The sequence below is a fragment of the Kitasatospora sp. NPDC048296 genome (assembly GCF_043201815.1).
Classification (GTDB): domain Bacteria; phylum Actinomycetota; class Actinomycetes; order Streptomycetales; family Streptomycetaceae; genus Kitasatospora.
On sequence record NZ_JBICZB010000044.1, the window covers coordinates 1 to 57,157 of the forward strand.

Here is a 57,157-nt window from a genome sequence, read left to right on the forward strand (position 1 = left end):
CCGACGCCAGCAGGCATGCGCCGAGCGGCCGACGACCGATCCCGCCGATCACGACCGCTCGGCCGCTTGCCGGTTACTGAGACACGCTCCTAGCCGGCCGCCCACGCCAGGGCGGTGGTCATCACCCGGAACGCCCCGAAGTGCGCAGCCCCGGGCTCCAGGAACAGTTCGGAGCCCGGGATGTGGTCGCCCAGCCAGCGGGAGTGGTCGACCGGCGAGAACTGGTCGTCCGCGCCGTGCCACAGCCAGGTCGGCACCCGGATCGACCCGACCTCGAACCCCCAGTCGGCGGTGAAGGCCAGCACGTCGTCGATCCAGCCGTCCGCGCCGTGCCGGAACGCCTCCCGGTAGTTGCTCTGCAGCATCTGCCGCAGCCCGCTGTCCGCCACCACCTCCCGGTCGGCGGGGGAGAGTTCGGTGCGCAGCCCCTTCAGCAGCCGGACCGGGTCGTCCTTGATCTGCCGCGAGCGGAACTCCATCGAGTCCGCGATCCGGCTGTGCCCGCGCTCCGCCTCCCGGTAGGCGCGGATGTTGGACGGGGTCATCCCGGCGTACCAGTCCAGGCCGGTCGCGTCGCGCGGCGCGAGGCCCACCAGCACCGCGACCCGGCTCACCCGCTCCGGCAGCAGGGCCGCGCAGGCCAGGGCGTGCGGGCCGCCGCCGGAGCGGCCGAGCACCGCGAAGCCGCCCAGCCCCAACTCGTCGGCGATGGTGCGGACATCGGCCGCCGCGTGGGCCACCCGGCGGTTGAACAGCCGGGTGGAGTCGCCGTAGCCGGGCCGGTCGTAGGAGATCAGCCGCACCCCCAGCCGGTACAGCACGGTGCTGCGCGGGTGCGGGCCGACCCGGCTGCCGGGCATGCCGTGGAGCAGGAACACCGGACGGCCGCGCGGGTCGCCGAGGGACTCGACGGCAAGGGCGCGACCGTCCGCCGTTTTGACCATCCGTAACGCCACGCGTTCCTCCTCAGTGCTCCCGGTCGGTGGTGGTGCGCACCTCCCGGCGGGCCTGCCAGGTGGTGTGCTCGCGGGACACCGCGTCCTCGGCGTCCCGGGCCAGCCGGGCCCAGATCTCCTCGGCGTCCACCGACTCAAGGTCCAGTTGGGCGAGTTGGAAGCGGATCAGCTCCAGCTCGTCGGCCGCCAGCCCGTACGCGGCGGCCAGGGGGCGGTACTGGCGCAGCTGCGCCCAGGCGGTGACCGAGGCGGCCACCGCGGAGACCGTGCCCAGCGCGTCGTAGGTGTAAGCGCCGAGCGCCCGCAGCACCGCTAGCACCAGGCCCAGCGCCGGCAGCAGCACGCCCAGCACGCCCGCCCAGTGCCCGGCCCGGGCGCAGTAGCGGGCCTTGGCGCGGTACCAGTCGTGCTGCACCCGGATCCGCTCGTTCAGGTACACCTCGCGGCGCACCGCCAGCGGCTGGTTGCGCAGGTCGCGCATGGCCTCGGTGATCCCGGCGTGCTCCGCCCCCGGACCCGGCACGGCGACCGGGCTGTCCCGGAAGGCGCCGAGCACCCGGTCGAGCTGGAAGCGGTACAGGCCCTCGGCGTCCGGCAGGCTGCGCGGCGGCGGCTGGTAGGCGTCGGCCCGGACGGCGAACTTCCAGGCCAGCGTCTTCACCGACTCGGCGGCGGCCCGGCCCTCGTACCAGAGGCCCTGCGGGTTCTGCCGGCTGATCACCACGGCCAGTGCCATCGCGCCCAGGTAGGCCGCGGCCGCCGGCCAGGCCCAGGGCTCGCCGTCGGCCGAGCCGGTCGCCGCGGCGACCAGCAGCAGGAGCAGCTCCCAGGCGGAGAGCAGCACCGCGCGGCGCTGGCCCCGCAGGGAGGCCGTGTCGGCGGTCCAGAAGAACTCGGGCAGCAGCTCGCGCTCGCGCACCCACCCGGTCCGTCCCGCACCAGACGCCATGTTCGGCCCCCACCCGTCGCTCCGGTCGCACCGCTCTCCTGCCCCGGGCGGCTTCCCGGTACGCCTCACGGGCCGCGGGGCCGCCCGCATTGGCCGGGAAGCCCCGGTGGTTTGTCCGATACGCCCCGTGTTCGGCCCGGCACCCAGCGTGGGCCGGGATCGGCCCCCGGCGTGCGTCAGTAGGTGTAGAGGATGCGCTCGGCGTTCTCGGCCATCTGCTCGGCGTTCCACTCGGTGCCGCCAGGGACGTTGCCGGAGCGGAACAGCGGCGGGGCGGGGGCGTCCCCGGCGGCGGCCCGGTCGGCCAGTCGGCCGACCGCGGAGGCGACCACGGCCTGCATCAGCGCGCTGGTCACGATGGTGGAGACCGGGCCGAAGGAGGTCTCGGCGCCCGGGTGGGTCAGCTCGCCGTCGCCGACCGCCACCTTGCTGTCCAGCACCACGTCGCAATGGTCCTTCAGGTAGCTGCCGGAGGGGTGCGCGGAGGGCACCTCGCCCGGGTATGCCAGCGAGGTCAGCCCGATCACCTTCAGGCCGCGGTCCCGGGCGTGGCGGGCCAGCTCGACCGGCATCACCTGACGGCCGGACAGCGAGATCAGGAACAGCAGGTCCCCGGCGGTCGCCGGGGTGAGGTCCAGGGTGGCGGTGGCCAGCCCGGGGACCCGCTCCAGGGCGGAGGCCAGCGGCGCGGGCATCGTCGTCACCCCGGCCATCCCGGGCACGTTCAGCAGGTTCATCGGGACCAGCCCGCCGGCCCGGTAGACCACGTCCTGGGCCGGCAGCGAGGAGTGCCCGGCGCCGAAGGTGAACACCCGGCGGCCCGCGGAGATCGCCTCCGCCAGCAGGGCGGCGGCCGCCTCGATGGCGTCGGCCTCCTCCTCGCGGACCCGCCGCAGGTGATCGATCGCGGCGTCGAAGTACCTGCCGACCAGGTCGTTCATCGGTTGCCTCCGCTCTCTGCCGGTGAGGGCGCCGGCCGGTGGGGCGGCCGGGGTGGTCCAGACCGCCAGTGGAGAAAGCTACGGCGAGCACGGTCGCGCCCCGGCAGCACAGCTGTCAACAGGAACGAAAACCGGTACCGGAAACCCCTGGGCGGGCCCGCTTGTCGGTGCGGTACGTCAGAATTGGCGGTGAGGACACCGAAGAACGGAGCCAGCGGCGATGTCTGGGCTGATCGACACCACTGAGATGTACCTTCGCACCATCCTGGAACTGGAGGAAGAGGGCATCGTCCCGATGCGCGCCCGGATCGCCGAGCGCCTGGAGCAGAGCGGTCCCACGGTCAGCCAGACGGTCGGCCGGATGGAGCGCGACGGCCTGCTCCAGGTCGCGGGGGACCGCCACCTCGAACTCACCGAGGAGGGCCGCCGACTCGCGGTGCGCGTCATGCGCAAGCACCGCATCGCCGAGTGCCTGCTGGTCGACGTGATCGGCCTGGAGTGGGAGCAGGTGCACGAAGAGGCCTGCCGCTGGGAGCACGTGATGAGCGAGACGGTCGAGCGCAAGGTGCTCGCCATGCTCGGCCACCCGACCCAGTCCCCGTACGGCAACCCGATCCCGGGCCTGGACGAGCTGGGCGACGCCAAGGCCGAGGGTGAGGGCTTCGACGCCGCGCTCGTCCCGCTGGACACCGTCAAGCCGGGTGCCGCGGGGGCCAGCGTGGTGGTCCGCCGGATCGGCGAGCCGATCCAGACCGACAGCGAGCTGATGAGCACCCTGCGCCGGGCCGGCGTTCGGCCGGGCTCCACGGTGAAGGTGAGCACCGGTGTGGCCGGTGTGCTGGTCGGCACCGGGGACACCGCGGCGGAGCTGGGCAAGGACATCGCCCAGCACGTGTTCGTCGCCCAGGCCTGACCCGTCCGGCCTGACCTGTCCGTCCGGCCTGACCCGTCCGTCCGGCCGGAACGACCGGCACGGACGGCAGCGGCCGACAGGAAACGACAACGGCCGGTACGAACGATCAGGGCCCGCTGCTCCCCGTGCAGCGGGCCCTTCCCGTCCTCCCCGGTTCCCTCCCGGTCCCCTCCGTTCCCTCCCGTCCCTCCCGTTTCCCCTCCACCGCCTCGCCCGGCTTCCCCGTCCGAGCGACCCTTCCGGCGTCCCCTCACACCGCAATTCCTCCCCTCGGCCGATCATGGCAATCCTTGAGCGCTGTCACTCGTACGAGGGGCTTCTTAGCTTGATCAGCGGGTAGATCCGGGTCTTATCCGCACATGCGTGTGACGGGCCCCGCCTCCGGTGGGAGACAAGGCCCGTCACTCGCGCGCGTGGTGTCGCGCGGTGCACGCCCTCACCCGATCGGGCGCGGGGCGGCAGGATCCGGGGGTCAGACGCCGGCCGGCTGGGCGGCCTGGGCGTGCTGCGCGGGCGCCTCGCGGCCGCACGCGTAGGCGAGCGGGCTGATCAGCTCGGCGGCGTCCGGCAGCCAGCGGTTGAGCGCGGAGGGGGAGCGGGCCCACTGGGCGTAGCCGGTGGAGCCGATCCGGGACGGCGGGGCGACCGTCCAGTCCCCCTCGCCGCGGGCGACCAGATCCAGCCGTCCGGGCGGCCAGCCCAGCTTGCGGAGCATCTCCGGCAACTTGGCCGCGACCCCGGGCAGCACCAGGAAGTGCAGTCGCCGCCCCACCCGGCCGGGCGCGGCGGGCAGCACCACGACCGGGCCGAGCTGGAGGTCCATCCGCTCCATCCGGGCCAGCGCCAGGCACCCGGCGGTCTCCGGGACGTCCAGGACGTCGAAGGACCGGCCGGTGGGCAGCAGGATCGAGGCCTTGGGCCGTTCGGTCCACCAGCGGCGCACCGCGCCCGGCCCGGCGCTCGCCTTGCGGGCCCAGTCCGCGTCCAGCGGGTGGGCACCCGGCAGCGCGCAGCGCGGGTCGCCGCAGGAGCAGTGGGCGGGTCCGTCGCCGTCGATCAGCCAGGCGCCCGGGGCCACCTCCCAGTGGCGGTTCTCGGCGTAGCCGACGGCTTCGATCAGCATCGGGGGCAGGCCGGCGTTCTCGTCCTGGCCGGGGGCGTCGGGGATGTCTTCCACGCGCTGCTCAACTACCGTGTGTGAGGCTGGTTACGGCCCGGCGTGGCCCGGTCGGGCGCATCCCGGCAATGTCACCCGAACCGGTGACTCAAGCGAGTTGGAGCGGGCGGAGGCAGGCGCAGCGGGGGCGCACGGAAGCATTTCCCAGGGCGCGCGGGGGGTGCGGTTCGTCACCGTGGGTATCCCGCTGGCGTTGCTGATCGCTAACCTTGTGTCAGATTCCTTGGACGGTCGGACAGTCGGCAACAGATCAGCAGAATCGTCGCCCGCCGGCCGGGACCGGAGGGTGTGGGGAGGCGAAGCCCAATGGCCGCGAGACCACTCGTCGCACGACAGCCCAACGAGCGTCTGCAGCAACTGATCCAGGAGGCCAGCTGCTCCAACGCGGGCCTGGCGCGCAGGGTCAACCTGTGCGGCGCGGAGCACGGACTGGACCTGCGTTACGACAAGACCTCCGTGGCCCGCTGGCTGCGCGGGCAGCAGCCGCGCGGGCAGGCGCCGGCCGTGATCGCCGAGGCCCTGGGCCGCAAGCTCGGCCGCAGCGTGTCGGTCGAGGAGATCGGCATGGCCGACGGCAAGAACCTCAGCTCCGGCATCGGGTTGCAGTTCGCGCCGACCCTGAACGCGGCCCTGGAGCAGGTGTGCGAGCTGTGGCGCAGTGACGTCGGCCGGCGGGACTTCCTGACCGGGGCGACGGTCGCCGCCTCGGCCCTGGTGGAGCCCAGCCGGGACTGGCTGATCACCCCGCCCGACCCGGTGGTGGCGCGCAGCGGCGGCCCCCGGGTCGGCCCGACCGACGTGGCCGCGATCAAGGCCACCACCGCGATGCTGGTCGACCTGGACCACCGCTTCGGCAGCGGGCACGTCCGCCCGGTGGTCGTGCACTACCTCAACTCGGTGGTCTCCGGCCTGCTCGGCGGCGCCTACCGGGAGGAGACCGGTCGCCAGCTCTTCGCCGCGGTGGCCCGGCTGACCGAGCTGGCCGGCTACATGGCGGTGGACACCGGGCAGCCCGGGCTGGCCCAGCGCTACTACATCCAGGCCCTGCGGCTGGCCCAGGCCGCCGACGACCGGGGCTACGGCGGCTACGTGCTGGCCGCCTCGATGAGCCACCTGGCGGCCACCCTCGGCAACCCGCGGGAGATCGCCCAGCTGGCCCGCGCGGCCCAGGAGGGCGCCCGGACGGTCGCCACCCCGACGGCGATGGCGATGTTCTACGCCGCCGAGGCCCGCGGCCACGCCCTGCTCGGCGACGCCCGTTCCTGCGAGGCGGTGTCGGCCAAGGCGCTGGAGATGATGGAGAAGCGCCGCGCGGAGGACGACCCGGACTGGATCGCCCACTTCGACGACGCCTACCTCGCCGACGAACTCGCCCACTGCCACCGGGACCTGGAACAGGCCGGTAAGGCCGAGCACTACGCCCGCCGGGCGCTCGACCTGCACCCGCCGACCCGGGTCCGCCGTCGGGCGGTGGACCTGGTGCTCCTCGCCACCGCCCAGCTCCAGCAGCGCGACCTGGAGCGCGCCTGCGAGACGGGCACCCAGGCGGTGCGGCTGCTCAGCGGGCTGCGCTCCAACCGGGGCGTGGAGTACCTGGACGAGTTCCGGCGCCGGCTGGAGCCCTACCGGGAGCAGCGGGTGGTGCGCGAGTTCCACGCCCGGGCGGACGCGGAGGCGGCCTAGGGCCTGTCCTGGGGCCCGTCGGACGGCGGGACGGGTCCTGGGATCGTCTGTGCAGGGAGCGTGTGGGATTGTCCCGCCCACGTGGTCACCCGGTGAGGCGAACCGGTAGCGTGGGCGCGACGTCCAAGGAACTGTGATGCTCCCAAGAACCGACGAGATGTGGTCCGCCGTCAGCCCGCGGTCCGGCCCAGGTGAGGAATCGCGTTGAGCCAGCGCCGGTCGTACCCCAACTCGGGTGACTTCAACCTGGACGATCTGTTCCGTCCGGAGCCCGGCCAGCCCCAGGGCCAGCCGGGCCATCCGCAGGGCCCCACGGCCGTGCCGCCGGTCGGGCAGCCGTCCGGGCAGCCGGAGTACCTCGGCGAGGGCGCGCACGCGATGCCGACCCAGGCCGTGCCGGCCCAGCAGCCCCCGTGGGGCGCCGCGCCGCAGCCGGGTTACGGCGTTCCGCATCCCGAGGCCCCGGAGACCCAGCACCTGCCGCCGTACCCGGCGGGCGACCCGCAGGGCGGCTACCCGGTGCAGCAGCCCGGTTACGGCATCCCGCCGCAGGCCGGGCCCGGCTACCAGGGCTACGCGCCGCAGCCGCAGCAGCCGGTGTATCCCGCGCAGGGCTATGGCCAGGAGGCCTATGGCCAGGAGGCTTACGGCCAGAACAACTACAGGCCGGACCCGGACGCCACCCAGGTCGGCGGCTCCGCCCGCGGCGGCCGCCCGTCCGGCAAGCTGATCATCGGCGGTGTGGTGGCGGGCTGCGCGGCGGCCGGCGTGCTGGTCGCCGTGCTGATGAGCGGCGGCGGGAACGACACCAAGGGCGCCCAGAAGACCACCCCGGTCGCCGCCACCGGCAACAGCACCGCGCCCGGCACGGCGAGCGCGAGCGGCTCCGGCGCGGCGGTCGACCCGGAGGTCAAGGCCCAGGCGCAGCCGCTGTCGGACCTGCTGGGCACGGCGAGCGACAGCCGCAGCTCGGTGGTCTCCGCGGTCGCCTCGGTGCAGAAGTGCGACAAGCTCCCGGACTCGCAGCAGGCCCTGGCCGCCGCGGCCGGCAAGCGGCGCGAGCTGCAGACCAAGCTCGGCCAGCTGAAGACCGACAAGCTGCCCGGCGGCCAGCAGCTGATCGACCAGCTCAACGCCGCCTGGACGGCCTCGGCCCAGGCCGACGACGAGTACGCGGCCTGGGCGACGGACGCCCAGGCCTCCTGCGACCCGAAGAAGCCGGACACCGGCAACCAGCACTACAAGAACGCCGTCCAGGCCAGCGGCACGGCGACCACCGCGAAGAAGCAGGCCTCGACCCTGTGGAACGCGATCGCCACCCAGACCGGGCTGCCCAGCCGGGGCGACGGCGACCTGTAGCGGCGCCCCGCCCCGAGCGCCCAAAGGCGAGCAGGCGAGTGAACGGGCGGGCCCGGCCGGGCCCGCCCGTTCGACGGCTTCGCCGGTCAGGCCGGGGGACGGCCCCCGGTGAGCACCCAGCGGACGTCGACGAAGCCCGGCTGCTGCAGGGTCATCCGGCCGTTCTTGACCACCTGGTAGGTGACCCAGGTGTTCACCAGCCGCGGCGACTCGGTGCTGGGCAGCATGTTGGTGGTGCCCCAGTTCAGCGGCGGGGTGAGGCCCACGTCGATGCCCTCGCCGCTGTCCAGCAGCGCGGTGATCGACTTCGCGGTGACCGGCTTGCCGGCCGCCGACAGCTTCTCGGACACCGACCGGAACACCTCGTAGGCGACCCAGGTGGTCTGCACGCCGGGGTCGGAGACGTCGATGGGCCGCCCGCCGGTGGTGTCGGAGCGCACCACCGCGCGCAGCCCGTCCCAGACCTTGGCCGACTCCGGCGGGTACCAGCCGGAGACGAACGCGCCGGACAGCGGGCCGGAGTCGCCGCCGGTGGAGTCGACCACCGACTGCTGGACGCTGCCGATCACCGAGGCGATCCGGGTGTTCTTCGGGTTCTGCCGCCGGTAGGAGTCCAGCAGGTTGCCGGTCGGCTCGGCGGCCAGGGCGCTGGTGATGCAGTTGCCCGGGTCGTCCCTGCCGATCGCCTTGCGGACCCACTGGGTGTAGTCCGAGGACTGCTCGGGCGTCTTGACGTCCAGCAGCTTGATCCCGGCCGGCTTGAGCGCGTTACCCAGGTAGCCGAGCAGGTTGTCACCGGCCGGGGTGTCCGGGCGGACCAGCGAGACGGCCTTGCAGCCGGCGTCGACCAGCTGGCGGCCGCTGCCGGCGATCAGCGCGGGCATCCCGCCGTCCACCGGGTAGGACAGTGGGCTGGAGAACTCGGGCTGGGAGAGGCCGTACCCGCCGATCAGCGGGATGCCGGCGCGCTCCAGCAGCGGCATGAAGGCGTCGCCCCACTGGCTGTAGGAGCCGATCACGGCGACCGCCTTGGCGTCCACCGCCTGCTGGGCGCAGGCCTTGGCGCCATCCGCCCGGTTGTGCTCGTTGCAGGTGATCACGTGCAGCCGGTGGCCGTTTAGCCCGCCCTTGATGTTGACGTCCTGGCCGATCGCCTCGGCGAGCGCGGTCATGCCGGGGCGGTCGGCCGAGCCGGTGTCGGACGGGGCCCAGGTCATCACGGTCAGCTCGTCGGCACTGCTGGAGGCGTCGGCCGATCCGCCGCACGCGGAGGCCGAGAAGAGGGTGGGGAGCAGCACCGCGGCGGTCACCGCGGCGGCGATCGGGCGCCGACGGCGGCGTCGGGCGATCGGGGGACGGGCCCGGAACGAGTCCCTTCGGCTGGTCATCGGTCTTCCCTCTCTGGGCGCCATCCGGCGCACCGGAACCAGCCAAGCCCGGGAGCCACAAGCCGAGAGGGCCGAAATGCGAACGTTCGGCAAACGGGAGCTGAAATCCGAAGAGGTACGCGTGTAGATCGCGAGTGGAGCACGAACAGAGGGGGAACGTACGATCGTTCACCATGTCCGCCAGCACAGATTCTTCGCACAGGTCTGCCCGAAACCCTTCTCGTCCGGGCCACCGCTCCAGCACGATGGGCGGCATGCCCCTCAACGACCTGCCCTGGTGGCGCTGGCGAGCGCGACTGCGCTCGGCGCTGCACATGCTGTCCGACCCCGGATTCCAGCAGGAGGCCTGGCTGGCCGGCCGCGAGGGGTACGGGGACGTGACCGACGCCGTCTACCGGCTGGTCGAGGACACCTGGCTGGACCGCTGGTCGGCCGAGAAGTACGTGGGCACGATGTTCCGCGACTCCGCCGAGGCCGCCCTGGTCGACGTCGCGGTGCTGCGCGCGGTGCAGATGCTGCACGAGGTCGGCGCGGACGCCCCGGCCTCCGCCTACCTCGGCCACCCCGGCTGGGCGGAGACCGTCCGGGCCGCCCGGGAGGCGCACGTCGCGCTGGCCGTCGGCGACGGGGACGACCCGGACGCGGCGCCCAAGTCGCTGGACGTGCTGCGCATCCTCACCCAGGTCTGAGGCTGTCCGTCGGGCAGCGCCGTCCCGCAGTTCGGGCAGCGGGGCGGCGACTGTCCAGGATGTGACACGCTGGACCATCCACCCACGTACGACATCAGGACGGGATACCCCCAGTGGAACAGCAGCCGGTCAGCGCCCAGTACGTCCTCACGCTGTCCTGCCCCGACAAGCAGGGCATCGTCCACGCTGTCTCCAGCTACCTCTTCATGACCGGCTGCAACATCATCGACAGCCAGCAGTTCGGGAACGGGGACAGCGGCCTGTTCTTCATGCGGGTGCACTTCTCCGCCCCCGAGCCGGTCACCGCCGACGAGCTGCGGGCCAGCTTCGCCGCGATCGGTGTCTCCTTCGGGATGGACTGGCAGATTCACCCGACCGAGCAGCGGATGCGGATCATCCTGATGGTCAGCAAGTTCGGGCACTGCCTGAACGACCTGCTCTACCGCACCCGGATCGGCGCGCTGCAGGTGGAGATCGCCGCGGTGGTCTCCAACCACACCGACCTGCGGGACCTGACCGAGGGCTTCGGCATCCCGTTCCACCACATCCCGGTCACCAGGGACACCAAGGCCGAGGCCGAGCGGCAGCTGCTGGACCTGGTCGCCAAGGAAGACGTCGAACTGGTCGTGCTGGCCCGCTACATGCAGGTGCTCTCCGACCAGCTGTGCACCGAGCTGTCCGGCCGGGTGATCAACATCCACCACTCCTTCCTGCCGAGCTTCAAGGGCGCCAAGCCGTACCACCAGGCGCACGCCCGAGGCGTGAAGCTGATCGGCGCCACCGCGCACTACGTCACCGCCGACCTCGACGAGGGCCCGATCATCGAGCAGGAGGTGGCCCGGGTCACCCACGACGTCAGCCCGGACCAGCTGGTCGCGCTCGGCCGGGACGTCGAGTGCCAGGCGCTGGCCCGCGCGGTCAAGTGGCACAGCGAGCACCGGGTGCTGCTGGACGGCGCCCGTACGGTCGTCTTCGCGTAATCCCGGCTACGGCCGCGAGAGCAGCGGCAGCGCGTGCAGCACCTCGCGCACCGCGGCCCGGTCGCCGTGCTCGCCCACCGGCAGCCGGTCCGGATCGCGGTGCGCGGCGGCCAACTGGCACAGCTCCAGGCCGTCCAGCACCATCGAGGCCACCGGCTCCCCGCCGGGCGGCCCGGCCTCCGGACCGTCCAGCGGCACCAGCCACTCGCCGGCCGCCGGACCGTCCACCACCAGCCGCAGCCGCCGGCCGCCCACGGCGCCGTCGGCCGTCGGGCTCCCGGCCGACGTACCCGGCGCCCCGGCGTGCTCGGGGCGCGCCGCGCGCAGCCCGGCCAGCGCCTGGGGGAGCAGCCGGACCACCAGCTCCACCATCTGCCGTAGGTGCTGCGGGGCCGGCGGGTCGTACGGGTAGGCGACCGCTCGGGCCACGTCCTCGCCGTGCACGTAGCGCTCCAGGGCGCGGTCCACGAAGGCGTCGCGCAGCGGCAGCACCGCGAAGCCGAGGTCGACCGGGGCGCCGCCCTGCGGGGCGAGCGCGGCACCGCGCACCAGGTCGTGGGTCTGCCGCCGCCACCTGGAGCGCACCGACTGCGGCGGCAGGTCGGACTGGTCGGCGAGCAGCCGCGCGGCGCGCGCGGTGAGCGCGGCGTACGGGCCGCCCTGGGGCGGGACTCGCGGCGCCGGGACGGCCGTCTCCTGCGGCGGCACCCGCCGCTCGGCCGGCGGGGCGGGCACGGGCGCAGCCGCAGTGGCCGGCACCGGGTCGGGCAGGCCGAGCGCGAGCGCCAGCACGCCGTCCACGGCGGTCAGCCGGCCCAGTACCTCGGCCGGGCGCAGCCGCTCGGTGCCGCCGTGCCAGGGCAGTTCGGCCACCTCCTGCCACTCCTCCGGGCCGAGGTCGCGCAGCAGCGCGTCGAGCTTGGCGGTCTCCGCGGTGTACGGCATCCCCCAGGCGGGGACGGGCAGTTCGGCCGGGCGGCGGGCCAGGCACCAGTCCAGCACCTGCTGGCGCAGTGAGCCCGGCTGGTCCAGCGGCTCGTCCAGGGAGAGCCAGCCGGCCGCGTCGCGCAGCCGTGCCGCCTCCCGGGCGCACTCCGGGCAGTCGCGCAGGTGCTGCTCCAACTCGGCGGCCTCGCGCGGCGGGCAGGCACCGAGGGCCCAGGCGCCGAGCAGCGAGCGCTGGGCGTCGTGCTGCTCCTCGGAGTTGTTCACCTGTTCCCGTCCTCGTCCTGGCGGGCGCGCTCGTCGGCCAGTTCGGTGGCCAGCAGTTCCAGGCCGAGCCGCATCCGCTGCTTGGCGGCCTGCTCGCTGATGCCGAGCATCCGGGCCGTCTCCTGGTAGGTGCGGCCGTCGTAGTACGTCACCGCGATGGTCTCACGCAGGGGTTGCGGCAGGGAATCGACCACGTACTGCACGCGCGCGGCGGTGGCCACGGTGCGGATCTCCTCCTCGGCCGCGCCGGGGCCGCCGCCCCCGGTCCACTCGGCGGCGCGCCGCGCCCGCAGCCGCTCGACCGCGCGGCGGTGGGTGAGCGCGCCGAGCCAGGAGCGCAGCGAGCCCTGGGCGGGGTCGAAGTCCTCGGGGTGTTCCCAGACGTGGGCGAATATCTCCCGGGTGAGCTGGGCGGCGGCCGCCTGGTCGGCGAGTACCCGCCCGGCCAGGCCGTGCACCATCGGCGCGAGCTGGTCGTAGAGTTCGCCGAGCGCGGTCTCCTCGCCGCGGGCGAGGCGCCGCTGCAACTGCTCGTCCCAGCGCGGAGTGCGGTCAGGGGTGGCCATCGGGAACCACCCTCCTGCCCGGTTCGCTGGCGTTACCCAACGGTATCCCGTGGCCGGTTCGCGGTGGGAGGGAATCCGGCAAGGTCCGGTGGATCGTCACATGGTTGGACGGTCCGCTCGTGGGACGGTCCGCCGACGGCGCCGTTCGAGGTCGGCTGGACATATGTCGCACGGGTGGTTCGCGAGTGGCGGGCGGGGTGCGGGGGGTGTCCGGCGGTAGGTTCCCGCCTGTAGGACCGGCAGGTCGGCCCGGGTCGGACGAGTGCCGGTGCGAGGCTCGCGAGAGTGAACGGGACAGTATGCACTGCCCTGTCCCCCGATCGCCGGAATATGCCCGAAGCGCTTGCTGCGGTCCGCCCGCCCACCCATCCTGAGGCGTATTCGTGTCGCGGCCGGTGCGCGACCGACGAGTTGGCGCGGACGAGTCGGTGCCAGGCGGACGGGTCGGCGAGCGCCCGGGTGAGCCTCGGGTGGCACCGGGCGATGTGCGAGGGCCGCCGGCCGATCCGGCCCGATCGGGACGATGGCCGAACTGCGAGTGCGGGTGGTGGAGCGGTGCAGGTTCTTCAGGTACAGCTTGCGGTGCAGGCGGACCCCGCCGAGGTCGGCCGGGCCCGTCGGTGGGTGCGCTCGCGGCTGCTGAACCACGGCGTGGACCCGGACGAGCCGATCGCCGAGACGGTCGTGCTGGTGGTCTCGGAACTGGTGACCAACGCCGTGGTGCACACCGGCTGTCCGGCCGTGCTGAGACTCTGTCTGCCGCTGGCCGACGGTGCGGCGCAGGACGGTCCGGCCGGCCCGCTGCGGGTGGAGGTGGCCGACGCGAGTCAGGCCGCCCCAGCCCCGCGGCACGCCGGGGCGGACGAGGACGCCACCAACGGGCGGGGCCTGGAACTGGTCGAGCTGCTCTGCGAGCGCTGGGGTTGGTACCCGGACGGCTCGGGCAAGCGGGTCTGGTGCGAGATCGGCGCGGAGGCCCGCCCGGCCGATCCGCTGGAGGGCGCGGACTGGGCGGCTTTGGCGCAATAGCGGCTTTCGGTGCGGTCCCCGGTCGGTGCCGATCACCGGCCGAAAGGTGACGCAACCATTCCGAATTTCGGACTACCCATTGACGTGACGTATCCGACTGATCACGCTTGGGTGCGGCTCTCCGTTGCGAGGGGACGCCGAGGGGATGTCCGTCCGCCGCCATGGTGCTGCTGTCCAGGGGGATCGCGCCAGCAGGGGGGACCGTGGACCGCCGGTCGCAGGCCTTTCCTCGGCGAGTGCGGAGGCCGCGGCGCGGGTTCAGGGCCCGCGCGTCGCGATCGGATGGCGGCCTGCCACGCTGCGCTCGGGGTGCGCGCGGTCGGCCGCCGTCCGTGGCGCCCTGCGGGAGCGGCGAATTCAGGCCAACCGCCAGTCTTCTCCCAGGCTTCACTCAGGATGCGCGCCGCACCTCTGGTCCGGCCTCGGCCGGGGTGGTCCGGAAGGTGCGCCGGTAGGCGCTCGGGGCCACGTCCAGGCGACCGCGCAGTTGCAGTCGCAGCGAGGCGGCGGTGCCGAATCCGGACTCCCGGGCAACCTGGTCGATCGTCAGGTCGGTGCGCTCCAGCAGCTGACGGGCCCGCTCGGTGCGCTGGGTGGTGATCCACTGGCCCGGGCTGGCGCCGGTCTCCTCGCGGAAGCGCCGGGTGAAGGTCCGTACGCTCATGCCCACCCGGTCGGCGAGTTGGCGCAGTGGCAGCGGCTCGTCCAGGTGCTCCAGCGCCCAGGCGCGGACGGCGGTGGTGCTGAAGCCGCCGGTCTCCATCGGGCTCGGGGCCTCCACGTACTGCTTCTGGCCGCCGTCGCGCCACGGCGGCACCAGGCAGGCCCGGGCCACCGCGTTGGCCACCGCGCTGCCGTGGTCGCGGCGCACCACGTGCAGGCACAGGTCCACCCCGGCGGCCACCCCGCCGGAGGTGAGGATGTCGCCGTCGTCGGTGTAGAGCACGTCCGGGTCGAGCCTCACCTGCGGGTACATCCGGGCGAAGCGGTCGGTGTAGCTCCAGTGGGTGGTCGCCGGACGGCCGTCCAGCAGGCCGGCGGCGGCCAGCAGGAACGAGCCGGTGCAGATCGACATCAGCCGGGTGCCGGGCCGGATCCGGCGCAGCGCGGCGGCCAGTTCGGGGGTGAGGGCGGCGTCGACGCCGTCCGGGCCGGCGTCGTGGGAGGCCGGGATCACCACCGTGTCGGCCCGCTCCAGCAGTTCGGGGCCGTGGTCGACCGCGATCCGGAAGTCGGTGCTGGTGCCGACCGGCCCGCCGTCCACCGTGCAGGTGGCCACCTGGTAGCACGGCCGCCCCTCGCCGTCCCTGGCGATGCCGAAGATCCGGGCGGGGATGCCGAGTTCGAAGGCGATCACACCCTCCAGCGCCAGTACCGCGACCAGGTGCGCCATGCCGTTCCCTTCCGCCGGTCGATGGGTCCGGGCCAGGGTACGCCGGACCGGTGGCCCGATTCTTGCGAAAGCTGTCATTCAGGCCACTCGTCCGGGAACCGGAGGCTCGGGAGACTCTTCCGCGTGACCGAACGCAGCGCCCCCGCCCCCACTCCCGCCGCCGCATCCGATCCCGACCGGCCCACCCCCGCCCAGCGCCCCCGGGTGCACTACGCCTGGGTGGTGGCCGGCGTCGCCCTGCTCGTCCTGCTCGGCTCGGCGGGCTTCCGCTCCACGCCCAGCCTGATGATGGACGCCCTGCACAACGAGTTCGGGTGGTCGCTCGGGACGATCTCCAGCGCCACCTCCGTCAACCTCACCCTGTACGGCCTCACCGCCCCCTTCGCCGCCGCCCTGATGGACCGTTTCGGCGTGCGCCTGGTGGTGGTCTGCGCCCTGCTGACCATCTCGGTCGGCGCCGGACTCACCATGCTGATGCGCCAGCCCTGGCAACTGGTGCTCTGCTGGGGCGTGCTGGTCGGCCTCGGCAGCGGCTCGATGGCCGGAGCCTTCGCCACCACCGTCACCGGCCGCTGGTTCCAGGCCCGCCAGGGCCTGGTCACCGGGGTGCTCACCGCCGCCGGTGCCGCGGGCAACCTGGTCTTCCTGCCGGTCGGCGCCTGGCTGGTCGAGCGGCACGGCTGGCGCGCGGCCGTGGTCGTGGTCTCGCTCGCCGCCTGCGCCGTCGCCGTGCCCGTCCTGCTGCTGATGCGCGAGCGGCCCGCCGACATCGGCCTGCTCCCGTACGGCGCGACCGAGGCCCCGCCCGCCCCCGTCAACGACGGCCGCGCGCTGGCCCGTTCGCTGCGGGTGCTGCGCGACGCCGCCCGGACCCGGCCGTTCTGGCTGCTGGCCGGCTCCTTCGCGATCTGCGGCGCCACCACCGCAGGACTGGTCGGCACCCACTTCATCCCGGCCGCGCACGACCACGGCATGCCGGTCACCACCGCCGCGAGCCTGCTCGCCCTGATCGGCCTGTTCGACGTGGCCGGCACCGTGTTCAGCGGCTGGCTCACCGACCGGGTCGACTCCCGGCTGCTGCTCACCGTCTACTACGGGCTGCGCGGCCTGTCCCTGCTCCTGCTGCCGCAGCTGCTCGCCGGCTCGCTCCAGCCGCCGATCCTCGCCTTCGTGGTCTTCTACGGTCTGGACTGGGTGGCCACCGTGCCGCCGACCGTCGCGCTGTGCCGCCGGCACTTCGGCGAGGACGCCCCGATCGTCTTCGGCTGGGTGCTCGCCGCCCACCAGATCGGCGCGGCCGTCGTCGCCGGGCTGGCCGGCCTGGCCCGCGACGCGCTCGGGAACTACGACCTCACCTGGTACGGCGCCGGCGCGCTGTGCGCGATCGCGGTCGGGCTCTGCCTGGCGCTGCGCACCGGGCGGCCGACGGAGCGGGCGGTGCCGGCCCTGCCGTAAGGGCCGGTTCGCTGATGTGTTCGAGTGGAGGTCTAGGCTCCGCATCATGGCGCTCACCTTCACCCTGGACCCCAAGCTCGACCCCGACCTGCGCACCGCCGTGGTGCGGCTGTGGACGGACGTGACCAACGCCGGCGGCGCGGTCGGCTTCGTGGCGCCGGTCACCGAGGACGAGGTCTGGGACACCGCCGAACGCCAGTTCGCCGGGGTCGCCCCGGAGGGCCCCGACCGGCTGCTGGTCGCGCACGAGAGCGCGACCGGGCGGCTGGTCGGGGTGCTGTTCTTCGAGTCGATGCGCTTCGAGCTGATGGAGCACTGGCGGATGCTCAAGCGGGTCATGGTGCACCCCGACTTCCAGGGCCTCGGCCACGGTGCCCGGCTGCTCGCCGAGGCCGAGCGGGTCGCCCGGGAGTGGGGCCTGCAGTCGCTGCGGCTGACCGCGCGCGGCGGCCAGGGGCTGGAGGGCTTCTACGGCCGCAGCGGCTACCGCGAGGTCGGCCGGGTGCCGGCCGCGATCCGGGTCGCCCCCGGCGACGACCGTGACGACATCACCATGTGGCTCGACCTGCGCTGACCCGGCCCCGGGCGGGGCGCGACGGCCGGGGACGGCGGACCCCTGCCCCGCGCCGGCCGTCAGGCATGCTTGACTGGAAGACCCGCCCCGGCCCGACCCAGAAGGATGTGTCCCAGTGAGCAGCAACGGCCCGCAGAAGTCGCACGCCACGCTCCGCTACACCTCCATGCGGGTCAGCATCTTCCTGGGCTGCCTGCTGGTGTCCCTGCTGCTCGGGCACTTCCAGATCATCCCGGTCAGCGGGCAGGCCGGGACGGTCTTCCTGTTCCTGCTGGCCGCGGTGGTCTCCGCGCCGCTGAGCTACGTGCTGCTGAGCAAGCAGCGGGACGAGATGTCCACTCAGATCACCACCAAGGTCGCCGGGATGCGCAGCCGGACCGCCGAGCGGATCGCCGTGCAGAACGCCGAGGAGGACGCCGCGGACGAGGCCGCCCGCGCGGCCGCCGCCGGCAAGAACTGACCCCGGCCCTGAGAGCGCCGTCCGCCGTGCCCGCCGATCCCCGCGCCGCCGCCGACCGGCCCGCCGCCGCCGATCGGCCCGTTGAAGTGGACCGGCCCGCCGACGCCGATCGGCCCGCCGGGAGTGGGGGCGGGACCTGGCCGGCTCCCGTGCGCCGGCCCACCGGGCGGGACGTGGCCCGGCTCGCCGGGGTCTCGCAGGCCACCGTCTCACTGGTCTTCTCCGGCGCGGAGGCCGGCCGCCGGGTCTCCGAGGCCACCCGGGAGCGGGTCCGGGAGGCCGCCCGCAGCCTCGGCTACCGCCCGCAGGCGGCCGGCCGCCAGCTGCGGCTGGGCCGCAGCGGAATGATCATGCTGGCCGTGCCCAATCTGCAGGGGCCGTTCTTCGGCCGGGTGCTGGAGGGTGTCCACCACGAGGCCGGCCGGCACGGTCTGGCGGTCGTGGTCAGCTCCGGCTGGGGCAGCGCCACCCTCGCCGAGGCCGCCACCGCCGGCCGCTTCGACGGCCTGCTGATCTGCTCCCCGGACGACAGCCAGCTCGGCGAGCTGCCCGCCGACACCCCCGCCGTCTTCCTGGACGCCGACCCCGGCACCGACCGGGCGCGCCCGACCGTCGAGCTCGACGTGGCCGGCGGGATGCGCGCGGCCGTGGAGCACCTGGCCGCCCTCGGCCACCGCCGGATCGGCCGCCTGCGCTCCACCCACGCCGCGTACACCTTCCGGGTCCGGCAGGCCGCCTTCGAGCAGGCGGTGCGCGAACTGGGGCTGGACGTCGTGGAGTTGGGCGTGAGCCTGAACGAAGGGTATGCCGCCGCGCGGAGCGTGGCCGGTGAGCTGCTGGAGCGGGCGGACCGTCCGCGCGCGGTGATCTGCGACGACGACGTGGTCGCCTCCGGGGTCTACCAGGCCGCCGCCGAGCGGGGGTTGCGGGTGCCGGACGACCTGTCCGTGGTCGGCATGGACAACGTCGCGGTCTCCGGACTGCTCGCCCCGCCGCTGACCACCGTCGACCTGCCCGGCGAGGAGCTGGGCCGGGTGGGCGCGGCCGCGCTGGCCGGACTGCTGCGCGGGGAGCGGGTGGAGCCAGTCGCGCCGCTGGCCACCTCGCTGGTGCTGCGTTCCTCGACCGCCCCCGAGCCCGCCGCGTCCTGACGCGAGGTCGGGGCCCCGGTCGTACCGGCTCGATCGGGTGCGCCTACGGCGAAAGGACTGCGCCCGCCGGCCAGACCCCGGCGGGCGCAGTCGTCTGTGGGGTGGGTCAGCCCACCGGGACGGGCTGCGGGGGTGCGGCGGCCGGGGTGGTGCGGAACCAGCCTCGGGCGCCGAAGAGCAGCAGGCCGCCGAGGGCGATGCCGCCGGCCGCGCAGAGGGCCACGGAGCGGAGGGAGTCTTCGGCGAGGTGGCCGGAGACGGCGTAGCCGAGTGAGTTGCCGGTGGCGAAGAGGGTCACCAGCCAGGCGAAGGCCTCGGTCACGGTGCCGGTCGGTGCCAGTTCGGCGACCAGGACGAAGGCGGCCGCGAGCAGCGGGGCGAGCGCGATCCCGGAGAGGAAGGCCAGGGCGGCCATCGGGTACGGGCCGGGCAGTGTCACCAGCGGGAGGTAGGAGGCGGCCATCGCGAGGGCCATCATCCAGGTGCGGGTCGCGGTGGTCCGGCGCCAGTCGATCATGCCGTAGGCGAGCGCGCCGAGCAGGCCGCCGAGGGCTGCCAGTGCCAGCAGGGTGCCGCCGCCGCCCGGCAGTTCGCCGGTGTGCTGTTCGGCGTAGGCGATGAAGAGCACGTTCTGCGCGCCGACCGCCCAGCCGGCGCCGGCCAGGCCGATCAGCAGCAGGACCAGGCCGGGGGAGCGGAGCGGTCCGAGCAGTCCGGCCGACTGCTCGCGGGCGGGGGCGCGCCAGGTGCGGGCCGGTGCGGCGGTGGCGACGATCAGTGCGCCGGCCAGTCCGAGTCCGGCGGCGACCCAGAGTGCGGCGACCGGGCTGAACAGGCCGGCGATGCCGGCGACGGCCAGCGGTCCGGCCACGTAGAGGATCTGCTGGGAGGCGGAGTCGAAGGCGTACGCGGTGTCGAGCTGTTCCTCCTCGACCACGTCCGGCCAGAGCGAGCGCAGGCAGGGCTCCAGCGGGGGCATGGCGAGGCCGGCTACGGCGGCGCCGAGGGGCGCGGCGACCGGGGAGCCGGGGGCGAGGGCGAGCAGCGCGTACCCGCCGCCGGCCACCACGGCGGAGGCGAGCAGGACGCGGGGCTGTCCGGTGCGGTCCACGATCCGCCCGAGCACCGGTCCGCCGACGGCGGCGGAGATCGCGTAGGCGGCGGTGGCCAGTCCGATCCGGCTGTACGGGACTCCGGCCTCGCGCAGGGCGAGGGCGATCACCAGGGCGGTCATTCCGGCGGGCATGCGGCCGAGCAGGGTGCCGAGCAGGAGTCGGGTGACGTGCGGGGCTCGGAGCAGGGCGAGGTAGCCCATCGGTGTTCTTCTCCGGTCAGGGCAGGGGAGGGCGGGGACGCTGTCAAAGTTATACGTATAACTGCTGTGCGGTCAATCCGACCGGAGGGTGTACCTGATGGGGCGTCAGTCTCGTTCGTGCCCGGATCTCGCCCTCGCGGGGTGCCGAGGTGTGGCCTGATCTCAAACAACTACTTTGAACATCTCAAACCTTTACTGCTAACGTGTCGGCCGTGACCACCTCAGACGCACTGCGGATGCACGGCCCGGGCCCGCTGCCCGGCGCCGCCCGCCCGTGCGCTCTGACCGGTGCTGTGGACAGCCCGCGCCGTTGTCGCGCCATGAGCTGTATTCCGGCGGCACGCCCCTGAACGGGGTCCGTGACCTCCTCACGTCCGGCCCCGTGTCGTGCCGCCCCCTCCGCCCCACACCCCACCGTCAGCAACGCCCTCCCCCGGAGTCGCACCCCCATGTCCACAGCGCCCGAGGCGACCTCGTCGCCGTCCGTGCTCGCCCGTATCCGCAAGACACCGTTCTGGGTGCAGATCGTCGCCGGCCTCGTGCTCGGCGTCGGCCTCGGCTACCTGGCCCGTGCCGCCGACATCTCCTGGCTGGCCACCACCCTGGAGACGATCGGCAAGATCTTCGTCCAGCTGCTCAAGCTGGCCGTCCCGCCGCTGGTGTTCACCGCGATCGTGGTGAGCGTCGCCAACCTGCGGGGCGTCACCAACGCGGCCCGGCTGGCCACCCGCACGCTGCTCTGGTTCATGATCACCTCGCTGATCGCGGTCGCCATCGGCCTGGGCCTCGGCCTGCTGACCAACCCCGGCCAGGGCACCAACCTGAAGACCGAGGGCCTCAAGGCGCTCGACTCCAAGGGCACCTGGATCGACTTCCTGACCGGGATCTTCCCGACCAACATCGTCGACGCCTTCGCCAAGGTGAACGTGCTGCAGATCGTCTTCATGGCGGTCGTGGTCGGCGCCGCGATCATCAAGCTCGGCGCCAAGGCGGAGCCGGTCCTCAAGCTCAGCGAGTCCGTGCTGGAGCTGACCCAGACCGCCCTGTGGTGGGTCATCCGGCTCTCGCCGCTCGGCACCCTCGGCCTGATCGGCAAGTCCGTCGCCAAGTACGGCTGGGACCTGCTCAAGCCCTTCGCCACGCTGACCCTGGACATCTACGTCGGCTGCGCGCTGGTGCTGTTCGTCGTCTACTCGCTGCTGCTGCGCTTCGCCGCGGGCCTCAATCCGCTGCACTTCTACAAGGGCGCCTGGCCCGCGATCCAGCTGGCCTTCGTCTCGCGCTCCTCGGTCGGCACCCTGCCGGTCACCCGCCGCGTCACCGAGCGCCTCGGCGTCCCCAGCGAGTACGCCTCCTTCGCCGTCCCGTTCGGCGCCACCACCAAGATGGACGGCTGCGCCGCGATCTACCCGGCGGTCGCCGCGATCTTCGTCGCCCAGGTCTACAACATCGAGCTCGGCATCAAGGACTACGTCCTGATCGCTTTCGTCTCGGTGGTCGGCTCGGCCGCGACCGCGGGCCTCACCGGTGCGATCGTCATGCTGACGCTGACCCTGTCCACCCTGGGCCTGCCGCTGGAGGGCGTCGGCCTGCTGCTCGCCATCGACCCGATCCTGGACATGATGCGGACCGCGACGAACGTCGCCGGTCAGGCGCTGGTGCCGGTGCTGGTCGCGGCGCGGGAGAAGATCCTGGACACCGACGCGTACAACAACCCCTCCGGTGACCTGTACGGGGAGGACGCGCCGTCGGCCGTCGCCCCGGCGCAGGCCGGCGCGAAGGCTCCGGTCGCGGCCTGACCGCAGTCGTACGAAAAGGGCCTGCCCCCGCACCGGAAGGTGTGGGGGCAGGCCCTTCGCCGTGCTCTCCCGGCGGGGAGGGCGCGGGGAAAAGGCAGGGGGCCCGCCGCGATGGGCAGGCCCCCTTGGGTGTTGCTCTTGTGCTCATGGTGACGGCTGTCGGGAGCCGCCGGCGGACCCGCACGGGTCCCGAGCGATCAGAACATCAGAGGATGGTCAGACAGCGCTGACGTTCTCCGCCTGCGGGCCCTTCGGGCCCTGGGTGACGTCGAAGGTGACCGCCTGGTTCTCCTCCAGCGAACGGAAGCCGTTCGCGTTGATGGCGGAGTAGTGGACGAAGACGTCGGGGCCGCCGCCATCCTGGGCGATGAAACCGAAGCCCTTCTCAGCGTTGAACCACTTGACGGTTCCCTGAGCCATGCCGTTCTCCTTGCGATGCGTGTCGGGGGCCACACCGTGTGACACCCGGTCCGCTGCGCTGATCGCCCTGCCTCCGGACGAGTCCGAAATTTTTCGATATTGCTGAAAAACTACAAAAAGCCTGCGGTTACATGCTCCGCAGGCTTCAAGTACTGCAAGGGGAATCAAACTGCAACTGAGGGCAACGCTAGCATGCGGTCGCTGTGACGACCAGGGGTCGCTTGCGGTGCGGACGGGGCGTGTCGTGAGGGCTGCGAGCGGGCGCGCGAAGGCCTGTTGAGGGCGCGCGTGCGCGTGTCGGGTGGCCGGTGCGAACCGTCCTGAACAGCGGGCATACGCTGCGGGGAAGCGCACGAACAGCAAGGGAGCGGCGCAGTGGCAGCGGACGCACAAACGCGGGAGCACCAGGAGAACACGCCGGTCAGGCCGCGGGTCGGCCATATTCAGTTCCTGAACTGCGTTCCCCTCTACTGGGGTCTCGCCAGGACCGGCAATCTGCTCGATCTCGACCTCACCAAGGACACCCCGGAGAAGCTGAGCGACCAGCTCGTCGGGGGTTGCCTGGACATCGGGCCGATCACCTGCGTGGAGTACCTGCGCAACGCCGCCGACCTGCTGGTCCTGCCCGACATCGCGGTCGGCAGCGACGGCCCGGTGATGTCCTGCCTGATCGTGAGCAAGGTGCCGCTCGCCGACCTCGACGGCCGCCGGGTCGCCCTCGGCTCCACCAGCCGCACCTCCGTCCGGCTGGCCCGGCTGCTCCTGGAGGAGCGCGAGGGCGTCCGCCCGGACTACTTCAGCTGCCCGCCCGACCTCAGCGCGATGCTGGCCGAGGCCGACGCCGCCGTCCTGATCGGCGACCCGGCGCTGCGCGCCTACCTCGGGCAGGCCGCCGACCTCGGGCTGACCGTCCACGACCTGGGCGCGATGTGGAAGGAGTGGACCGGCCTGCCGTTCGTCTTCGCGGTCTGGGCGGTGCGGCGGGAGTTCGCCGAGCGCTGCCCCGAGCTGACCGCGGCCGTCCACCGGGCCTTCCTGGAGTCCCGCGACCTGTCGCTGGTGGAGGCCGCCAAGGTCGCCGAGCAGGCCGCCCGCTGGGAGGCCTTCGGGCCGGACGTGCTGGAGCGGTACTTCAGCGAGGCGCTGGACTTCTCACTCGGCGAGCGGCAGTTGGCCGGGGTCGCCGAGTTCGCCCGGCGGGTCGCGCACGACAGCGGCTTCACGCCGGACGTGGCGGTGGAGCTGCTGGAGCCGGTGGCGCTGCCGGTCGGGCAGTAGCTCCCCGGGCCCCCGGAGACGGCCCCGAAGGTGGGCCCCGGAGACGGCCCCGAAGGTGGGCCCCGGAGAGGAGCCCCGGAGACGGGCCGCACCCCCCGGGGGTCGGCCCGGCCCGGTACGGTCTGCTCCCGAGGCGCGTCCGGCGGGTGGCCCCGCGAGAGGCGCCCCGGAAGCGGCGTACGCGGCCGGGCACCCGCCCGGGGCCGTGCGTGCGAGTGCGAGGGGAGCGTGCGGGGCATGCGGGCACTGGGGTCGGACGACCCGCGCCAGGTGGGCGCCTACCGGCTGCTGCGGCGGCTCGGTTCGGGCGGGATGGGCCGGGTCTACCTCGGTCGGACCGCCGGCGGGCGGACCGTGGCCGTCAAGGTGGTGCGCTCGGAGCTGGCGGACGACGCCGAGTTCCGCGCCCGGTTCCGGCAGGAGGTGGCCGCCGCCCGGCGGGTCGGCGGCAGCTGGACGGCGCCCGTGCTGGACGCCGACACCGAGGGCGAGCAGCCCTGGGTCGCCACCGGCTACGTGGCGGGCCCCGCGCTCACCGTCGCCGTCCAGGAGTACGGGCCGCTGCCCGAGCCGGCCGTCCGTGCGCTCGGGGTCGGGCTCGCCGAGGCGCTCGTCCACGTGCACGGGCTCGCCCTGGTGCACCGCGACGTCAAACCGTCCAACGTACTGCTGACCCTGGACGGGCCGCGGCTGATCGACTTCGGGATCGCCCGGGCGCTGGACGCGACCAGCGGGTTCACCCGATCGGGTTATGTGGTCGGCTCCCCGGGCTTCATGGCGCCGGAGCAGGCGAACGGACGGCCGGTCGGACCGGCCGGGGACGTCTTCTCGCTGGGCGCCGTCCTGGCCTTCGCCGCCACCGGCGTGCACCCCTTCGGCGAGGGGGTCAGCGCGGCCGTCCTGCTCTACCGGGTGCTGCACGAGGAACCGGACGTCGCCGGGCTGGCCGAGCCGCTGCGGGCGATCGTGCTCGACTGCCTGGCCAAGGACCCGGCCGCCCGGCCCACCCCGCAGCAGCTGGCCGCCCGGCTGGACCCGGACGGCGTGGGCACCGCCCGGCTCTGGGGCTTCCTGCCGCCGGCGCTGGCGGCGGGGGTGGGGCGCAGCGCGGTGCAGCTGCTGGACCTGGAGGACGAGCCGGAGGAGCCGGAGGAGCCGACGGAAGCGGCCGCGGCCGCATCGGAGGCGGCCGGGGACGAGGACCGGGCCGAGGTGGTGCCGACTCCGACCCTCCCCCCGTGCGTCTACCCGCCCGGGGGATTCGGGCCGGCCGTGGCGCCCGCCAGGCCGTGGTGGCGGCGACGGGCCGGGCTCGCGACGGTGGCGGTGCTGACGGCCGCGGTGCTCGGGGGCGTGGGGTACGGGCTGTACGAGGGGCTGCACCGCGACGACCCGGTGGTGCCGGCCGTGGGGCCGCTGCCGGTTCCGTCCGTCGATCCGAGCGACGCGATCGCCTCGCCGGGGGTCTTCGTGCCGGGCGGGACGGACACCCCGTCGGCGTCCCCGTCGACGGCGCCGTCCGCCTCCGCGTCGTCCCCGGCGCCCGCGACGGGCGGGCCGAACGCGGTGCCGGCCGCCTTCCTGGGCACCTGGAGCGGGGACATGGTCACCGACAAGGGCCTGCCCGGCGGCACCACCACGCTCACCGTCCGCCCGGCCGCGATCGGCCAGGAGAGCACCAGCAGCCGCAACGCCCTCTCCGGGCTGATCTCGATCAGCTGCGAGGGCGCCTGGACGCTCAGGTCGGTCTCCGCCACCAAGCTGGTGTTCCAGTCCCGGCTGGTGCACTCCTCGATCCCCGGCGCCTGCACCAGCGGCGCCGACGCGGAGACGCTCACCCTTCAGTCCGACGGGACGATCAGGTTCAGCTCCGCCGACCCGGCGGCCGGCAACCCGGTCGGGACGATGCGCAGGGTGAACGGGGCGGCGGGCTGAGGGTGCCCGAAACGCCTGGCGTAGGCTGGTTCGGCCGTACCCGAGTAGCACTTGAGAAGAGAGAAGGCCGCCAGGTGACCGAGCTCGCAGCGACCACCCTCGATGCGTCCAGCACCGACCTGCAGGCCGTGCTCGACCGGGCCGCCGCCGGTGGCCGGATCACTCCGGAGGAGGCGCTGGAGCTGTACCGCTCGGCGCCGCTGCACGCGCTCGGCTCCGCCGCCGACGCGGTGCGCCGCCGCCGCTACGCCGGTACCGAGCACATCGCGACGTACATCATCGAGCGCAACATCAACTACACCAACGTCTGCGTGACGGCGTGCAAGTTCTGCGCCTTCTACGTGCCGCCGAAGAGCGACAAGGGCTGGTCCCGCGAGCTCGACGAGATCCTGCGCCGCTGCGCCGAGACGGTCGAGCTGGGCGGCACCCAGATCATGTTCCAGGGCGGACACCACCCGGACTACGGCGTGGAGTACTACGAGCGCGCGTTCTCGGCGATCAAGGCGGAGTTCCCGCAGCTGGTGATCCACTCGCTGGGCGCCTCCGAGGTCGAGCACATGTCCCGGATCTCGGGCGTCTGCGTCGAGGAGGCGATCACCCGGATCCACAAGGCCGGCCTGGACTCCTTCGCGGGCGCCGGCGCCGAGCTGCTGCCGGAGCGGCCGCGCAAGGCGATCGCCCCGCTGAAGGAGTCGGGCGAGCGCTGGCTGGAGATCATGGAGATCGCCCACGGCCTCGGCGTGGAGTCCACCTCCACCATGCTGATGGGCACCGGCGAGACCAACGCCGAGCGGATCGAACACCTGCGGATGATCCGCGAGGTGCAGGACCGCACCGGCGGGTTCCGGGCGTTCATCCCGTACACCTACCAGCCGCAGAACAACCACCTGAAGGGCTCGACCCAGGCCACCGTCTTCGAGTACCTGCGGATGATCGCGATCGCCCGCCTGTTCCTCGACAACGTCGCCCACATCCAGGGCTCCTGGCTCACCACCGGCAAGGAGGCGGGCCAGCTGTCGCTGCACTACGGCGCGGACGACCTCGGCTCGGTCATGCTGGAGGAGAACGTCGTCTCGGCGGCCGGGGCCAAGCACCGCTCCAACCTCACCGAGCTGATCCACCTGATCCGGGCCGCCGACCGCGTCCCGGCGCAGCGCTCGACCACGTACGAGCACCTGCGGGTGCTGGACGACCCGGCGAACGACCCGGTCGACCCGCGGGTCGCCTCGCACATCGCCTCCACGGCGATCGAGGGCGGCACCGCGCACCCCGAGCTGAAGATCCTGGACAACTGAGCCCGCACCGGTGCTGACCCTCCACCGGGCGGCTCTCGTGCTGCCCGACCCGGCCGATCCCACCGCCCCGTCCTTCGCCGACGGGGCGGTGGTGGTGCGCGACGAGCGGGTCGAGGCCGTCGGGCCGTACCCGGAGCTGGCGGCGGCGCACCCGGCGGCGCGGGTGCGGGACTGGGGCCCGGCGGTGCTCACGCCCGGGCTGCGCAACCCGTACGGGCAGCGGGCGCTGGAGCGGGACTACCACCCGGATCCGCGGGAGGGGATCGGCTCCGAGCCGCTCACGGACGAACTGGTGGGCTGCGCCGACGAGACCCGGTTCGGGGCGAGTGCCCGGCGCGGGCTGCAGCGGATGCTCGGCTTCGGGGTGACGGCGGTGGCCGGGCCCTTCGAGCGGGCCTCGGTGCGGACGGCGGTGGTGCGTTCGGGGCTGGTGGTGCTGCCGGGGCCGGCGGAGCCCGGGGCGGGGCTACTGGACCCGCTGGCGGTGCTGCCGTTGGCGCGGGCCGTGCACGGGCGGCTGGCGGCCGGTGGCCGGGCCGACTTCGCGGTGTTCGCGGTCGGCGACGAGGGGAAGTCCGGGCCGCTGCCGGGTGGTGCCCTGGCGACCGTGCTGGGCGGGCGGTTGGTGTACCGGCGGCGCTGAGGCCGCTGGGGCCGCCGAGGCCGCGGGCCGGTGTGACGTACTCGTCACTGGGCGGATTTCCTTGCCGTGCGCGGGACTTCCTTCGTGTGCAGCCGAACTCCGGTGCCCACCCCGGGGGGTGATTCCCCCTTCGCCGTGACCTGAGGGCCCGCCAGCGGATACGATCCCGGACAGCTCACTCCGTACCCTCACCACACCACCACCCGTGCCCGCGGGCGGCGGGGCCGTGTCCCAGGCCCCGGAGGCAAGCCAGGACAGGAACCATGCGAACCGCGACCGTCCCCCCGCCGCGCACCCCGCGGTTGGGCCGTGGTTGGTACCTCGCCGCGGTACTCAGCGCAGTGCTGGCCGTCGGCATGTGCCTGCTCGGTTGGCGCCAGGCCGAACAGGCCGACCGGATCGGGGCCCACCCGGTGAGAGTCGAGGGCGTCGTCACCCAGCTGCCGACCGGCGGCGGCACGTACAGCGCCGTCAGCTACAAGGTGAGCGGCCAGCCGCACACCGCGGCCGCGCTGCCGCTGGCCGACGGCACCAGGCTCGGCGACGCGGTCTGCCTGGAGCACGCGGCCGACGACCCGGGCGCGGTGCGGATCTGCGGCGACACCTACCCGCAGCCGGTCGGCGTGGGGCTGGCCCGGTTCAGCGTGCCGGTGGCCGTGGTGCTCTTCATGATCTGCGTGCTGCGCATCCGGCGGCACCGGCGGGCCGTCGCGGTCCGCGCCGGGCAGGGGCGGCTCGCCGCCAACCTCGCGCTGGCCACCGAGGCGCTGGCCGACGGGATGCCCGCGATCACCCACGGCAAGCGCTCCCGCCGCCGACGGCGCGCGGGCGGGCGGCGCGGGTCGCACTGACGCCGGTGGACGGCGCCCGGTGTGCCCCGTTGACCGGCGCGTCCGTTCCAGGGTGAACAATGGGGTCCGTGACCCGAGCCTCTCTGGACAAGCAGCCGCACGAAGTCGCCGCCATGTTCGACGACGTCGCGGCCAAGTACGACCTCACCAACGACGTGCTCTCCCTCGGCCAGGCCCGCGCCTGGCGCCGGGCGGTGGCCGAGGCGGTGGCCGCCGGACCGGGGGACCTCGTGCTCGACCTCGGGGCCGGCACCGGCACCTCCTCGCTGCCCTTCGTCGAGGCCGGGGCCAAGGTCGTCCCGTGTGACTTCTCGGTCGGCATGCTCGTCGAGGGCAAGCGCCGCCACCCCGAGCTGGCGCTCACCGCCGGCGACGCCACCCGGCTGCCGTTCGCGGACGACACCTTCGACGCGGTGACGATCTCCTTCGCGCTGCGCAACGTCCACGACACCGAGGCGGCGCTGCGCGAGATGCACCGGGTCACCAAGCCCGGCGGCAAGGTGGTGATCTGCGAGTTCTCCACGCCGACCTGGACGCCGTTCCGCACCGTCTACACCGAGTACCTGATGCGCGCGCTGCCGCCGGTCGCGACCGCCGTCAGCAGCAACCCGGACGCGTACGTCTACCTCGCCGAGTCCATCCGGGTCTGGCCGGACCAGCCCGCGCTGGCCGCCAAGCTGCAGCAGAGCGGCTGGTCGAAGGTCGCCTGGCGCAACCTCACCGGCGGGATCGTGGCGCTGCACCGGGGCTACAAGCTCGTCTAGCGGGTGCGGCAGGGCGCGGGACGGACGCGGTAGGGCGCCGGCGGGTGCGGCAGGGCGCGGGGGTCTCCGGCGGTGTGAGCGGAACTAGACTGCCGGAGACAAAAGCCGCCGTCCCCCCGCCGCAGCACCAGGAGTGTGTCCACGTGTCCGAGACCGCAGCCGATCTGACGAAGCCGGACAGCACGGTCGAGAGCACCGCCGACGTCATCGTGGTCGGCGCGGGCCCGGCCGGCGCCACCACCGCGTACTACCTGGCCCAGGCCGGGCTGGACGTGCTGCTGCTGGAGAAGACCGCCTTCCCGCGCGAGAAGGTCTGCGGCGACGGCCTGACCCCGCGCGCCACCAAGCAGCTGGTGGACATGGGCATCGACGTCTCCACCGAGAACGGCTGGCTGCACAACAAGGGACTGCGCATCATCGGCGGCGGCGTCCGGCTGGAGCTGGACTGGCCCGAGCTGTCCTCGTTCCCGGACTACGGCCTGGTCCGCAAGCGCGCCGACTTCGACGAGCTGCTGGCCCGTCAGGCCGAGAAGGCCGGCGCCCGGCTCTACGAGCGCTGCAACGTCAGCGGGCCGGTCCTGGACGACCGCACCGGCCGGATCGTCGGCGTCACCGCCAAGCTCGGCGAGGAGAAGCGGCCGGTCACCTTCCGCGCCCCGCTGGTGGTCGCCGCCGACGGCAACTCCACCCGGCTCTCGCTGGCCATGGGCCTGCACCGGCGTGAGGACCGCCCGATGGGCGTCGCCTACCGCACCTACTTCAACTCGCCCCGCCACGACGACGACTACCTGGAGTCCTGGCTGGAGCTGTGGGACACCCGCGACGGACAGCGCAAGCTGCTGCCCGGCTACGGCTGGGTGTTCGGCATGGGCGACGGCACCTCCAACGTCGGCCTCGGCATCCTCAACTCCTCCTCGGCGTTCGGCGAGCTGGACTGGCGCGAGGTGCTCAAGGCCTGGTGCGCGAGCATGTCGGAGGAGTGGGGCTACACCCCCGAGAACATGACCGACCCGATCCGCGGCGCCGCCCTGCCGATGGCCTTCAACCGGCAGCCGCACTACACCCGCGGCCTGCTGCTGGTCGGCGACGCGGGCGGCATGGTCAACCCGTTCAACGGCGAGGGCATCGCCTACGCGATGGAATCCGGCCAGATCGCCGCCGGGGTCATCACCCAGGCCCTGGCCCGGGTCACCGTCGGCGGCCGCGAGCGCGCCCTGCAGGCCTACCCGCGCATCCTCAAGGACGTGTACGGCGGCTACTACACGCTGGGCCGCGCCTTCGTGAAGCTCATCGGCAACCCCAAGGTGATGCAGCTGGCCGCCCAGCACGGCCTGCCCCGGCCGCTGCTGATGCGCTTCACCCTCAAGCTGCTCGCCAACCTCACCGACCCGCAGGGCGGCGACGCGATGGACCGCGTGATCAACGGCCTGACCCGGGTCGCGCCCAACGCCTAACGCGCGTCCGGCGCGGCGGTCCCGGCCGCCTCGGCCGCCGCCCGCTCCGCCGCCTCCGGGACGGAGCGGGAGGCGGCGGAACGCTGTTCCACGTAGGCGAGGCGCTCGGCGAACACCCGGGCCGCGTCGGGGGTGAGTGTCCGCAGGGCGACCAGGGCGCTGAAGACGACGTCGCAGAGCTCGTGCTGGACGTCCTCCCAGCTGTGGGTGACGCCCTTGCGCGGGTTCTGGCCGGTGGCGCCGATCACCGCCGCGCCGACCTCGCCGACCTCCTCGGAGAGCTTGAGCAGTCGCAGCAGGCGTTCCTCCTGCGGCGACTGGGTGCTCTGCTCGTCCAGCCACGCGACCAGGTGGTCGACGCTCTCCCAGATCCGGCTGTCCATGCGGTGCTGCTCCCCTTGGTCCCCTGCGGTGCGGTCGGTACCGCAACCGTACGGGAGCCGCGCGGTGCCGCTGTCAGCGCTTGCTGATCTTCACGTGGCGGATGTTCACCGGGACGTTCGGGAAGCCGTCGCCCGGGCTGTTCTGGTCGTCCTCGCCGGCGGCGGCGATCTTCTGCAGGACGTCCAGGCCCGAGGTGATCCGGCCGAAGGGCGTGTAGGCGGGGGAGAGCTTGGTGTCCTTCCAGACGAAGAAGAACTGGCTGCCGTTGGTGTTCGGACCGGCGTTGGCCATGGCCACGGTGCCGGCCGGGTAGGTGGCGCCGGTCAGGTTCTCGTCCGGGAACGAGTAGCCCGGACCGCCGCTGCCCGTGCCGGTCGGGTCGCCGCACTGCAGGACGTAGATCCGCTGGGTGGTGAGCCGGTGGCAGTGGGTGCGGTCGAAGTAGTCGTGCTCGGCGAGGAAGCGGAACGAGAAGGTGGTGCAGGGGGCCTTGTCGGTCAGTGCCTCGAAGGTGATCGGGCCCTGGTTGGTCCGCAGGGTCGCGCGGTAGGGCTTCGCGGCCTTCTCGGCGTCGAAGACCGGGATGCCCTTGAAGTTGTCGGCCGGGACGGCCGGTGTGTAGGTGCAGCCGGCGGCGGGGGCGGCGCCGGTCGCCGGGGCGTCCGCGATGGCGGTGCCGGTGCTCGCCACGAGCGGGAGGACGGTCGCGGCGGCGACCAGCGCCCAGTGCTTGCGCTTCACGTGACGGGCCTTCCGGGGGGTGGTGGACGGCTGGATTGTCATGGAGGAATCATCCACGGCCGGGTGGGGATGCGGTAGGGGGTGGGACGGCCGTGGGCCCCGGGGCTGCGGTGTTGTGATGGTTTGTCAGTTCTGTTCCGGGGTCGCCGGGTTGGATGTGAACAGTCCGGCGCGGGCGGCCAGGGCGGCGGCGTCGGCGGCCCGCTCGGCGGTGCCGGCGTCCAGCGGCTCGCCGGAGACGAACAGCCGGTAGTAGAGCGGTGCAGTGGCGGCCCGGACCACCTCGGCGCCGTCCGTTCCGGCGGGCAACTCGCCTCGGGCGGCGGCCCGTTCGGCGACTTCGGCGGCCTGGCGGTGGCGGGCCGCGAAGAAGGCGCGTAGGGCGGCCGCGCCGGTGTCGGAGCGTTGGGCGGCGGAGATCAGCGCGGTGGGTGTGGGGCCGAGCTCCGGGTCGGTGAAGACGCTGAACACCTCCCGGGTGATCCGGCGGAGGTCCTCTCGGAGGTCTCCGGTGTCGGGCAGGGGCCAGGGCCGGTCGGCGGAGGCCGTCAGGGCGTCGGCGACCAGGCCGTCCACCCCGCCCCAGCGCCGGTAGAGGGTGGCCTTGTGGACGCCGGAGCGGGTGGCGACCGCCTCGACGGTGAGGTTGTCGTACCCCTTCTCGGTGACCTCGGCGAGGGTGGCGGCGACCACCTCCGCCTGGACCCGGGCGCTACGGCCGCCCGGGCGCGGGGTGGGGGTGTGGGGCTCCGGCGCGGGGTGGGTGGCTCCGGTCAAAGTCGACTCCGGTCGCGTCAAGGCTTGCTGCGGGATGGCGGTCTGCCGTGCCCATCGTAATGCGACTCGAGTCGCATTACGAGCGGAGCCCGGGGGGAGTGGAGGCGGGAGCCGGCCCTGGCGTGATCCGTCGTCGCGGCCGGCGGGGAGCCCCGCCCGACGCCGACCTCGCGCGCTTGTGAACGAAGGGTCAAGCGGACGTTCAAGCCTCCGCCACCCCTGCGAGTGAGCCGCTATAACACGTCAACATGGCGCCCAGAAATTTGCCTTACGAGACGCATAGTTGATATAGGAACCTGCCGCTGACCAGCCACTTCAAAGGTAAATGCGACTGCTTGTGATCGTTTGACTCCTTTGTGTCGACAACTCTGGGCATGTTCACATTCGCCACCATTCACATGGTGTCGTAGATCACAAAGATGGCGACGAACTGCGTGTCGCAGATCACAAGCCGACGGGCATAGGATGCGCTCACTCCAAGGCTTTGTGAACTGCCTCACATGAGGTGGATCTCGGGAACTGGAGCGCGGGTTCACCTCAGCGTGACCTGCCGGTTCCGATCTGCAGTCAAGGACGACTGGACGGAGGGAGCGGGGGCTATGAATGCCTACGCGCCGATCCTCGTACTCGGTGCCATCGCGGCGGCGTTCGCGGTCGGCTCCGTCGTGATGGCCTCACTCACCGGCCCCAAGCGCTACAACCGGGCCAAGTTGGAGGCGTACGAGTGCGGCATCGAGCCGACCCCGCAGCCCGTGGGCGGCGGTCGGTTCCCGATCAAGTACTACCTGACGGCGATGCTCTTCATCGTCTTCGACATCGAGATCGTCTTCCTCTACCCCTGGGCGGTCACCTTCGACGCTCTGGGGATCTTCGGGCTGGTCGAGATGCTCCTGTTCATCGCCACCGTCTTCGTCGCGTACGCCTACGTGTGGCGCCGCGGCGGCCTGGAGTGGGACTGAGCGCGGAGTGGTCGCCCCACCCGTCGACCGGCGCGCGACCGCTTGTGAACGAGCGGACAAGCCGGAACCGGCCGACCTTCCAGACGACTTGAGGGCATTGAGAGGGATCTGATGGGAATCGAGGAGAAGCTGCCGAGCGGCTTTCTGCTCACGACCGTGGAGACGGCCGCCGGCTGGGTGCGCAAGGCGTCACTCTTCCCGGCCACCTTCGGTCTGGCCTGCTGCGCGATCGAGATGATGACCACCGGCGCCGGCCGCTACGACCTGGCCCGGTTCGGCATGGAGGTCTTCCGGGGCTCCCCCCGGCAGGCCGATCTGATGATCGTCGCGGGCCGGGTGAGCCAGAAGATGGCTCCGGTGCTGCGCCAGGTGTACGACCAGATGGCCAACCCCAAGTGGGTCATCTCGATGGGCGTCTGCGCCTCCTCCGGCGGGATGTTCAACAACTACGCGATCGTCCAGGGCGTCGACCACATCGTCCCGGTGGACATCTACCTGCCAGGCTGCCCGCCCCGCCCGGAGATGCTGATGGACGCCATCCTGAAGCTGCACGACAAGATCCAGCACGAGCCGCTGGGCGTGAACCGGCGCCGCGCCGAGGAACTCGGCGAGGCCCTCGCCCTCAGGGCCACCCCGATCAGCGAGATGCGGGGGCGGCTGCAATGAGCGAGCGCAGCGAGCGAATCATCAAGAGGCGCGCGTGGGTGAACGCCCCCGCCGAGCGCAGCGAGGCGGGCGCATGAACGAGCAGGTACCCGAGACCCGCCGCGAGCAGCCGGTCCGCGAACTCCCTGTCGAGGTGGTCGGCCGCCGCCAGGGCATGTTCGGCGCCCAGGGCAGCGGCGACACGTCCGGCTTCGGCGGCCTGTCCGCCCCCGTCGCGCTGCCCGGCCCGAGCGAACGCCCGTACGGCGGCTGGTTCGACGAGGTCGCCGACGAGCTGGAGGGCGCCCTGGAGGAACAGGACCTCGACCCGGCCGAGGTGATCGTGAAGACCGTGGTCGACCGCGGCGAACTCACCTTCCACATCGAGCGCGACCACCTGCTGAGGACCGTCCGCATCCTGCGCGACGACCCGGCGCTGCGCTTCGAACTGTGCCTGGGCGTCAGCGGCGTGCACTACCCCGGCGACAAGGGCCGCGAGCTGCACGCGGTCTACCACCTGCGCTCGATCACCCACGGCCGGCTGATCCGGCTGGAGGTCACCGCGCCGGACGCCGACCCCCGGATCCCCTCCGTGGTGAGCGTCTACCCGACCAACGACTGGCACGAGCGCGAGGCCTACGACTTCTTCGGCCTGGTCTTCGACGGCCACCCGGCGCTCACCCGGATCATGATGCCGGACGACTGGCTGGGCCACCCGCAGCGCAAGGACTACCCGCTCGGCGGCATCCCCGTCGAGTACAAGGGCGCCCAGATCCCGGCACCCGACCAGCGGAGGTCGTACAGCTGATGAACGCCCAGCACTACGAAGAGGCCCACGGAGAGACCCTCGGCGGGACCGAGGAAGCGCAGGCCCGCGAGACCACCGAAGGCCGGGTCTTCACCGTCACCGGCGGCGACTGGGGCGAGGTGGTCGAGGCGGTCGGCCGGGCCGACGACGAACGCATCATCGTCAACATGGGCCCCCAGCACCCGTCCACCCACGGCGTGCTGCGGCTGATCCTGGAGATCGACGGCGAGACGGTGAAGGAGGCCCGCTGCGGCATCGGCTACCTCCACACCGGCATCGAGAAGAACATGGAGTTCCGCAGCTGGGTCCAGGGCACCACTTTTGTGACCCGCATGGACTACCTGACCCCGCTGTTCAACGAGACCGCCTACTGCCTGGCGGTCGAGAAGCTGCTCGGCATCACCGACGACATCCCGGAGCGGGCCGACGTCATCCGGGTGATGATGATGGAGCTCAACCGGATCGCCTCGCACCTGGTCTGCCTGGCCACCGGCGGCATGGAGATCGGCTCCACCACCCTGATGATCTACGGCTTCCGGGACCGCGAACTGATCCTGGACGTCTTCGAGCTGGTCACCGGCCTGCGCATGAACCACGCGTACGTGCGCCCCGGCGGCCTCGCCCAGGACCTGCCGCCCGGCGCCGTCGACCAGATCCGCGAGGCGGTCAAGGTCTTCCGCTCCCGGATGCACGAGTACGACAAACTCGCCACCGGCAACCCGGTGTTCAAGGCCCGCCTGGTCGACGTCGGCTTCCTGGACCTGCCCGGCTGCCTGGCCCTCGGCGCCACCGGCCCGATCCTGCGCGCCACCGGCCTGCCGCACGACCTGCGCAAGACCGACCCCTACTGCGGCTACGAGAACTACGAGTTCGAGGTCGTCACGGCGGACAGCGCCGACTCCTACGGCCGCTTCCTGATCCGCCTGGAGGAGATGAAGCAGTCCCTGCGGATCGTCGAGCAGTGCCTGGACCGGCTGCGCCCGGGCCCGGTCATGGTGGCCGACAAGAAGATCGCCTGGCCCGCCCAACTCGCACTGGGCCCCGACGGGATGGGCAACTCGCTCGACCACATCCGCAAGATCATGGGCACCTCGATGGAGGCCCTGATCCACCACTTCAAGCTGGTCACCGAGGGCTTCCGGGTCCCGGTCGGCCAGGCGTACGCGGCGGTCGAGTCGCCCAAGGGCGAGCTGGGCGTGCACGTGGTCAGCGACGGCGGGACGCGTCCGTACCGGGTCCACTTCCGGGATCCGTCGTTCACCAATCTGCAGACGATGGCGGCGATGTGCGAGGGCGGCCAGGTGGCCGACGTGATCGTCGCGGTGGCCGGGATCGACCCGGTGATGGGAGGCGTGGACCGGTGACCAACGTCGAACTCGGACTGCCGGCGCTGCCGGCCCCGCCGTACCCCGAGGAGGTGCGCACCCGACTGGCCGCCGACGCCGCCGAGCTGATCGGCCGCTACCCGCAGGCCCGCTCGGCGCTGCTGCCGCTGCTGCACCTGGTCCAGGCCGAGGAGGGCTTCGTCAGCCCGACCGGGATCCGCTTCTGCGCCGAGCAGCTGGACCTCACCACCGCCGAGGTCACCGCCGTCGCGACCTTCTACACCATGTACCGGCGGCGCCCGGCCGGGACGTACCACGTCGGGGTCTGCACCAACACCCTGTGCGCGGTGCTCGGCGGCGACCAGATCTTCGCCGAGCTCCAGCAGCACCTGGGCATCCGCAACAACGAGACCACCGAGGACGGCGAGGTCTCGATCGAGCACATCGAGTGCAACGCGGCCTGCGACTACGCCCCCGTGGTGATGGTCAACTGGGAGTTCTTCGACAACCAGACCCCGGAGAGCGCCAAGCAGCTGGTCGACGACCTGCGGGCCGGCCGGGAGGTGCGGCCCACCCGCGGCGCCCGGCTGTGCGGCTTCAAGGAGACCGCCCGGATCCTGGCCGGCTTCCCCGACGAGCGCCCCGGCGCCAACGACGAGTCCGGCGCCGGCGGCGCCCCCTCACTGGCCGGGCTGCGCCTGTCCAGGGGCGAGGCCCTGCCCGGAACCGGCGGCACCAAGGTGGTCTCCCCGCGCCACGAGGAGCCCGGCCAGGAAGGGACCGAAGCGTGATGACCTCCGCCGAGCCGGCCGAGAAACTGCTCACCCCCGTCCTGTCCGACTCCTGGGACGACAGCCGCCCCTGGACGCTCGCCACCTACCGCCGCCACCAGGGCTACGAGGGCCTCAAGGCGGCCCTGGCGATGCCCCCGGACGACGTGATCGCCCTGGTCAAGGACGCCGGCCTGCGCGGCCGCGGCGGCGCCGGCTTCCCCACCGGGATGAAGTGGCAGTTCATCCCGCAGAACGACGGCAAGCCGCACTACCTGGTGGTCAACGCGGACGAGTCCGAACCGGGCACCTGTAAGGACATCCCGCTGATGTTCGCCAACCCGCACGCGCTGATCGAGGGCATGGTCATCGCCTCCTACGCGATCCGCTGCGACCACGCGTTCATCTACCTGCGCGGCGAGGTCGTCCCGGTGCTGCGCCGGCTGCACGCGGCCGTCGCCGAGGCGTACCAGGCCGGGCTGCTGGGCCGGAACATCCTCGGCTCCGGCGTGGACCTCGACATCACCGTGCACGCCGGCGCCGGCGCGTACATCTGCGGCGAGGAGACGGCGCTGCTGGACTCGCTGGAGGGCCGGCGCGGCCAGCCGAGGCTGCGGCCGCCGTTCCCGGCGATCGCCGGCCTGTACGCCTGCCCGACGGTGGTCAACAACGTCGAGTCGATCGCCTCGGTGCCGCCGATCCTGACCCGGGGCAAGGAGTGGTTCAAGAGCCTGGGCACCGAGAAGTCCCCCGGCTTCACGCTCTACTCGCTCTCCGGCCACGTCACCAACCCCGGCCAGTACGAGGCCCCGCTCGGCGTCACCCTGCGCCAGCTGCTGGACCTCAGCGGCGGCATCCGCCCCGGGCACCGGCTGAAGTTCTGGACCCCGGGCGGCTCCTCCACCCCGATGTTCACCGACGAGCACCTCGACGTCCCGCTGGACTACGAGGGAGTCGGCGCGGCCGGCTCGATGCTCGGCACCAAGGCGCTGCAGGTCTTCGACGAGACCACCTGCGTGGTGCGGGCGGTCACCCGCTGGACCGAGTTCTACGCCCACGAGTCCTGCGGCAAGTGCACCCCCTGCCGCGAGGGCACCTACTGGCTGGTCCAGCTGCTCGACCGGATCGAGGCGGGCGAGGGCGTCGAGGGGGACCTGGAGAAGCTCCTCGACATCGCCGACAACATCAACGGCAAGTCCTTCTGCGCGCTGGGCGACGGCGCGGCCAGCCCGATCGTCTCCTCGCTCCAGCACTTCCGGGCCGAGTACGAGCAGCACCTCGCCGAGCGCCGCTGCCCGTTCGACCCGGCCGCCTCCACCGTCTGGGCCGTCGGCCCCCGCCCCGGCCACCAGTCCGCCACCGAAAGGGAGGTGCACGCGTGACGATCACAGAGCCAACCGCCTCCGACACGGCGGTCGAACTGGTCACGCTCACCATCGACGGCGTCGAAGTGCGGGTCCCCAAGGGCACCCTGGTGATCCGGGCCGCCGAGACCATCGGCACCCAGATCCCGCGCTTCTGCGACCACCCGCTGCTCGACCCGGCCGGTGCCTGCCGGCAGTGCATCGTCGAGATCGAGGGCCAGCGCAAGCCGGTCGCCTCCTGCACCATCCCGGTTGCCGAGGGCATGGTGGTGCGCACCCAGCTCAGCTCGCCGGTGGCCGAGAAGGCCCAGCGCGGCGTGATGGAGCTGCTGCTGATCAACCACCCGCTGGACTGCCCGATCTGCGACAAGGGCGGCGAGTGCCCGCTGCAGAACCAGGCGATGTCCGCCGGCGGCGCGGACTCCCGCTTCGAGGGCATGAAGCGCACCTACGAGAAGCCGGTGCCGATCAGCAGCCAGGTGCTGCTGGACCGGGAGCGCTGCGTGCTGTGCGCGCGCTGCACCCGCTTCTCCCAGCAGATCGCCGGCGACCCGTTCATCGACCTGGTCGAGCGCGGCGCGCTGCAGCAGGTCGGCACCGGCGAGGGGGACGACTTCGAGTCGTACTTCTCCGGGAACACCATCCAGATCTGCCCGGTGGGCGCGCTGACCTCGGCGGCCTACCGGTTCCGCTCGCGCCCCTTCGACCTGGTCTCCTCGCCGAGCGTGTGCGAGCACTGCTCGGCGGGCTGCGCCCAGCGCACCGACCACCGGCGCGGCAAGGTGCTGCGCCGGCTGGCGGGCGAGGACCCGGCGGTGAACGAGGAGTGGAACTGCGACAAGGGCCGGTTCGCCTTCCGCTACGCCCAGCTGCGGGACCGGCTGACCACCCCGCTGGTGCGGCAGGACGGCGAACTGGTCCCCGTCTCCTGGCCGGAGGCGCTGGCCCGGGCGGCCGAGGGGCTGCGCGGGGCCCGTACCGGAGTGCTGGCCGGCGGCCGGGTGACGGTCGAGGACGCGTACGCCTACGCCAAGTTCGCCCGGGTGGTGCTCGGCACCAACGACGTGGACTTCCGGGCCCGCCCGCACACCGGTGAGGAGGCGGACTTCCTGGCCGCGGCGGTCGCCGGGCGCGGGGTGGACGTGGCCGGCGGCGGGGTGACGTACGAGCGGCTGGAACAGGCCCCGGCGGTGCTGCTGGCCGGCCTCGAACCGGAGGAGGAGTCGCCGATCGTCTTCCTGCGGCTGCGCAAGGCCTCCCGCGGCCACGGGCTGAAGGTGTACTCGGTGGCGGCCTTCGCCTCCCGGGGCCTGGCCAAGCTGCGCGGCGCGCTGCTGCCGGCCGCCCCCGGCACCGAGTCGGAGTGGTTCGCGGCGCTGGCGGCGGACGAGCCGCTGAACGACGAGGCCGGGCAGGCGGCCGAACTGCTGCGCCGGCCGGGCGCGGTGATCCTGGCGGGCGAGCGGCTGGCCGCGGCCCCGGGCGCGCTGACGGCGCTGCTGCGGCTGGCGCACGCGACCGGCGCCGAGCTGGCCTGGGTGCCGCGCCGGGCGGGGGAGCGCGGTGCGGTGGAGGCCGGTGCGCTGCCGGGCCTGCTGCCCGGCGGCCGCCCGGTGGCCGATCCGGCGGCCCGGGCGGAGGCGGCCGAGGTGTGGGGGGTGGCCGAGCTGCCCTCGCAGCCGGGCCGGGACACCGACCAGATCCTGACCGCGGCCGCCCAGGGCGACCTGGACGCGCTGCTGGTCGGCGGGGTCGACCCGGACGACCTGCCGGACCCGGCGCTGGCCGACGAGGCCCTGGCCGCGGTGCCGTTCGTGGTGTCGCTGGAGCTGCGGCCCTCCGCGGTGACGGCCCGGGCGGACGTGGTGCTGCCGGTGGCGGCGGTGGCCGAGAAGGCGGGCACCTTCCTGGACTGGGAGGGCCGGGTGCGGATGTTCGAGGCCGCGCTCAAGCCGGACCAGCAGATGGGCCGTCACCTCCAGCCCGACCTGCGGGTGTTGACCATGCTGGCCGACGCGCTCAGCCACCGGCTGGGCCTGACGGACGTCCGGGCGGCCCGGCTGGAACTGGACCGCTTCGAGCCCTGGCAGGGCGACCGCGCGGCCGACCCGGCGGCGCACCCGGGCGTGCTGCCCCGCCCGGCCACCGGCCAGGCGGTGCTGGCGGGTTGGCGCCAGCTGCTGGACAACGGCGTGCTGCAGCAGGGCGATCCGCACCTGGCGGGCACCCGGCACCGGGCGGTGGCCCGGATCTCGGCCGCCACCGCGAAGGAGATCGACGCCGAGGCGGCGGCCGCGCTGCGGCTGACCGGCCCGGCCGGCTCGCTGATCCTGCCACTGGAGGTCACCGACTCGATCCCGGACCGTACGGTCTGGATCCCGCTCAACTCCACGCCGGGCGGCGCCCACCGCACGCTCGGCACCACCGTCGGCCACCTGGTCACGATCGCCGCGGCCACGCTGGAGCCGGTCGCCGTCGAGGACGAGGCCGGGGCCGGCCGCGAAGGGGATGGCCGATGACTCCGCAGCCGTACGAGACGCTCCACTTCTTCGGGCAGGACCCGTGGTGGCTGGTGCTGCTGAAGGCGGTGTTCTGCTTCGCGTTCCTGGTCCTGACGGTGCTGATCGCGATCGTCTGGGAGCGCAAGGTGGTGGCCTGGATGCAGCTGCGCATCGGGCCGAACCGGCACGGCCCGTGGGGCATGCTGCAGTCGCTGGCGGACGGTGTGAAGCTGGCGCTGAAGGAAGACCTGGTGGTCAAGGGCTCGGACAAGGTGGTCTACATCCTGGCCCCGATCGTCTGCGCCATCCCCGCCTTCATGGCCTTCGCGGTGATCCCGTTCGGTCCGGCCGGCAACGAGGTGTCGATCTTCGGCACCCGGACGCCGCTGCAGCTGACCGACCTCCCGGTGGCGCTGCTGTACATCCTGGCGACGGCCTCGGTGGGCATCTACGGGATCGTGCTCGCCGGTTGGTCCTCCGGCTCGACCTACCCGCTGCTGGGCGGGCTGCGCTCCTCCGCGCAGATGATCAGCTACGAGATCGCGATGGGCCTGTCCTTCGCGGCGGTGTTCATCTACTCGGGCTCGATGTCGACCTCGGAGATCGTGGCGCACCAGCAGCCGACCTGGTTCGCGGCGCTGCTGCCGGTGTCGTTCATCGTCTACATCATCTCGATGGTCGGTGAGACCAACCGGGCGCCGTTCGACCTCCCGGAGGCCGAGGGCGAGCTGGTCGGCGGCTTCAACACCGAGTACTCCTCGCTGAAGTTCGCGATGTTCATGCTGGCCGAGTACGTCAACATGGTGACCGTCTCGGCGGTGGCCTCGACCCTGTTCCTGGGCGGCTGGCGGGCCCCCTGGCCGGTGTCGACCTTCTGGGAGGGCGCCAACCACGGCTGGTGGCCGATGCTGTGGATCACGCTGAAGATCCAGCTGCTGCTGTTCTTCTTCATCTGGCTGCGCGGCACGCTGCCCCGGTTCCGCTACGACCAGTTCATGAAGCTGGGCTGGAAGGTGCTGATCCCGGTCTCGCTGGTGTGGCTGGTGCTGATCGCGAGCGTGCGGGCGCTGCGCAACGAGGGCTACGGCTTCGCCGAGGTGCTGCTCTACGTGGGCGCGCCGGTCGGCGTGATCCTGCTGCTGGCGCTGCTGCGGGACTACCTGAAGAAGCAGCCCGAGGAAGCCGCGACGGCTGAGGACGGGCCGTACCCCAAGGGCGAGTTCGACCCGATGGCGGGCGGGTACCCGGTGCCGCCGCTGCCCGGCCAGGAGCTCCCGCCGGTGCCGCGTCGGCGCAGCCGAGCCCCGAAGCAACTGCAGGACGCCCTCAACGGGGCCGACCATTCCGAAGGGAGCTGATCCGAGATGTCGTCCGACCAGACGGGCAGGGACGAGCGGGCCGACCGGCCGTCGATCCTCGGCCCGGCCGCAGGCTTCGGCGTGACCTTCAAGGCCATGTTCAAGAAGCGGCTCACCGAGCAGTACCCGGAGCAGAAGAAGCCCACCGCTCCGCGCTTCCACGGTCGCCACCAGCTGAACCGGCACCCGGACGGCCTGGAGAAGTGCGTCGGCTGCGAGCTGTGCGCGTGGGCCTGCCCGGCCGACGCGATCTACGTGGAGGGCGCGGACAACCGGGACGAGGAGCGCTACTCGCCCGGTGAGCGCTACGGCGCGGTGTACCAGATCAACTACGCCCGCTGCATCCTGTGCGGGCTGTGCATCGAGGCCTGCCCGACCCGGGCGCTGACCATGACCAACGAGTACGAGCTCGCCGACTCCTCCCGCCGGGACCTGATCTTCACCAAGGAGCAGCTGCTGGTCGGCCTGTCCGAGGGCATGGTCGACACCCCGCACGCGATCTTCCCGGGCGCCGACGAGGGCGCGTACTACCGGGGCGAGATCACCGCGGCGGCGCCCGGGACGGTCCAGCAGGAGCGCACCGACCGGGACAAGGAGGTGCAGCAGTGATCGCACATCTCGCGGCCGCGACCGGGACGACCTCCACGGGTGAGGCCGTCCAGTTCTGGGTGCTCGCGGTGATCGCGGTCGGCGGCGCGCTCGGCATGCTGCTGATGCGCAAGGCCGTGCACAGCGCGCTCTGCCTGGCGGCCACCATGATGGCGCTGGCGCTCTGTTACATGGCCCAGGGCGCGGTGTTCCTGGGCGTGGTGCAGATCGTGGTCTACACCGGCGCGATCATGATGCTGTTCCTGTTCGTGGTGATGCTGGTCGGCGTCACCAGCGAGGACTCGCTGAAGGAGCAGCTGAAGGGCCAGCGGTTCGCCGCGGTGCTGTGCGGGCTGGGCTTCGGCGTGCTGCTGATCGCCGGGATCGCCAACGCGAAGCTGAACCACTTCACCGGGCTGGCCGAGGCGAACGCCGAGGGCAACGTGCCGGGCCTGGCCCGGCTGATCTTCACCCGCTACGTCTGGGCCTTCGAGGTCACCGGCGCGCTGCTGATCACTGCGGCGGTCGGCGCGATGGTGCTGACCCACCGGGAGCACGTGAAGGCCCCGAAGACCCAGCGCGAGCTGGCGGAGCAGCGGGTCAGGGACAACATCCAGGTGCCGCCGATGCCGGCCCCGGGCGTGTACGCCCGGCACAACGCGGTGGACGTCCCGGCGCTGCTGCCGGACGGCACCGTCGCCGAGGACTCGGTGATGGCGACGCTGCGCGAGCGCGGCCAGGTCCGGGACGTCAGCCAGGCGATGCTGCAGCGGATGGCGGAGCTGGAGAACACCACGGCGGACTGGCTGGGCCGGCCCTCCTCGGAGCGGCCGGCGGTGGCCCCGCCGCGCAAGTCGCTGGAGCCGGCGGGTGCCAACAACGCGAACGGGGCGGACGAGGAGGGCGAGCGGTGAACCCGGTCAACTACCTGTACCTGTCGGCCCTGTTGTTCACCATCGGCGCCTCCGGGGTGCTGATCCGGCGCAACGCGATCGTGCTGTTCATGTGCGTCGAGCTGATGCTGAACGCCTCGAACCTCGCGCTGGTGACCTTCTCCCGGCTGCACGGGACCCTGGACGGCCAGGTCATCGCGTTCTTCACGATGGTGGTCGCGGCGGCCGAGGTCGTGGTCGGCCTCGCCATCATCGTCTCCATCTTCCGGACCAGGCACTCCGCTTCGGTCGACGACAGCAACCTGATGAAGCTGTAGGCGGAGGACCTTCGGTGAACTCTCTCATTCCGCTGCTCGTGGCGGCTCCGCTGGCCGGCTCCGCCCTGCTGCTGCTCGGCGGCCGGGCGCTCGACCGGTTCGGCCACTGGCTGGCCACCGCGCTCGCCGCGCTCTCGTTCGGCTTCGGCCTGGCGCTGTTCTCGGACATGCTCGGCCGCGACGCCGAGCACCGGGCGGTGACCAGGCACCTGTTCAGCTGGATCCCGGTGAACGGCTTCCAGGCCGACATCTCGTTCCGGCTCGACCAGCTGTCGATGACCTTCGTCCTGCTGATCACCGGTGTCGGCACCCTGATCCACCTGTACTCGGTGGGCTACATGGCGCACGACGAGCGCCGGCGCCGCTTCTTCGCGTACCTGAACCTGTTCCTGGCGGCCATGCTGCTGCTGGTGGTGGCCGACAACTACCTGCTGCTGTACTTCGGCTGGGAGGGCGTGGGCCTGGCCTCGTACCTGCTGATCGGCTTCTGGCAGCACAAGCCGAGCGCGGCGACGGCGGCGAAGAAGGCCTTCATCGTCAACCGGGTCGGCGACATGGGCCTGTCCATCGCGATCATGCTGATGTTCGCCGAGTTCGGCTCCTTCGCCTTCGACCCGGTCTTCGGCGGGGCGTCCCGGGCGAGCGAGGGCAAGCTGACCGCGATCGGCCTGATGCTGCTGCTGGCGGCCTGCGGCAAGTCGGCCCAGGTGCCGCTGCAGTCCTGGCTCGGGGACGCGATGGAGGGCCCGACCCCGGTCTCGGCCCTGATCCACGCGGCCACCATGGTGACCGCGGGCGTCTACCTGATCACCCGCTCCTCGGTGATCTTCAACCTGGCGCCGGACGCCCAGACCGCCGTGGTGGTGGTCGGCGCGGTCACGCTGCTGTTCGGTGCGATCGTCGGTTGCGCCAAGGACGACATCAAGAAGGCGCTGGCCGGCTCAACCATGTCGCAGATCGGCTACATGGTGCTGGCGGCCGGGCTGGGCCCGATCGGCTACGCCTTCGCGATCATGCACCTGGTGACCCACGGCTTCTTCAAGGCCGGGCTGTTCCTCGGCGCCGGGTCGGTCATGCACGGCATGAACGACGAGGTGGACATGCGTCGCTACGGCGGCCTGTGGAGGCACATGAAGGTCACCTTCGTCACCTTCGGCCTCGGCTACCTGGCGATCATCGGCTTCCCGGGCCTGTCCGGCTTCTTCTCCAAGGACAAGATCATCGAGGCCGCCTTCGCCAAGGGCGGCACCGAGGGCTGGATCCTCGGCCTGTGCGCGCTGGTCGGCGCGGCCGTCACCGCGTTCTACATGACCCGGGTGATGCTGCTGACCTTCTTCGGTGAGAAGCGCTGGCAGCCGGACGAGAAGGGCAACCTCCCGCACCCGCACGAGTCGCCGAGGACCATGACCGTCCCGATGATCCTGCTGGCCGTCGGCTCGGTGTTCGCGGGCGGGCTGTTCGCCTTCAACAACTCCTTCCTGAAGTGGCTGGAGCCGGTCACCGGACACAGCGAGGGCAACTCGCCGCTCAGCTCCCTGACCGTCACCGGGCTGACCACGGCCTGCATGCTGGCCGGCGTCGGCCTGTCGTACCTGATGTACGGGCGTTCGCCCGTCCCGGTGGTCCCGCCGGTCGGCTCCCCGCTCACCCGGGCCGCCCGCCGCGACCTGCTGCAGGACGACTTCAACCACGCCGTGCTGGTGCGGCCGGGCTCGGCGCTGACCGCGACGCTGGTCTACTTCGACAGCCGCGGCCTGGACGGCTTCGTCAACGGCCTGGCCGCCGTCATCGGGGGCCTGTCCAGTCGGATGCGGCGGGTCCAGAACGGCTTCGTCCGCTCGTACGCGCTCTCCATGTTCGGCGGCACGCTGGTGCTGGTCGCCTCGACTCTCCTGATGAGGTCCGTGTGATGACAGTGACTCGCCCGCTCGCCTCCGGGCGCTCGGACCCGGCGCCGACGCTCTTCGCTCCGGCACTCCCTCCTTCGTCGGTCGCTGGTCGCTCCTCGCTTTCGGCACCGGCGCGCCCTTCGGCTCGGGGCGGGGAATCACATCGGGAGGTCAGGCCGTGAGTGCTCTACTGACCGCCACCTGCGTCGTCCCGGCAGTCGGTGCGGTGGTGACCGCCGCCCTGCCGGCCGGGACGAGCGAGGCCCGGCGCACCAATGCCAAGGCCGTCTCCCTGGTCTTCTCCGCCGCCACCCTGGCGCTGGCCGCCGTGGTGGCGGCCCGGTTCGACCCGCACGGCGCCCGCTACCAGCTGACCGAGTCGTACAGCTGGATCCGCTCCTTCGGCATCACCTTCTCGCTCGGCGTGGACGGCATCGGCGCGGTACTGGCCCTGCTGACGGCCTTCCTGGTGCCGATCATCATGCTGGCCTCCTGGCGCGACGCCGATCCGGCTCCGGCCGGCCCCGACGGCACCGTCGACCCCGGCACCTTCGAGCGGCGCCGCCGGACCCAGGGCTTCTTCGCCCTGATCCTGGCGGTGGAGGCGATGGTGATCGTCTCCTTCTACGCCACCGACCTCTTCCTGTTCTACGTGTTCTTCGAAGCCATGCTGATCCCGATGTACTTCCTGATCGGCGGCTTCGGCGACCGGGCCGGCGGCCCCGAGTCGGCGCGCCAGCGCTCCTACGCGGCCGTCAAGTTCCTGCTGTACAACCTGCTCGGCGGCCTGGTGATGCTGGCCGCCGTGATCGGGCTGTACGTGATCGCGCAGGACCAGGGCCTGGGCACCTTCGACCTGCCGACCCTCACCGGCGCGATCGCCGACGGCAAGCTGCAGCTGACCGGCACCGCCGAGAAGGCGCTGTTCCTCGGCTTCTTCTTCGCCTTCGCGGTGAAGGCCCCGCTGTGGCCGCTGCACACCTGGCTGCCGAACGCGATGGGCGAGGCCACCGCCGGCACCGCCGTGCTGATCACCGCGGTGGTGGACAAGGTCGGCACCTTCGCGATGCTGCGGTTCTGCCTCGGGCTGTTCCCGCACGCCTCGAAGACCTTCGCGCCGGTGATCCTGGTCCTCTCGCTGATCGGGATCGTCTACGGCGCGCTGCTGGCGGTCGGCCAGAAGGACATCAAGCGGCTGGTCGCCTACGCCTCGATCTCGCACTTCGGCTTCATCATCATGGGCATCTTCGCCCTGACCAGCCAGGGCCAGAGCGGCGCGACCCTCTACATGGTCAACCACGGCATCTCCACCGCCGCGTGGATGCTGGTGGCCGGCTTCCTGATCTCCCGCCGCGGCTCGCGGCTGATCGCCGACTACGGCGGCGTGCAGAAGGTCGCCCCGGTGCTCGCCGGTACCTTCCTGATCGGCGGTCTGGCCACCCTGTCGCTGCCGGGGCTGGCCCCGTTCGTCAGTGAGTTCCTGGTGCTGGTGGGCACCTTCACCCGCTACCCGGCGATCGGCATCGTCGCCACCTTCGGCATCGTGCTGGCCGCGCTGTACGCCCTGCTGCTGTACCAGCGCACCATGACCGGCCCGGTGAAGGACGGGGTGCGCACGATGCCCGACCTCAAGGCCCGCGAACTCGCCGTGGTGGCGCCGCTGGTGGCGCTGACGATCCTGCTGGGCGTCTACCCCAAGCCGCTCACCGACCTGGTCAATCCCTCGGTGAACGCGACGCTCTCGCAGGTCCACCAGACCGACCCGGCGCCGGCCCACCCGGTCGCCGCCACCTCAGGAGGTGAGCAGAAGTGAGCGTCACCGCAGTGCTCGCCGCCGCCGGCGGCAGCACCCCCAGCATTCCGGCGCCGCACATCGAGTACGGCCAACTCTCCCCGATGCTGGTGGTGTTCGGCGCCGCCGTGGCCGGCATCCTGGTCGAGGCCTTCGTGCCCCGGCGGCTGCGGCACTGGACCCAGGTCTCGCTCGCCCTGGTCGCCCTGACCGGCGCGTTCGTCGCCGTGGTGGTGCTGGCCGCGCAGGGCCACGGCTCACCGCGGATCGACCTGCTGGCCATGGAGTCGGTCGCCCTGGACGGCCCGGCGCTGTTCCTGCAGGGCGTGATCCTGCTGGTCGCCGTGGTCGCGGTGCTCACCTACGCCGAGCGCAGGCTGGAGCCCAAGGCCGGCGGCCTGCCCGCCGACGCCTTCGCCGCCCAGGCCGCCGCCACCCCCGGCGGCGAGCAGGAGCGGGCCGCGATCCGGGCCGGCTTCACCACCAGCGAGGTCTTCCCGCTGACCATGTTCGCGGTCGGCGGCATGCTGCTCTTCCCCGCCGCCAACGACCTGCTGACGATGTTCGTGGCGCTGGAGGTCTTCTCCCTCCCGCTCTACCTGCTGTGCGCGCTGGCCCGCCGCCGTCGGCTGCTCTCCCAGGAGGCGGCGGTCAAGTACTTCCTGCTCGGCGCCTTCGCCTCGGCCTTCTTCCTGTTCGGCACCGCGCTGCTGTACGGCTACGCCGGCAGCGTGAGGCTCGGCGACATCGCGGACGTCATCTCCGGCAAGGCGATGACCACCCCGGCGCAGCTGAGCACCACCCAGAGCGACGCGCTGCTGCTGACGGGCCTGGCGATGCTGGCGGTCGGTCTGCTGTTCAAGGTCGGCGCGGTGCCGTTCCACGCCTGGATCCCGGACGTCTACCAGGGCGCGCCGACCCCGGTGACCGGCTTCATGGCGGCGGCCACCAAGGTCGCGGCCTTCGGGGCGTTCCTGCGGCTGTTCTACGTGGCCTTCCCGGGCCTGCGGCTGGACTGGCGCCCGGTGCTGTGGGGCGTGGCGATCCTCACCATGGTGGTGGGCGCGGTGCTGGCGGTGACTCAGCAGGACGTCAAGCGGCTGTTGGCGTATTCCTCCGTCGCGCACGCCGGGTTCATCCTGACCGGCGTGATCGCCGTCAACAAGCAGGGACTGTCCTCGGTGCTGTTCTACCTGTTGGCGTACTCCTTCGTGACGCTCGGCGCCTTCGCCGTGGTCACCCTGGTGCGCGACTCCAAGGGCGAGGCGACCCACCTGTCCAGCTGGGCGGGGCTGGGGCGGCGCTCGCCGCTGGTGGCGGCGGTGTTCGCGCTGTTCCTGCTGGCCTTCGCCGGGATTCCGCTGACCTCCGGTTTCACCGGGAAGTTCGCGGTGTTCCAGGCGGCGGCGGCCGGTGGGGCGACGCCGTTGGTGGTGGTCGGTGTGCTGAGCTCGGCGGTGGCCGCGTTCTTCTACATCCGGGTGATCGTGCTGATGTTCTTCTCCGACCCGAAGCCGGGCGGCCCGACGGTGGCGATCCCGAGCGCTTTCACCGCGACCGCGATCGGGCTGGGCGTACTGGTGACGCTGGTTCTCGGCCTGCTGCCCCAGTACTTCCTTGACCTCGCGTCCAAGGCCTCGCTGTTCGCGTACTGACCGTCACCGGTCGGTTTGCTGGAGATCGGTCCGGAAGCGCGGGCCGATCTCCAGCCTTTATTTCCAGACGAATTCGCCCCCACCGCCGCAATGCCCGGAGAGCCGTTCTGACCAGGCCTTCCGGCCCGATCATGACAGGATCCGCACGCCCGTGCAGTGATCCACTCACGACCGGATACCCTGCCTGTATGGCCAGCGGCGGCACTCAGGGACCAGGCCGCTAGATCGACCAGGGACAGAGGAGTGGTCTTCGTGACCGTCGTGGAACCCTTCGGGCTCAGCGTGCAGGACCGCGACCTGACCCGGGACGTCCAGGCCGGACTGGACGCGGTGGAGGCGGCGCTCACCGCCGCCGTCAAGAGCGACGTCCCCTTCATCACCGTCACCGCCAGTCACCTCCTGCAGGCCGGTGGCAAGCGCTTCCGTCCGCTGCTCCTGCTGCTGGCCGCCCAGTTCGGCGACTCGGGCGCGCCCGGCGTGGTGCCCGCCGCGGTGGTGGTCGAGCTGACCCACCTCGCCACGCTGTACCACGACGACGTCATGGACGAGGCCCCGGTGCGCCGCGGCGCCGAGAGCGCCAACTCCCGTTGGGACAACTCGGTCGCCATCCTCACCGGCGACTTCCTCTTCTCCCGCGCCTCCCAGGTCCTGGCCGACCTCGGCCCGGAGGCCGTGCGGATGCAGGCCGAGGCGTTCGAGCGGCTGGTCACCGGCCAGATCATGGAGACCCGCGGCCCCGGCCCGGAGGCCGACCCGCTGCAGCACTACCTGGACGTGCTGGAGGGCAAGACCGGATCGCTGATCGCCGTCTCCTGCCGGATAGGAGCACAGATGGCCGGCGCCGAGCCCTGGCAGGTGGACACCCTGGGCGAGTTCGGCGAGCGGATCGGCATCGCGTTCCAGCTGGCCGACGACGTGCTGGACATCGCCAGCGACGGCCACGAGTCCGGCAAGACCCCCGGCACCGACCTGCGCGAGGGCGTGCCCACCCTGCCGACCCTGCTGCTGCAGCAGATGCCGGCCGACCCGGCCGACCCGGACGACGCGCGGCTGCGCGAGCTGCTCACCCAGGACCTCGCCGACGACGGGCTGCACGCCGAGGCGCTGCGCCTGCTGCGCCGCCACCCCGCGCTGGAGCGCGCCCGCCGGGAGACCCTGCGGCACGCCGAGGAGGCCCGGGCGCTGCTCGCCCCGCTGCCGGACTGCGCGGCGAAGGCGGCCCTGGAGGGGCTCTGCGACGCGGTGGCGATCCGCACCATGTGACCGGGCCGATCCGGTCCTTCGGCCTCCGGCGGCGTGCGCGGATGGGGGAGACTGACTCCCGTCAGCTCACGCCTGCCCGGAAGGTCACCATGCGTCGCGTCGTCATCGCCGAGGACTCCGTACTGCTGCGGGAGGGTCTGACCCGGCTGCTCATCGACCGGGGCCTGGAGGTCGTGGCGGGCGTCGGGGACGGCGACGCCCTGGTGAAGACCATCCACGACCTGGCGGCGGCCGACGCCCTGCCGGACGTGGTGGTCTCCGACGTGCGGATGCCCCCGACCCACACCGACGAGGGCCTGCGCGCCTGTGTGGAGCTGCGCGGCCGCTATCCGCAGCTGAACGTACTGGTGCTGTCGCAGTTCGTGGAGGAACGTTACGCCTCCGAGCTGCTGGCCGGCTCCACCCGGGGCGTCGGCTACCTGCTGAAGGATCGGGTCGCCGAGGTGCGCGAGTTCGCCGACGCGGTGGTCCGGGTCGCCGAGGGCGGCACCGTGTTGGACCCGGAGGTGGTGCAGCAGCTGCTCAGCCGCAGCCGCAAGGGTGACGTTCTGGCCAATCTCACCCCGCGCGAGCGCGAGGTGCTCGGGCTGATGGCGGAGGGCCGCACCAACGCGGCGGTGGCCAAGCAGCTGGTGGTCTCCGACGGCGCGGTGGAGAAGCACGTCAGCAACATCTTCCTCAAGCTGGGCCTGGCCCAGAGCCCGGAGGACCACCGCCGGGTGCTCGCGGTGCTCACCTACCTGAACTCCTGACCCGCGGCCCGAGGGGGCCTCGCGGCACCGGCCGTCGGAGCGCGGAATGATCTCCGGCGGCCGCGTGTTGTGGCTATGTGAAGCACGGACGCGGGCGGGTGCAACTTCCTGTCAGAGTTCCGGCCGGGCTCAAGGTCGCACGCATAGGATGCGAGCGCTGCACCAGGCGGACGGGGCACGGGGCCGCGCCCGCGGTGGTGTGCCCACGAGGAGGTCCGCGGCAGTGACCAGTCAGGTCGATCAGTCAGAGGCAGTGGACGGATCGGGCGGCGGCGAGGGTCGTACCGGCGACGGTGACGGACACCCTGGCGCGAACGGGCCCGCCGGTCCGCACGGCCCGGGTGGCCCGCCGGCGAAGCGCGCCAAGCCCATCCGCAGACTCGACCGGGTGATCATCCGCTTCGCCGGCGACTCCGGTGACGGCATGCAGCTCACCGGTGACCGGTTCACCTCGGAGACGGCCACCTTCGGCAACGACCTCTCCACGCTGCCGAACTTCCCGGCCGAGATCCGGGCCCCCGCCGGCACCCTGCCGGGCGTCTCGTCCTTCCAACTGCACTTCGCCGACCACGACATCCTCACCCCGGGCGACGCCCCGAACGTACTGGTGGCGATGAACCCGGCGGCCCTGAAGGCGAACGTGCCCGACCTGCCGCGCGGCGCGGAGATCATCGTCAACACCGACGAGTTCACCAAGCGCGCGCTGTCCAAGGTCGGCTACGCGGCCGACCCGCTGGGCGACGGCTCGCTGGACGGCTTCCACCTGCACAAGGTGCCGCTCACCACGCTGACCCTGGAGGCGCTCAAGGACAGCGGGCTGGCCCGCAAGGACGCCGAACGGGCGAAGAACATGTTCGCCCTGGGCCTGCTGTCCTGGATGTACCACCGGCCCACCCACGGCACCGAGACCTTCCTGCGCAGCAAGTTCGCCAAGAAGCCGGAGATCGCCGAGGCCAACATCAGCGCCTTCCGGGCGGGCTGGAACTTCGGCGAGACCACCGAGTCCTTCGCGGTCTCCTACGAGGTGCCGCCGGCCAAGCTCCCCGCCGGGCGCTACCGCAACATCTCCGGCAACCTCGCCCTGTCGTACGGGCTGGTGGCCGCCTCGCAGCGTGCCGGCCTGCCGCTCTACCTGGGCTCGTACCCGATCACCCCGGCCTCGGACATCCTGCACGAGCTGTCCAAGCACAAGAACTTCGGGGTGCGCACCTTCCAGGCCGAGGACGAGATCGCCGGCATCGGCGCGGCGCTCGGCGCGGCCTTCGGCGGGGCACTCGGTGTGACCACCACCTCCGGGCCCGGTGTCGCACTGAAGTCCGAGACCATCGGCCTGGCCGTCTCGCTCGAACTGCCGCTGCTGATCGTGGACATCCAGCGCGGCGGCCCGTCCACCGGCCTGCCGACCAAGACCGAGCAGGCCGACCTGCTGCAGGCCATGTTCGGCCGCAACGGCGAGGCCCCGGTGCCGATCGTCGCCCCGGCCACGCCCGCCGAGTGCTTCGACGCCGCACTGGAGGCGGCCCGGATCGCGGTGACCTACCGCACCCCGGTGTTCCTGCTCTCGGACGGCTACCTGGCCAACGGCTCCGAGCCCTGGAGGATCCCGGCCGTCGACGAACTGCCGGAGATCGACCCGCAGTTCGCGACCGGTCCGAACCGCGAGGACGGCGCCTTCTGGCCCTACCTGCGCGACCCGCACACCCTCGCCCGGCCGTGGGCGGTGCCCGGCACGGCCGGTCTGGAGCACCGGATCGGCGGCATCGAGAAGCAGGACGGCACCGGCAACATCTCCTACGACCCGGCCAACCACGACTTCATGGTCCGCACCCGGCAGGCCAAGGTCGACGGCATCACCGTCAAGCCGGTGGAGGTCGACGACCCGACCGGTGACGCCCGGGTGCTGGTCATCGGCTGGGGCTCGACGTACGGCCCGATCACCGCGGCGGTGCGCCGGGTGCGCGCGGACGGCGGCGAGATCGCCCAGGCGCACCTGCGCAACCTCAACCCCTTCCCGGTCAACCTGGGCTCGGTGCTGCGCAGTTACGAGAAGGTCATCGTGCCCGAGATGAACCTCGGGCAGCTCGCGCTGCTGCTGCGGGGGAAGTACCTGGTGGACGCCGAGTCCTACAACCAGGTACGCGGACTGCCGTTCAAGGCGGCGCAGTTGGCGGACGTGCTGTGGGCGGCGATCGGCACCCTGGACGAGGAGGACCACCGATGAGCGAGAACGGCTTCCCGTCGCTGCGACTGGTGCCCAAGGCCGAAGGGCCGCAGAGCGCGCGGGACTTCAAGACCGACCAGGAGGTGCGCTGGTGCCCCGGCTGCGGGGACTACGCGATCCTGGCGGCGGTACAGGGCTTCATGCCGGAGCTCGGCATCAAACGCGAGAACACCGTGTTCGTCTCCGGCATCGGCTGCTCCTCGCGCTTCCCGTACTACATGAACACCTACGGGGTGCACTCGATCCACGGCCGGGCGCCGGCGATCGCCACCGGGCTGGCCTCCTCCCGGCGGGACCTGAGCGTCTGGGTGGTGACCGGCGACGGCGACGCGCTGTCGATCGGCGGCAACCACCTGATCCACGCCCTGCGGCGGAACGTCAACCTGAAGATCCTGCTGTTCAACAACCGTATCTACGGCCTCACCAAGGGCCAGTACTCGCCGACCAGCGAACTCGGCAAGATCACCAAGTCCACCCCGATGGGCTCGCTGGACGCGCCGTTCAACCCGCTGTCGCTGGCGATCGGCGCGGAGGCCTCCTTCGTGGCGCGCACCATCGACTCGGACCGCCAGCACCTGCAGTCGGTGCTGCGGGCGGCGGCCGAGCACGAGGGCACGGCGCTGGTGGAGATCTACCAGAACTGCAACATCTTCAACGACGGCGCCTTCGAGGTGCTGAAGGAGCCCGGCACGCGCGACGAGGCGCTGATCCGGCTGGAGCACGGCCGGCCGATCCGCTTCGGTGCCGAGGCGGCCAACGGCGTCTTCCGGGGGCCGGACGGCGAGCTGTTCACCGCCCCGGTCACGGCGGACAACGAGGAGCGGGTGCTGGTCCACGACGCCCACGCGGCGAGCCCCGCCACCGCCTTCGCGCTCTCCCGGATCGCCGACGCGGACACCCTGCACCACACGCCGATCGGCGTGCTGCGGAGCGTCGCGCGGCCGGTCTACGACGAGCTGATGGAGAGCCAGCTGGCCACCGCCGCGGCCCACCGAGGGCCCGGCGACCTGGCGACCCTGCTGGCGGGCAACGACACCTGGATGGTGGACTGACCGTCCCCGCTCACGAGTTGGCGCCCCCGTCCGACACCGGACGGGGGCGCCTTTTCGGTGTGGCTACTCCTTCACCCACTCGACCAGCTCGACCGGGACCCCGTTCGGGTCGGCGACCTGGAACAGCTTCTCGCCCCACGGCTCCTCGCGCAGCGGCAGGGTGATCGCGACCCCCTCGCCGCGCAGCCGCTCCTCCTCCGCGGCGATGTCCTCGACGGTGAACGCCAGGATCACCCCGTCCGCCGTCCGGTGCCGCTGGTCCTCGGGCAGGACCTCCAGGCCGCGCCGCAGGTAGACGACATTGACCCCGCCGCCCGGGTGGCCCAGCGAGACGAAGCCGTCGGCGGACATCAGCTCGGTGTAGCCGAAGTGCCGCTGGAGGAAGGCGGCGGAGGTGGTGACGTCCTCGACGGTCAGGGTGACGACGGTGCTGGTGATCTGCATGGGCGGAGCCCTCTCGTCCGTGCGCTCAATTATCCCGTACGCAGTACACTATACATAGTACGGAGAATCTCGCCAGGGATCGGCCCGGAAAAGGCTTGAGGGAGGCCCCCGGGCGGGGCCTCCCTCAAGTGCGGTGCGGTGCGGGTCCGGTCAGAAGACGCAGGGGATGCCGCCGTCGGACTCGGCGTCGACGCCGGGGCCCTGCATGGGCAGGTTGGCGGCCGGGTCGCCGGTGGCGGGGGCCGCGGGGGCGGCGGGCTTGTCGGCGGCGACTCCGGTGAAGGAGGTGCCCAGGGTGACCGCCACGTGGTCGGCTGAGACGGACGCGGACTCGGTGGCGGTGACGCCGTAGCGGGCGGCGATCTGGTCGGCGGCGTCCTTGGCGCCCTTGCCGTAGGTGACCATGGTGTTCTTCGGCTTGGAGACGGCGGGGCCGGCCTTGCCCTCCTTGAATCCCATCCCGACCAGGGCCTTGGCCTCGGCGCTGGAGGAGACCCCTGCGGCCGAGGAGGCGTTGAACACGTCCACGGTGGCCGGGGAGGCCGCCTTGGTGGCCGTCGGGGTCGGCGCGGGCTGGGCGGGGGCGGAGGAGGGCGCGGGGGCGTCGGTGGCGCCGTCGGCCGGGGCGGCGGGCGCGGCGGCGTCGGCGTAGCCGAACACCTGCTTGACCACCTTTTGGATCTTGGATGGGGTGACCAGGTTCACGTCCTGGCCGTTGCGGGTGCCGAAGCCGTCGAAGGTGAGGGTGTTGAACTCGACGTTGCCGCCGGTCAGGGCGGGGGCCTGCTGGGCGAAGTCGAGGACGTTCCACTCGTTGTCGATGACCAGGTCCTTCTGGACGACGCCGAACAGGTCCTTGAGCTTGCCGAGGTCGCTGATGATGCCGTCCTGCTTGAGCTTGTGCACGACGGAGGAGATGAAGGCCTGCTGGCGGTGGGTGCGGGCGAAGTCGCCGCTGTTGCCCTTGCCGTCGTCCAGGTTGTGGCGCTGGCGGACGAAGGCGAGCGCCTGGGAGGCGTTGAGGGTGTTGATGCCCTTCTTGAAGTCGGCGCCGGAGCCCTGGCCCTCGATGGCCGGGTCCTTGGTGTCGTGGGTCAGGCAGACCTGGATCGGCTCGACGGCCTTGGCGATGTCGTAGAAGCCCATCAGGTTGACCTCGGCCACGTGGTCGACCGGCTGGTTCACGAAGGTCTGGACGGTGCGGATGGTGGCGGCCCGCCCGGCGTCGCGGCCGGCCTTCTCCAGGTCCGCGCCCTTGAGACCCTTGGCCTTCGGGCTGCCGTCGAACTTCTCCTTGGCGATCCCGTAGGCCTCCTTGATCTTGTGCATGCCCTGCTGGGAGTTGTCCCCGTTGAAGGTCATGACGTAGTCGTCGCGGGGGATGGAGATCGCCTGCACCTTGCCGCCGTTGGCCGGTATGTGCAGCAGGATCAGCGAGTTGGTGTTGTAGCCGCCGATGTCGGAGCTGTGGCCGGCGTGCAGCTCGTCCTGGACGAACTGCGGCGGCAGGTCCGAGCCGTCCATGTTCTTGCGGCTGTCCAGGCCGATCAGCAGCAGGTTGACCGAGTTGTCCAGGTGCTTGGGCGCGTCCTTCTTGGTCTCCGCGATCGCGTTGGACGTGGTCATCCCGCTGGTGAGGGAGGTGTACTCGTACCAGACCACCCCGCTCGCGGCGAACACCGCGAAGCCGACCGTGGAGGCCACCACCCGGGCCGCGATCAGCGCCGGGGAGTTCCGGCGGGCGGCGGGCTCGGCGGCCTTGCGGGCGGCGGCCCGGCCGCCGCCCTGCTGCTCGGGCTTCTCAGGCATGCTGCCTCCTCCGGTCCTGGACCACCCGGACCACGATCACCAACAGGGCCGCGGCGACGGCCTGCGCCATCACCGGGAAGCCGTTCACCACCCACTTCGCAGAGCCGGTGGCCAGCTTGCTGCCCTGGTACTTCTCGCTGTCGGCCGCGAACTCGACCACGGCCGTGACGCCCAGCACGACCAGCGGGGAGGCCGCGACCACCCACCACCAGCCCCTGCGG

52 protein-coding genes (1 of these 52 cut by a window edge) are annotated in these 57,157 nt (G+C 72.3%); 36 read left to right on the forward strand and 16 right to left on the reverse strand.

Annotated elements, in window-relative coordinates; all coding sequences use genetic code 11:
* Window positions 1-89 precede the first annotated feature (89 nt).
* From ACGF12_RS24205 to ACGF12_RS24215, 3 genes are all read right to left on the reverse strand, one after another.
* Window positions 90-944 (reverse strand): alpha/beta fold hydrolase, encoded by an 855-nt coding sequence (locus ACGF12_RS24205; RefSeq protein ID WP_393033860.1) that lies wholly within the window; start codon window positions 942-944, stop codon window positions 90-92.
* Between the two features lie 22 nt (window positions 945-966).
* Window positions 967-1,875 (reverse strand): DUF4231 domain-containing protein, encoded by a 909-nt coding sequence (locus ACGF12_RS24210; RefSeq protein ID WP_393033718.1) that lies wholly within the window; start codon window positions 1,873-1,875, stop codon window positions 967-969.
* A gap of 206 nt (window positions 1,876-2,081) precedes the next feature.
* Window positions 2,082-2,846, reverse strand: coding sequence for a sugar isomerase domain-containing protein (locus ACGF12_RS24215; RefSeq protein ID WP_393033721.1), 765 nt, complete (start codon window positions 2,844-2,846; stop codon window positions 2,082-2,084).
* Between the two features lie 220 nt (window positions 2,847-3,066).
* Here ACGF12_RS24215 and ACGF12_RS24220 point away from each other — a divergent pair, with 220 nt between their 5' ends.
* Window positions 3,067-3,759 (forward strand): metal-dependent transcriptional regulator, encoded by a 693-nt coding sequence (locus ACGF12_RS24220; protein ID WP_393033724.1) that lies wholly within the window; start codon window positions 3,067-3,069, stop codon window positions 3,757-3,759.
* A gap of 472 nt (window positions 3,760-4,231) precedes the next feature.
* On the opposite strand, the gene ACGF12_RS24225 is transcribed toward ACGF12_RS24220, so the two are convergent.
* Window positions 4,232-4,882, reverse strand: coding sequence for a bifunctional DNA primase/polymerase (locus tag ACGF12_RS24225; protein WP_393033863.1), 651 nt, complete (start codon window positions 4,880-4,882; stop codon window positions 4,232-4,234).
* A 360-nt stretch (window positions 4,883-5,242) separates the two neighbouring features.
* Here ACGF12_RS24225 and ACGF12_RS24230 point away from each other — a divergent pair, with 360 nt between their 5' ends.
* Complete coding sequence (locus ACGF12_RS24230) at window positions 5,243-6,619, forward strand: transcriptional regulator (RefSeq protein ID WP_393033727.1); 1,377 nt, start codon at window positions 5,243-5,245, stop codon at window positions 6,617-6,619.
* Window positions 6,620-6,823: 204 nt separating this feature from the next.
* On the forward strand, window positions 6,824-7,978 hold the full coding sequence (locus ACGF12_RS24235; RefSeq protein WP_393033730.1) for a hypothetical protein: 1,155 nt from the start codon (window positions 6,824-6,826) through the stop codon (window positions 7,976-7,978).
* A gap of 86 nt (window positions 7,979-8,064) precedes the next feature.
* On the opposite strand, the gene ACGF12_RS24240 is transcribed toward ACGF12_RS24235, so the two are convergent.
* On the reverse strand, window positions 8,065-9,366 hold the full coding sequence (locus ACGF12_RS24240; protein WP_393033733.1) for an ABC transporter substrate-binding protein: 1,302 nt from the start codon (window positions 9,364-9,366) through the stop codon (window positions 8,065-8,067).
* A 173-nt stretch (window positions 9,367-9,539) separates the two neighbouring features.
* Between ACGF12_RS24240 and ACGF12_RS24245 the strand changes: the two genes are divergently transcribed.
* On the forward strand, window positions 9,540-10,055 hold the full coding sequence (locus tag ACGF12_RS24245) for a hypothetical protein (RefSeq protein WP_393033736.1): 516 nt from the start codon (window positions 9,540-9,542) through the stop codon (window positions 10,053-10,055).
* 113 nt (window positions 10,056-10,168) lie between these two features.
* Window positions 10,169-11,035, forward strand: coding sequence for a formyltetrahydrofolate deformylase (gene purU, locus ACGF12_RS24250; RefSeq protein ID WP_393033738.1), 867 nt, complete (start codon window positions 10,169-10,171; stop codon window positions 11,033-11,035).
* A 6-nt stretch (window positions 11,036-11,041) separates the two neighbouring features.
* On the opposite strand, the gene ACGF12_RS24255 is transcribed toward purU, so the two are convergent.
* Window positions 11,042-12,247 carry a zf-HC2 domain-containing protein gene (locus ACGF12_RS24255; RefSeq protein ID WP_393033741.1) on the reverse strand — a complete coding sequence of 402 codons (1,206 nt, stop codon included), beginning with the start codon at window positions 12,245-12,247 and terminating at the stop codon, window positions 11,042-11,044.
* Window positions 12,244-12,813 (reverse strand): sigma-70 family RNA polymerase sigma factor, encoded by a 570-nt coding sequence (locus tag ACGF12_RS24260; RefSeq protein ID WP_393033744.1) that lies wholly within the window; start codon window positions 12,811-12,813, stop codon window positions 12,244-12,246. The genes ACGF12_RS24255 and ACGF12_RS24260 overlap by 4 nt, the downstream gene beginning before the upstream one ends.
* A gap of 555 nt (window positions 12,814-13,368) precedes the next feature.
* On the opposite strand from ACGF12_RS24260, the gene ACGF12_RS24265 reads away from it, so the two are divergent.
* The gene (locus tag ACGF12_RS24265) at window positions 13,369-13,842 is read left to right on the forward strand and encodes an ATP-binding protein (protein WP_393033747.1); all 474 of its coding nucleotides are present in this window, start codon (window positions 13,369-13,371) and stop codon (window positions 13,840-13,842) included.
* Between the two features lie 391 nt (window positions 13,843-14,233).
* On the opposite strand, the gene ACGF12_RS24270 is transcribed toward ACGF12_RS24265, so the two are convergent.
* Entirely contained in the window at window positions 14,234-15,235 is a 1,002-nt protein-coding gene (locus tag ACGF12_RS24270) for a GlxA family transcriptional regulator (protein WP_393033750.1), read from the reverse strand.
* A 123-nt stretch (window positions 15,236-15,358) separates the two neighbouring features.
* Here ACGF12_RS24270 and ACGF12_RS24275 point away from each other — a divergent pair, with 123 nt between their 5' ends.
* From ACGF12_RS24275 to ACGF12_RS24290, 4 genes are all read left to right on the forward strand, one after another.
* Complete coding sequence (locus ACGF12_RS24275) at window positions 15,359-16,690, forward strand: MFS transporter (protein ID WP_393033753.1); 1,332 nt, start codon at window positions 15,359-15,361, stop codon at window positions 16,688-16,690.
* A 46-nt stretch (window positions 16,691-16,736) separates the two neighbouring features.
* Window positions 16,737-17,264, forward strand: a complete 528-nt coding sequence (locus tag ACGF12_RS24280; RefSeq protein ID WP_393033756.1) for a GNAT family N-acetyltransferase — start codon at window positions 16,737-16,739, stop codon at window positions 17,262-17,264.
* Between the two features lie 115 nt (window positions 17,265-17,379).
* Entirely contained in the window at window positions 17,380-17,724 is a 345-nt protein-coding gene (locus tag ACGF12_RS24285; RefSeq protein WP_393033759.1) for a DUF4229 domain-containing protein, read from the forward strand.
* A gap of 149 nt (window positions 17,725-17,873) precedes the next feature.
* Window positions 17,874-18,875 (forward strand): LacI family DNA-binding transcriptional regulator, encoded by a 1,002-nt coding sequence (locus tag ACGF12_RS24290; protein WP_393033762.1) that lies wholly within the window; start codon window positions 17,874-17,876, stop codon window positions 18,873-18,875.
* A 106-nt stretch (window positions 18,876-18,981) separates the two neighbouring features.
* Here the strand turns inward: ACGF12_RS24290 and ACGF12_RS24295 are convergent, their stop codons facing one another.
* The gene (locus tag ACGF12_RS24295; protein WP_393033765.1) at window positions 18,982-20,190 is read right to left on the reverse strand and encodes an MFS transporter; all 1,209 of its coding nucleotides are present in this window, start codon (window positions 20,188-20,190) and stop codon (window positions 18,982-18,984) included.
* 449 nt (window positions 20,191-20,639) lie between these two features.
* Between ACGF12_RS24295 and ACGF12_RS24300 the strand changes: the two genes are divergently transcribed.
* Window positions 20,640-21,989 (forward strand): dicarboxylate/amino acid:cation symporter, encoded by a 1,350-nt coding sequence (locus tag ACGF12_RS24300; protein ID WP_393033768.1) that lies wholly within the window; start codon window positions 20,640-20,642, stop codon window positions 21,987-21,989.
* 216 nt (window positions 21,990-22,205) lie between these two features.
* Here ACGF12_RS24300 and ACGF12_RS24305 read toward each other — a convergent pair whose 3' ends face one another.
* The gene (locus tag ACGF12_RS24305; RefSeq protein ID WP_355670162.1) at window positions 22,206-22,409 is read right to left on the reverse strand and encodes a cold-shock protein; all 204 of its coding nucleotides are present in this window, start codon (window positions 22,407-22,409) and stop codon (window positions 22,206-22,208) included.
* A gap of 375 nt (window positions 22,410-22,784) precedes the next feature.
* On the opposite strand from ACGF12_RS24305, the gene ACGF12_RS24310 reads away from it, so the two are divergent.
* The 7 genes from ACGF12_RS24310 to ACGF12_RS24340 all read left to right on the forward strand — a co-directional run bounded on the left by ACGF12_RS24310 (window position 22,785) and on the right by ACGF12_RS24340 (window position 30,629).
* Entirely contained in the window at window positions 22,785-23,687 is a 903-nt protein-coding gene (locus ACGF12_RS24310; RefSeq protein ID WP_393033772.1) for a menaquinone biosynthetic enzyme MqnA/MqnD family protein, read from the forward strand.
* Window positions 23,688-23,924: 237 nt separating this feature from the next.
* Complete coding sequence (locus tag ACGF12_RS24315) at window positions 23,925-25,622, forward strand: serine/threonine-protein kinase (protein ID WP_393033775.1); 1,698 nt, start codon at window positions 23,925-23,927, stop codon at window positions 25,620-25,622.
* Between the two features lie 74 nt (window positions 25,623-25,696).
* Window positions 25,697-26,917, forward strand: coding sequence for a cyclic dehypoxanthinyl futalosine synthase (mqnC, locus tag ACGF12_RS24320; protein WP_393033778.1), 1,221 nt, complete (start codon window positions 25,697-25,699; stop codon window positions 26,915-26,917).
* A 10-nt stretch (window positions 26,918-26,927) separates the two neighbouring features.
* Entirely contained in the window at window positions 26,928-27,560 is a 633-nt protein-coding gene (locus tag ACGF12_RS24325; RefSeq protein WP_393033781.1) for a hypothetical protein, read from the forward strand.
* A gap of 263 nt (window positions 27,561-27,823) precedes the next feature.
* Window positions 27,824-28,411 (forward strand): hypothetical protein, encoded by a 588-nt coding sequence (locus ACGF12_RS24330; RefSeq protein WP_387614889.1) that lies wholly within the window; start codon window positions 27,824-27,826, stop codon window positions 28,409-28,411.
* 68 nt (window positions 28,412-28,479) lie between these two features.
* Window positions 28,480-29,175, forward strand: coding sequence for a demethylmenaquinone methyltransferase (locus tag ACGF12_RS24335; RefSeq protein ID WP_393033784.1), 696 nt, complete (start codon window positions 28,480-28,482; stop codon window positions 29,173-29,175).
* Window positions 29,176-29,339: 164 nt separating this feature from the next.
* Window positions 29,340-30,629 (forward strand): geranylgeranyl reductase family protein, encoded by a 1,290-nt coding sequence (locus tag ACGF12_RS24340; protein WP_393033866.1) that lies wholly within the window; start codon window positions 29,340-29,342, stop codon window positions 30,627-30,629.
* Here the strand turns inward: ACGF12_RS24340 and ACGF12_RS24345 are convergent.
* From ACGF12_RS24345 to ACGF12_RS24355, 3 genes are all read right to left on the reverse strand, one after another.
* Window positions 30,626-31,012 (reverse strand): MazG-like family protein, encoded by a 387-nt coding sequence (locus ACGF12_RS24345; protein ID WP_393033787.1) that lies wholly within the window; start codon window positions 31,010-31,012, stop codon window positions 30,626-30,628. The genes ACGF12_RS24340 and ACGF12_RS24345 overlap by 4 nt on opposite strands.
* 73 nt (window positions 31,013-31,085) lie before the next feature.
* A complete protein-coding gene (locus ACGF12_RS24350) occupies window positions 31,086-31,796 on the reverse strand; it encodes a peptidylprolyl isomerase (RefSeq protein ID WP_393033790.1) in 711 nt (236 codons plus the stop codon).
* Window positions 31,797-31,880: 84 nt separating this feature from the next.
* Window positions 31,881-32,531: a TetR/AcrR family transcriptional regulator gene (locus tag ACGF12_RS24355; RefSeq protein ID WP_393033792.1), complete on the reverse strand. Its 651-nt coding sequence runs from the start codon at window positions 32,529-32,531 to the stop codon at window positions 31,881-31,883.
* 599 nt (window positions 32,532-33,130) lie between these two features.
* On the opposite strand from ACGF12_RS24355, the gene ACGF12_RS24360 reads away from it, so the two are divergent.
* The 18 genes from ACGF12_RS24360 (at window position 33,131) to ACGF12_RS24445 (ending at window position 54,683) form a co-directional block, all read left to right on the forward strand.
* The gene (locus ACGF12_RS24360) at window positions 33,131-33,490 is read left to right on the forward strand and encodes an NADH-quinone oxidoreductase subunit A (protein WP_030060100.1); all 360 of its coding nucleotides are present in this window, start codon (window positions 33,131-33,133) and stop codon (window positions 33,488-33,490) included.
* A 111-nt stretch (window positions 33,491-33,601) separates the two neighbouring features.
* On the forward strand, window positions 33,602-34,156 hold the full coding sequence (locus tag ACGF12_RS24365) for a NuoB/complex I 20 kDa subunit family protein (protein WP_393033793.1): 555 nt from the start codon (window positions 33,602-33,604) through the stop codon (window positions 34,154-34,156).
* 73 nt (window positions 34,157-34,229) lie between these two features.
* Window positions 34,230-34,943: an NADH-quinone oxidoreductase subunit C gene (locus ACGF12_RS24370; RefSeq protein ID WP_393033795.1), complete on the forward strand. Its 714-nt coding sequence runs from the start codon at window positions 34,230-34,232 to the stop codon at window positions 34,941-34,943.
* Complete coding sequence (locus ACGF12_RS24375) at window positions 34,943-36,307, forward strand: NADH-quinone oxidoreductase subunit D (RefSeq protein WP_393033797.1); 1,365 nt, start codon at window positions 34,943-34,945, stop codon at window positions 36,305-36,307. Before ACGF12_RS24370 ends, ACGF12_RS24375 begins: the two co-directional genes overlap by 1 nt.
* On the forward strand, window positions 36,304-37,059 hold the full coding sequence (gene nuoE, locus ACGF12_RS24380) for an NADH-quinone oxidoreductase subunit NuoE (protein WP_387614909.1): 756 nt from the start codon (window positions 36,304-36,306) through the stop codon (window positions 37,057-37,059). Before ACGF12_RS24375 ends, nuoE begins: the two co-directional genes overlap by 4 nt.
* On the forward strand, window positions 37,059-38,420 hold the full coding sequence (gene nuoF, locus ACGF12_RS24385) for an NADH-quinone oxidoreductase subunit NuoF (RefSeq protein ID WP_393033800.1): 1,362 nt from the start codon (window positions 37,059-37,061) through the stop codon (window positions 38,418-38,420). Before nuoE ends, nuoF begins: the two co-directional genes overlap by 1 nt.
* On the forward strand, window positions 38,417-40,921 hold the full coding sequence (locus tag ACGF12_RS24390; RefSeq protein WP_393033803.1) for an NADH-quinone oxidoreductase subunit G: 2,505 nt from the start codon (window positions 38,417-38,419) through the stop codon (window positions 40,919-40,921). The genes nuoF and ACGF12_RS24390 overlap by 4 nt, the downstream gene beginning before the upstream one ends.
* Window positions 40,918-42,261, forward strand: coding sequence for an NADH-quinone oxidoreductase subunit NuoH (nuoH, locus tag ACGF12_RS24395; RefSeq protein ID WP_393033806.1), 1,344 nt, complete (start codon window positions 40,918-40,920; stop codon window positions 42,259-42,261). Before ACGF12_RS24390 ends, nuoH begins: the two co-directional genes overlap by 4 nt.
* A gap of 6 nt (window positions 42,262-42,267) precedes the next feature.
* Window positions 42,268-42,870, forward strand: coding sequence for an NADH-quinone oxidoreductase subunit NuoI (nuoI, locus tag ACGF12_RS24400; RefSeq protein WP_393033809.1), 603 nt, complete (start codon window positions 42,268-42,270; stop codon window positions 42,868-42,870).
* On the forward strand, window positions 42,870-43,763 hold the full coding sequence (locus ACGF12_RS24405; protein WP_393033869.1) for an NADH-quinone oxidoreductase subunit J: 894 nt from the start codon (window positions 42,870-42,872) through the stop codon (window positions 43,761-43,763). The genes nuoI and ACGF12_RS24405 overlap by 1 nt, the downstream gene beginning before the upstream one ends.
* Window positions 43,760-44,059 carry an NADH-quinone oxidoreductase subunit NuoK gene (gene nuoK, locus ACGF12_RS24410; protein ID WP_350516917.1) on the forward strand — a complete coding sequence of 100 codons (300 nt, stop codon included), beginning with the start codon at window positions 43,760-43,762 and terminating at the stop codon, window positions 44,057-44,059. Before ACGF12_RS24405 ends, nuoK begins: the two co-directional genes overlap by 4 nt.
* Before the next feature lie 14 nt (window positions 44,060-44,073).
* On the forward strand, window positions 44,074-45,969 hold the full coding sequence (gene nuoL, locus ACGF12_RS24415; protein ID WP_393033812.1) for an NADH-quinone oxidoreductase subunit L: 1,896 nt from the start codon (window positions 44,074-44,076) through the stop codon (window positions 45,967-45,969).
* Between the two features lie 157 nt (window positions 45,970-46,126).
* Window positions 46,127-47,761: an NADH-quinone oxidoreductase subunit M gene (locus ACGF12_RS24420; protein ID WP_393033815.1), complete on the forward strand. Its 1,635-nt coding sequence runs from the start codon at window positions 46,127-46,129 to the stop codon at window positions 47,759-47,761.
* Window positions 47,758-49,395 (forward strand): NADH-quinone oxidoreductase subunit NuoN, encoded by a 1,638-nt coding sequence (nuoN, locus tag ACGF12_RS24425; RefSeq protein WP_393033818.1) that lies wholly within the window; start codon window positions 47,758-47,760, stop codon window positions 49,393-49,395. Before ACGF12_RS24420 ends, nuoN begins: the two co-directional genes overlap by 4 nt.
* A gap of 252 nt (window positions 49,396-49,647) precedes the next feature.
* The gene (locus ACGF12_RS24430; RefSeq protein WP_387614932.1) at window positions 49,648-50,658 is read left to right on the forward strand and encodes a polyprenyl synthetase family protein; all 1,011 of its coding nucleotides are present in this window, start codon (window positions 49,648-49,650) and stop codon (window positions 50,656-50,658) included.
* Between the two features lie 89 nt (window positions 50,659-50,747).
* Window positions 50,748-51,410, forward strand: coding sequence for a response regulator (locus ACGF12_RS24435; RefSeq protein WP_393033821.1), 663 nt, complete (start codon window positions 50,748-50,750; stop codon window positions 51,408-51,410).
* Window positions 51,411-51,633: 223 nt separating this feature from the next.
* The gene (locus tag ACGF12_RS24440) at window positions 51,634-53,631 is read left to right on the forward strand and encodes a 2-oxoacid:acceptor oxidoreductase subunit alpha (RefSeq protein WP_393033824.1); all 1,998 of its coding nucleotides are present in this window, start codon (window positions 51,634-51,636) and stop codon (window positions 53,629-53,631) included.
* Window positions 53,628-54,683, forward strand: coding sequence for a 2-oxoacid:ferredoxin oxidoreductase subunit beta (locus ACGF12_RS24445; protein WP_393033827.1), 1,056 nt, complete (start codon window positions 53,628-53,630; stop codon window positions 54,681-54,683). Before ACGF12_RS24440 ends, ACGF12_RS24445 begins: the two co-directional genes overlap by 4 nt.
* 63 nt (window positions 54,684-54,746) lie before the next feature.
* Here ACGF12_RS24445 and ACGF12_RS24450 read toward each other — a convergent pair whose 3' ends face one another.
* The 3 genes from ACGF12_RS24450 to ACGF12_RS24460 all read right to left on the reverse strand — a co-directional run.
* A complete protein-coding gene (locus tag ACGF12_RS24450) occupies window positions 54,747-55,127 on the reverse strand; it encodes a VOC family protein (protein ID WP_393033830.1) in 381 nt (126 codons plus the stop codon).
* 150 nt (window positions 55,128-55,277) lie between these two features.
* The gene (locus ACGF12_RS24455) at window positions 55,278-56,936 is read right to left on the reverse strand and encodes an LCP family protein (RefSeq protein WP_393033833.1); all 1,659 of its coding nucleotides are present in this window, start codon (window positions 56,934-56,936) and stop codon (window positions 55,278-55,280) included.
* A protein-coding gene (locus ACGF12_RS24460) for a DUF6542 domain-containing protein (RefSeq protein ID WP_393033836.1) crosses the window boundary here: on the reverse strand, window positions 56,929-57,157 show its 3' portion. It continues 122 nt past the right edge of the window; only the last 229 of its 351 coding nucleotides appear in the window; its start codon lies beyond the right edge, outside the window — the gene reads right to left on this strand; the stop codon is at window positions 56,929-56,931. The genes ACGF12_RS24455 and ACGF12_RS24460 overlap by 8 nt, the downstream gene beginning before the upstream one ends.

Coding starts and splice junctions, on each gene's coding strand:
- ACGF12_RS24205 (WP_393033860.1), bottom strand. CDS start 944: ATGGTCAAAACGGCGGACGGTCGCGCCCTTGCCGTCGAGTCCCTCGGC.
- ACGF12_RS24215 (WP_393033721.1), bottom strand. CDS start 2,846: ATGAACGACCTGGTCGGCAGGTACTTCGACGCCGCGATCGATCACCTG.
- ACGF12_RS24220 (WP_393033724.1), top strand. CDS start 3,067: ATGTCTGGGCTGATCGACACCACTGAGATGTACCTTCGCACCATCCTG.
- ACGF12_RS24225 (WP_393033863.1), bottom strand. CDS start 4,882: ATGCTGATCGAAGCCGTCGGCTACGCCGAGAACCGCCACTGGGAGGTG.
- ACGF12_RS24230 (WP_393033727.1), top strand. CDS start 5,243: ATGGCCGCGAGACCACTCGTCGCACGACAGCCCAACGAGCGTCTGCAG.
- ACGF12_RS24240 (WP_393033733.1), bottom strand. CDS start 9,366: ATGACCAGCCGAAGGGACTCGTTCCGGGCCCGTCCCCCGATCGCCCGA.
- ACGF12_RS24245 (WP_393033736.1), top strand. CDS start 9,540: ATGTCCGCCAGCACAGATTCTTCGCACAGGTCTGCCCGAAACCCTTCT.
- ACGF12_RS24260 (WP_393033744.1), bottom strand. CDS start 12,813: ATGGCCACCCCTGACCGCACTCCGCGCTGGGACGAGCAGTTGCAGCGG.
- ACGF12_RS24270 (WP_393033750.1), bottom strand. CDS start 15,235: ATGGCGCACCTGGTCGCGGTACTGGCGCTGGAGGGTGTGATCGCCTTC.
- ACGF12_RS24280 (WP_393033756.1), top strand. CDS start 16,737: ATGGCGCTCACCTTCACCCTGGACCCCAAGCTCGACCCCGACCTGCGC.
- ACGF12_RS24295 (WP_393033765.1), bottom strand. CDS start 20,190: ATGGGCTACCTCGCCCTGCTCCGAGCCCCGCACGTCACCCGACTCCTG.
- ACGF12_RS24300 (WP_393033768.1), top strand. CDS start 20,640: ATGTCCACAGCGCCCGAGGCGACCTCGTCGCCGTCCGTGCTCGCCCGT.
- ACGF12_RS24305 (WP_355670162.1), bottom strand. CDS start 22,409: ATGGCTCAGGGAACCGTCAAGTGGTTCAACGCTGAGAAGGGCTTCGGT.
- ACGF12_RS24315 (WP_393033775.1), top strand. CDS start 23,925: ATGCGGGCACTGGGGTCGGACGACCCGCGCCAGGTGGGCGCCTACCGG.
- ACGF12_RS24330 (WP_387614889.1), top strand. CDS start 27,824: ATGCGAACCGCGACCGTCCCCCCGCCGCGCACCCCGCGGTTGGGCCGT.
- ACGF12_RS24345 (WP_393033787.1), bottom strand. CDS start 31,012: ATGGACAGCCGGATCTGGGAGAGCGTCGACCACCTGGTCGCGTGGCTG.
- ACGF12_RS24350 (WP_393033790.1), bottom strand. CDS start 31,796: ATGACAATCCAGCCGTCCACCACCCCCCGGAAGGCCCGTCACGTGAAG.
- ACGF12_RS24360 (WP_030060100.1), top strand. CDS start 33,131: ATGAATGCCTACGCGCCGATCCTCGTACTCGGTGCCATCGCGGCGGCG.
- ACGF12_RS24365 (WP_393033793.1), top strand. CDS start 33,602: ATGGGAATCGAGGAGAAGCTGCCGAGCGGCTTTCTGCTCACGACCGTG.
- ACGF12_RS24370 (WP_393033795.1), top strand. CDS start 34,230: ATGAACGAGCAGGTACCCGAGACCCGCCGCGAGCAGCCGGTCCGCGAA.
- ACGF12_RS24375 (WP_393033797.1), top strand. CDS start 34,943: ATGAACGCCCAGCACTACGAAGAGGCCCACGGAGAGACCCTCGGCGGG.
- nuoF (WP_393033800.1), top strand. CDS start 37,059: ATGACCTCCGCCGAGCCGGCCGAGAAACTGCTCACCCCCGTCCTGTCC.
- nuoH (WP_393033806.1), top strand. CDS start 40,918: ATGACTCCGCAGCCGTACGAGACGCTCCACTTCTTCGGGCAGGACCCG.
- nuoI (WP_393033809.1), top strand. CDS start 42,268: ATGTCGTCCGACCAGACGGGCAGGGACGAGCGGGCCGACCGGCCGTCG.
- ACGF12_RS24435 (WP_393033821.1), top strand. CDS start 50,748: ATGCGTCGCGTCGTCATCGCCGAGGACTCCGTACTGCTGCGGGAGGGT.
- ACGF12_RS24445 (WP_393033827.1), top strand. CDS start 53,628: ATGAGCGAGAACGGCTTCCCGTCGCTGCGACTGGTGCCCAAGGCCGAA.
- ACGF12_RS24450 (WP_393033830.1), bottom strand. CDS start 55,127: ATGCAGATCACCAGCACCGTCGTCACCCTGACCGTCGAGGACGTCACC.
- ACGF12_RS24455 (WP_393033833.1), bottom strand. CDS start 56,936: ATGCCTGAGAAGCCCGAGCAGCAGGGCGGCGGCCGGGCCGCCGCCCGC.